This window comes from Ruegeria sp. CDSA236, assembly GCF_059611285.1.
In genome coordinates this window covers 1-57182 of record NZ_JBXWPG010000012.1, presented here as the reverse complement: position 1 = coordinate 57182, position 57182 = coordinate 1, and the positions used below count along the sequence as shown (strand labels likewise).

Annotated in this window: 56 protein-coding genes (1 of these 56 running past the window's edge); 27 read left to right on the top strand and 29 right to left on the bottom strand. The window is 57.8% G+C overall.

The genetic code is table 11. The features are described from left to right. A protein-coding gene (locus AC2FLB_RS17075) for an NAD-dependent succinate-semialdehyde dehydrogenase (protein WP_496709723.1) crosses the window boundary here: on the top strand, positions 1-75 show its 3' end. Its footprint begins 1401 nt before the window's first position; 75 of the gene's 1476 nt are visible here — the last part of the coding sequence; the start codon falls outside the window, past its left edge; it ends in the stop codon at positions 73-75. Positions 76-197: 122 nt separating this feature from the next. On the opposite strand, the gene AC2FLB_RS17070 is transcribed toward AC2FLB_RS17075, so the two are convergent. The 6 genes from AC2FLB_RS17070 to AC2FLB_RS17045 all read right to left on the bottom strand — a co-directional run bounded on the left by AC2FLB_RS17070 (position 198) and on the right by AC2FLB_RS17045 (position 6393). Continuing rightward, a complete protein-coding gene (locus AC2FLB_RS17070) occupies positions 198-665 on the bottom strand; it encodes an Hsp20 family protein (RefSeq protein WP_142638359.1) in 468 nt (155 codons plus the stop codon). A 122-nt stretch (positions 666-787) separates the two neighbouring features. Continuing rightward, on the bottom strand, positions 788-1561 hold the full coding sequence (locus AC2FLB_RS17065) for a trypsin-like serine peptidase (RefSeq protein WP_496709722.1): 774 nt from the start codon (positions 1559-1561) through the stop codon (positions 788-790). 38 nt (positions 1562-1599) lie between these two features. After that, positions 1600-2391, bottom strand: a complete 792-nt coding sequence (locus AC2FLB_RS17060; protein ID WP_282022199.1) for a trypsin-like serine peptidase — start codon at positions 2389-2391, stop codon at positions 1600-1602. A gap of 105 nt (positions 2392-2496) precedes the next feature. Continuing rightward, the gene (glcF, locus tag AC2FLB_RS17055) at positions 2497-3819 is read right to left on the bottom strand and encodes a glycolate oxidase subunit GlcF (protein WP_496709721.1); all 1323 of its coding nucleotides are present in this window, start codon (positions 3817-3819) and stop codon (positions 2497-2499) included. A gap of 4 nt (positions 3820-3823) precedes the next feature. After that, positions 3824-4924: an FAD-binding protein gene (locus AC2FLB_RS17050; RefSeq protein ID WP_496709720.1), complete on the bottom strand. Its 1101-nt coding sequence runs from the start codon at positions 4922-4924 to the stop codon at positions 3824-3826. Between the two features lie 14 nt (positions 4925-4938). Beyond that, positions 4939-6393, bottom strand: a complete 1455-nt coding sequence (locus AC2FLB_RS17045) for an FAD-linked oxidase C-terminal domain-containing protein (RefSeq protein ID WP_496703779.1) — start codon at positions 6391-6393, stop codon at positions 4939-4941. 82 nt (positions 6394-6475) lie between these two features. Between AC2FLB_RS17045 and AC2FLB_RS17040 the strand changes: the two genes are divergently transcribed. Further along, positions 6476-7186, top strand: coding sequence for a DUF599 domain-containing protein (locus tag AC2FLB_RS17040; protein WP_496692691.1), 711 nt, complete (start codon positions 6476-6478; stop codon positions 7184-7186). Between the two features lie 233 nt (positions 7187-7419). On the opposite strand, the gene AC2FLB_RS17035 is transcribed toward AC2FLB_RS17040, so the two are convergent. Continuing rightward, positions 7420-8955 (bottom strand): winged helix-turn-helix domain-containing protein, encoded by a 1536-nt coding sequence (locus AC2FLB_RS17035; RefSeq protein ID WP_496692690.1) that lies wholly within the window; start codon positions 8953-8955, stop codon positions 7420-7422. Between the two features lie 131 nt (positions 8956-9086). Here AC2FLB_RS17035 and AC2FLB_RS17030 point away from each other — a divergent pair, with 131 nt between their 5' ends. The 3 genes from AC2FLB_RS17030 (at position 9087) to AC2FLB_RS17020 (ending at position 12196) form a co-directional block, all read left to right on the top strand. Next, on the top strand, positions 9087-10133 hold the full coding sequence (locus AC2FLB_RS17030) for a PLP-dependent cysteine synthase family protein (protein WP_496692689.1): 1047 nt from the start codon (positions 9087-9089) through the stop codon (positions 10131-10133). Beyond that, complete coding sequence (locus AC2FLB_RS17025; protein ID WP_496709719.1) at positions 10133-11611, top strand: pyridoxal phosphate-dependent decarboxylase family protein; 1479 nt, start codon at positions 10133-10135, stop codon at positions 11609-11611. Before AC2FLB_RS17030 ends, AC2FLB_RS17025 begins: the two co-directional genes overlap by 1 nt. 237 nt (positions 11612-11848) lie before the next feature. Continuing rightward, complete coding sequence (locus AC2FLB_RS17020) at positions 11849-12196, top strand: hypothetical protein (RefSeq protein ID WP_142638371.1); 348 nt, start codon at positions 11849-11851, stop codon at positions 12194-12196. A 2-nt stretch (positions 12197-12198) separates the two neighbouring features. Here the strand turns inward: AC2FLB_RS17020 and AC2FLB_RS17015 are convergent, their stop codons facing one another. From AC2FLB_RS17015 to AC2FLB_RS17000, 4 genes are all read right to left on the bottom strand, one after another. Then, positions 12199-12684 carry a flavodoxin family protein gene (locus AC2FLB_RS17015; RefSeq protein ID WP_496709718.1) on the bottom strand — a complete coding sequence of 162 codons (486 nt, stop codon included), beginning with the start codon at positions 12682-12684 and terminating at the stop codon, positions 12199-12201. Position 12685: 1 nt separating this feature from the next. Next, positions 12686-13156: a 23S rRNA (pseudouridine(1915)-N(3))-methyltransferase RlmH gene (gene rlmH, locus AC2FLB_RS17010; RefSeq protein ID WP_496703039.1), complete on the bottom strand. Its 471-nt coding sequence runs from the start codon at positions 13154-13156 to the stop codon at positions 12686-12688. Between the two features lie 44 nt (positions 13157-13200). Beyond that, positions 13201-13563 (bottom strand): ribosome silencing factor, encoded by a 363-nt coding sequence (gene rsfS, locus AC2FLB_RS17005; RefSeq protein ID WP_496692685.1) that lies wholly within the window; start codon positions 13561-13563, stop codon positions 13201-13203. A gap of 161 nt (positions 13564-13724) precedes the next feature. Further along, on the bottom strand, positions 13725-15077 hold the full coding sequence (locus AC2FLB_RS17000; protein ID WP_496692684.1) for a mechanosensitive ion channel family protein: 1353 nt from the start codon (positions 15075-15077) through the stop codon (positions 13725-13727). 102 nt (positions 15078-15179) lie between these two features. Here AC2FLB_RS17000 and AC2FLB_RS16995 point away from each other — a divergent pair, with 102 nt between their 5' ends. The 6 genes from AC2FLB_RS16995 (at position 15180) to AC2FLB_RS16970 (ending at position 20192) form a co-directional block, all read left to right on the top strand. Continuing rightward, positions 15180-15278, top strand: coding sequence for an isopropylmalate isomerase (locus tag AC2FLB_RS16995; RefSeq protein ID WP_271950909.1), 99 nt, complete (start codon positions 15180-15182; stop codon positions 15276-15278). 52 nt (positions 15279-15330) lie between these two features. Further along, positions 15331-16734: a 3-isopropylmalate dehydratase large subunit gene (gene leuC, locus AC2FLB_RS16990; protein ID WP_496709717.1), complete on the top strand. Its 1404-nt coding sequence runs from the start codon at positions 15331-15333 to the stop codon at positions 16732-16734. Between the two features lie 37 nt (positions 16735-16771). Beyond that, a complete protein-coding gene (locus AC2FLB_RS16985; RefSeq protein ID WP_271950915.1) occupies positions 16772-17326 on the top strand; it encodes an HdeD family acid-resistance protein in 555 nt (184 codons plus the stop codon). A 42-nt stretch (positions 17327-17368) separates the two neighbouring features. Further along, positions 17369-17974, top strand: coding sequence for a 3-isopropylmalate dehydratase small subunit (gene leuD / locus AC2FLB_RS16980; RefSeq protein ID WP_142638386.1), 606 nt, complete (start codon positions 17369-17371; stop codon positions 17972-17974). A 362-nt stretch (positions 17975-18336) separates the two neighbouring features. Further along, the gene (locus AC2FLB_RS16975) at positions 18337-19167 is read left to right on the top strand and encodes a hypothetical protein (RefSeq protein WP_496692682.1); all 831 of its coding nucleotides are present in this window, start codon (positions 18337-18339) and stop codon (positions 19165-19167) included. After that, positions 19164-20192, top strand: coding sequence for an endonuclease/exonuclease/phosphatase family protein (locus tag AC2FLB_RS16970; protein WP_496709716.1), 1029 nt, complete (start codon positions 19164-19166; stop codon positions 20190-20192). Before AC2FLB_RS16975 ends, AC2FLB_RS16970 begins: the two co-directional genes overlap by 4 nt. 6 nt (positions 20193-20198) lie before the next feature. Here AC2FLB_RS16970 and AC2FLB_RS16965 read toward each other — a convergent pair whose 3' ends face one another. Next, positions 20199-21098, bottom strand: coding sequence for a sugar nucleotide-binding protein (locus tag AC2FLB_RS16965; RefSeq protein WP_496709715.1), 900 nt, complete (start codon positions 21096-21098; stop codon positions 20199-20201). 86 nt (positions 21099-21184) lie between these two features. Between AC2FLB_RS16965 and AC2FLB_RS16960 the strand changes: the two genes are divergently transcribed. Beyond that, the gene (locus AC2FLB_RS16960; RefSeq protein WP_142638394.1) at positions 21185-22078 is read left to right on the top strand and encodes a LysR family transcriptional regulator; all 894 of its coding nucleotides are present in this window, start codon (positions 21185-21187) and stop codon (positions 22076-22078) included. 141 nt (positions 22079-22219) lie between these two features. Next, positions 22220-23323: a 3-isopropylmalate dehydrogenase gene (gene leuB, locus AC2FLB_RS16955; RefSeq protein WP_142638396.1), complete on the top strand. Its 1104-nt coding sequence runs from the start codon at positions 22220-22222 to the stop codon at positions 23321-23323. A 163-nt stretch (positions 23324-23486) separates the two neighbouring features. Here the strand turns inward: leuB and AC2FLB_RS16950 are convergent, their stop codons facing one another. Together AC2FLB_RS16950 and AC2FLB_RS16945 are read right to left on the bottom strand one after the other, a co-directional pair. Beyond that, complete coding sequence (locus tag AC2FLB_RS16950) at positions 23487-24467, bottom strand: hypothetical protein (protein ID WP_496709714.1); 981 nt, start codon at positions 24465-24467, stop codon at positions 23487-23489. 325 nt (positions 24468-24792) lie between these two features. After that, positions 24793-26976: a transglycosylase domain-containing protein gene (locus AC2FLB_RS16945; protein ID WP_496709713.1), complete on the bottom strand. Its 2184-nt coding sequence runs from the start codon at positions 26974-26976 to the stop codon at positions 24793-24795. A gap of 258 nt (positions 26977-27234) precedes the next feature. Between AC2FLB_RS16945 and AC2FLB_RS16940 the strand changes: the two genes are divergently transcribed. After that, entirely contained in the window at positions 27235-27573 is a 339-nt protein-coding gene (locus AC2FLB_RS16940) for a P-II family nitrogen regulator (protein WP_142638403.1), read from the top strand. A gap of 33 nt (positions 27574-27606) precedes the next feature. Next, complete coding sequence (locus tag AC2FLB_RS16935; RefSeq protein ID WP_281973849.1) at positions 27607-28929, top strand: ammonium transporter; 1323 nt, start codon at positions 27607-27609, stop codon at positions 28927-28929. Positions 28930-28993: 64 nt separating this feature from the next. Here AC2FLB_RS16935 and AC2FLB_RS16930 read toward each other — a convergent pair whose 3' ends face one another. The 4 genes from AC2FLB_RS16930 to AC2FLB_RS16915 all read right to left on the bottom strand — a co-directional run bounded on the left by AC2FLB_RS16930 (position 28994) and on the right by AC2FLB_RS16915 (position 31942). Then, complete coding sequence (locus AC2FLB_RS16930; protein WP_496709712.1) at positions 28994-30178, bottom strand: amino acid aminotransferase; 1185 nt, start codon at positions 30176-30178, stop codon at positions 28994-28996. Beyond that, complete coding sequence (sseA, locus tag AC2FLB_RS16925; RefSeq protein WP_496709711.1) at positions 30178-31032, bottom strand: 3-mercaptopyruvate sulfurtransferase; 855 nt, start codon at positions 31030-31032, stop codon at positions 30178-30180. The genes AC2FLB_RS16930 and sseA overlap by 1 nt, the downstream gene beginning before the upstream one ends. Before the next feature lie 80 nt (positions 31033-31112). Continuing rightward, entirely contained in the window at positions 31113-31382 is a 270-nt protein-coding gene (locus tag AC2FLB_RS16920) for a CBU_0592 family membrane protein (protein WP_496692676.1), read from the bottom strand. Positions 31383-31384: 2 nt separating this feature from the next. After that, positions 31385-31942, bottom strand: coding sequence for a helix-turn-helix domain-containing protein (locus AC2FLB_RS16915; protein WP_142638464.1), 558 nt, complete (start codon positions 31940-31942; stop codon positions 31385-31387). 107 nt (positions 31943-32049) lie between these two features. On the opposite strand from AC2FLB_RS16915, the gene ilvD reads away from it, so the two are divergent. Further along, entirely contained in the window at positions 32050-33882 is a 1833-nt protein-coding gene (ilvD, locus tag AC2FLB_RS16910; RefSeq protein WP_496692675.1) for a dihydroxy-acid dehydratase, read from the top strand. Positions 33883-34054: 172 nt separating this feature from the next. On the opposite strand, the gene AC2FLB_RS16905 is transcribed toward ilvD, so the two are convergent. Beyond that, a complete protein-coding gene (locus tag AC2FLB_RS16905; protein WP_496709710.1) occupies positions 34055-34873 on the bottom strand; it encodes a sulfotransferase family protein in 819 nt (272 codons plus the stop codon). 142 nt (positions 34874-35015) lie between these two features. On the opposite strand from AC2FLB_RS16905, the gene AC2FLB_RS16900 reads away from it, so the two are divergent. Then, on the top strand, positions 35016-36593 hold the full coding sequence (locus AC2FLB_RS16900) for a DUF5928 domain-containing protein (protein WP_496709709.1): 1578 nt from the start codon (positions 35016-35018) through the stop codon (positions 36591-36593). A gap of 38 nt (positions 36594-36631) precedes the next feature. Here AC2FLB_RS16900 and amaB read toward each other — a convergent pair whose 3' ends face one another. From amaB to AC2FLB_RS16865, 7 genes are all read right to left on the bottom strand, one after another. Further along, positions 36632-38128: an L-piperidine-6-carboxylate dehydrogenase gene (amaB, locus tag AC2FLB_RS16895; RefSeq protein ID WP_496709708.1), complete on the bottom strand. Its 1497-nt coding sequence runs from the start codon at positions 38126-38128 to the stop codon at positions 36632-36634. Between the two features lie 18 nt (positions 38129-38146). Next, positions 38147-39253, bottom strand: a complete 1107-nt coding sequence (locus AC2FLB_RS16890) for a saccharopine dehydrogenase family protein (RefSeq protein WP_496703022.1) — start codon at positions 39251-39253, stop codon at positions 38147-38149. A gap of 139 nt (positions 39254-39392) precedes the next feature. Beyond that, complete coding sequence (locus tag AC2FLB_RS16885) at positions 39393-41102, bottom strand: ABC transporter ATP-binding protein (RefSeq protein WP_271950949.1); 1710 nt, start codon at positions 41100-41102, stop codon at positions 39393-39395. Between the two features lie 4 nt (positions 41103-41106). Next, positions 41107-42057, bottom strand: a complete 951-nt coding sequence (locus tag AC2FLB_RS16880; protein WP_271950952.1) for an ABC transporter permease — start codon at positions 42055-42057, stop codon at positions 41107-41109. After that, positions 42054-43031, bottom strand: a complete 978-nt coding sequence (locus AC2FLB_RS16875) for an ABC transporter permease (protein WP_142638424.1) — start codon at positions 43029-43031, stop codon at positions 42054-42056. Before AC2FLB_RS16875 ends, AC2FLB_RS16880 begins: the two co-directional genes overlap by 4 nt. 96 nt (positions 43032-43127) lie before the next feature. Next, on the bottom strand, positions 43128-44693 hold the full coding sequence (locus AC2FLB_RS16870; protein ID WP_496709707.1) for an ABC transporter substrate-binding protein: 1566 nt from the start codon (positions 44691-44693) through the stop codon (positions 43128-43130). 104 nt (positions 44694-44797) lie between these two features. Beyond that, complete coding sequence (locus tag AC2FLB_RS16865) at positions 44798-46378, bottom strand: ABC transporter substrate-binding protein (protein ID WP_496689884.1); 1581 nt, start codon at positions 46376-46378, stop codon at positions 44798-44800. A 567-nt stretch (positions 46379-46945) separates the two neighbouring features. On the opposite strand from AC2FLB_RS16865, the gene AC2FLB_RS16860 reads away from it, so the two are divergent. The 4 genes from AC2FLB_RS16860 to AC2FLB_RS16845 are packed head-to-tail and all read left to right on the top strand — an operon-like array spanning position 46946 to position 50172. After that, positions 46946-48433: an FAD-binding oxidoreductase gene (locus AC2FLB_RS16860; RefSeq protein ID WP_496709706.1), complete on the top strand. Its 1488-nt coding sequence runs from the start codon at positions 46946-46948 to the stop codon at positions 48431-48433. After that, positions 48430-48840, top strand: coding sequence for a hypothetical protein (locus tag AC2FLB_RS16855; protein WP_142638430.1), 411 nt, complete (start codon positions 48430-48432; stop codon positions 48838-48840). The genes AC2FLB_RS16860 and AC2FLB_RS16855 overlap by 4 nt, the downstream gene beginning before the upstream one ends. After that, complete coding sequence (locus AC2FLB_RS16850) at positions 48837-49889, top strand: hypothetical protein (RefSeq protein WP_496709705.1); 1053 nt, start codon at positions 48837-48839, stop codon at positions 49887-49889. Before AC2FLB_RS16855 ends, AC2FLB_RS16850 begins: the two co-directional genes overlap by 4 nt. Then, positions 49879-50172, top strand: coding sequence for a hypothetical protein (locus AC2FLB_RS16845; protein ID WP_496709704.1), 294 nt, complete (start codon positions 49879-49881; stop codon positions 50170-50172). The genes AC2FLB_RS16850 and AC2FLB_RS16845 overlap by 11 nt, the downstream gene beginning before the upstream one ends. Before the next feature lie 51 nt (positions 50173-50223). On the opposite strand, the gene AC2FLB_RS16840 is transcribed toward AC2FLB_RS16845, so the two are convergent. Genes AC2FLB_RS16840 through AC2FLB_RS16830 form a run of 3 tightly spaced genes read right to left on the bottom strand, consistent with a single transcriptional unit; the run spans position 50224 to position 53332 of the window. Then, the gene (locus AC2FLB_RS16840) at positions 50224-51180 is read right to left on the bottom strand and encodes a sensor histidine kinase (RefSeq protein ID WP_496709703.1); all 957 of its coding nucleotides are present in this window, start codon (positions 51178-51180) and stop codon (positions 50224-50226) included. Continuing rightward, positions 51177-51854 (bottom strand): response regulator transcription factor, encoded by a 678-nt coding sequence (locus tag AC2FLB_RS16835; RefSeq protein WP_271950973.1) that lies wholly within the window; start codon positions 51852-51854, stop codon positions 51177-51179. The genes AC2FLB_RS16840 and AC2FLB_RS16835 overlap by 4 nt, the downstream gene beginning before the upstream one ends. After that, positions 51851-53332, bottom strand: coding sequence for a DUF4153 domain-containing protein (locus AC2FLB_RS16830; RefSeq protein WP_496709702.1), 1482 nt, complete (start codon positions 53330-53332; stop codon positions 51851-51853). The genes AC2FLB_RS16835 and AC2FLB_RS16830 overlap by 4 nt, the downstream gene beginning before the upstream one ends. Positions 53333-53490: 158 nt before the next feature. Here AC2FLB_RS16830 and AC2FLB_RS16825 point away from each other — a divergent pair, with 158 nt between their 5' ends. The 6 genes from AC2FLB_RS16825 (at position 53491) to AC2FLB_RS16800 (ending at position 57002) form a co-directional block, all read left to right on the top strand. Continuing rightward, on the top strand, positions 53491-53862 hold the full coding sequence (locus AC2FLB_RS16825; RefSeq protein ID WP_496707414.1) for a YciI family protein: 372 nt from the start codon (positions 53491-53493) through the stop codon (positions 53860-53862). 4 nt (positions 53863-53866) lie between these two features. After that, entirely contained in the window at positions 53867-55102 is a 1236-nt protein-coding gene (locus AC2FLB_RS16820; RefSeq protein WP_496709701.1) for an RNA polymerase sigma factor, read from the top strand. 67 nt (positions 55103-55169) lie between these two features. After that, entirely contained in the window at positions 55170-55556 is a 387-nt protein-coding gene (locus tag AC2FLB_RS16815) for a VOC family protein (RefSeq protein ID WP_496679467.1), read from the top strand. A gap of 24 nt (positions 55557-55580) precedes the next feature. Next, entirely contained in the window at positions 55581-55979 is a 399-nt protein-coding gene (locus tag AC2FLB_RS16810; protein ID WP_496679462.1) for an MAPEG family protein, read from the top strand. Then, positions 55979-56323: a TfoX/Sxy family protein gene (locus tag AC2FLB_RS16805; protein WP_496679459.1), complete on the top strand. Its 345-nt coding sequence runs from the start codon at positions 55979-55981 to the stop codon at positions 56321-56323. The genes AC2FLB_RS16810 and AC2FLB_RS16805 overlap by 1 nt, the downstream gene beginning before the upstream one ends. A 16-nt stretch (positions 56324-56339) precedes the next feature. Continuing rightward, complete coding sequence (locus AC2FLB_RS16800; RefSeq protein WP_496709700.1) at positions 56340-57002, top strand: DUF2461 domain-containing protein; 663 nt, start codon at positions 56340-56342, stop codon at positions 57000-57002. Positions 57003-57182 lie beyond the last annotated feature (180 nt).

The window sequence follows — 57182 nt, the reverse complement described above, 5'->3', positions numbered from 1 at the left end:
GGCCTTGGCCGCGAAGGCAGCCATCACGGCATGGAAGACTATCTGGAGATGAAATACATCTGCCTGTCAGTCTGATCCGCCCAAACCTTCGCTGAACAGCTGGCCGTAAAGGCAACGCCCCGCGTCTGGAGGAACGCGGGGCGCATGGTGCGGCAATCCAGAGAGGAACGATTACCGCGGCGTGGTGACTGACTGCCTCAGTTTACGGCTTTGGCGTCAACCACATCCTTTTCGATGGCCTTGCTGGACGAAATCTCGATCCGGCGGGCTTTCAGGGCTTCGGGCACTTCGCGCTTGAGATCGATATTCAGCATGCCGTTCTCATGGCTGGCACCGGTGACACGAACGTGGTCGGCAAGGGCAAAACGGCGCTCGAACGCGCGGGTGGCGATGCCGCGGTGCAGATAGCTGCGATCTTTGTCTTCCGCAGTTTTCTTACCGGCGACGACCAACGAATTCTCTTTCACTTCGACCGAAAGATCGGCCTCGGAAAAACCGGCAACAGCAACCGAGATACGATAGGTGTCGACATCGGTTTTTTCGATGTTGTAGGGCGGATAGCTGGGTTGAGCCACATCATTGGTCAGAACGCGATCCATCATGTCAGCGATCTGGTCAAAACCTACAGTGGCGCGGTGCAGCGGTGCAAAGTCAAATGTACGCATATGTCGTATCCTCATGTTTGAGCGATGAACGTAATGCCCTCCGATCGGACGGGCGTTCGATTGTCTCAGGCCCCGTTTGCGGCGACCCGATACATTTGACATGGGAAACGTTCTGGCCGAGTTCAACCCCCTCCGGAGCTGATGAATTTCGCACCGGTATCCGACTTGCCTGATCCCACCTGCAATCGCTTAATTGCCGCCTTTGGTTTAGGGGCATCCCGGCGCAGGGTCGCCTTCAGATCGGCCACAATTTCCTGCAATTCCATGCCGAATCCCACTTTCTGCCGACCATCCGTACCAACTGCAGAGACTACTGAAAGTATTTGCCAGCGCGGACCGTTTCGCGCCAACAGGGCCGAACCCGAGGACCCAAATGTAATGTCGCAGTTGAATGTGATCAGGCCCTGATAGCGCTGCAGGATTTTACAGGACCGTTCCCGCGTAATCGCATTCGATCGGCCCCGACCATACGATGCAAGACTGACCTCATCCCCCGCCACGCGCCCGTTATGCAACGCAAAGGGATCGGCCACGGAATAGGGGATCGGTTGATCCAGCCGCATCAACGCGACATCAACGCGCACGGCTTCGGGCGACAGTTGAGCGAAACGTGTGTAATCCGGATGTGCCGCGATCTGCACCACCTTGCGATCTGCCAACGCAGTTCCGTCGCTTAGCCCTGCCCGAAAGGTTACCTGCCCCGGCCCATAGGGTTGACCGGTTCTTTTGTCCAAGGCGCAATGGGCCGCGGTCAGCACCAGATCCTGTGCGATCAACGTACCCGTACAAAACCCCTCGGTGCCGATATCCAGGCGGCCGACGGCCTCCCAGCCATATAGGTCATCGCGGTCGGTGAGTTTGCGTTTTGCACTTTGCGCCTGGGACATCGTTGTCATGATAGCCAGGCATAAAAACAGGCTTGCCCAAAATCGCATCATGGCCGGACGAACCTGGCGCCAATATGACGGCTTGCCGAATCGCCGGTTTCCGAGCCGCTGAATCCGCGCCCGGCAGACAGTTCACTCCGCAGCAAAGGCAACGAAACCTCGACCGCGGTACCTATGGCCACAGGCTCGCCATTGAATTCCGCCTTGGCCGCCACGACCGAGACGATCCGTGGTCTTTCGCCCTCGAACGCAAATACCGGGGCGCCGGAGGATCCAAACTCGACATCACAGGACAGGACAAGAACCTCGGAAACGCCGGTCACGACCGAGCAGACCTCCTGCAATGATGGCGCCTCGGCGCGGTCCTTCGCATAGGACACAACCCCAACTTCCTGTCCGCGAACGGGCCGATCGCCGGTATCAAATGGAATGACCGAGGTACTGCGGATTGGCTGCCATAGCTCGATCAGCGCAATATCGCTACCGATCCGGTTGGTCGGGGTTTCGTCGTCGTAAAAGTAATCGGGGTGAATCACCGCCCTGCGCGCCGCACGATAGGCTGATGCCCGACCCAGACGCCAGGCGGCAAGAAATTCGACCTTAGACAGGTCAATACGTTGGCCTGTGGCCTTATCATAAAGACAATGCGCTGCCGTCAGCACCTGGTTCTGCGCAATCAGCGTCGCGGTGCAGAATGCTTCGCCGTCAATATTCAAGCGCCCGACAGCCATCCAGGCCCGCCCGGCATCGGTGGTGTCCAGACTTTTCAGCCCGCTATCCTGCGCCATTGCGGCCATCGGCATCAGTGCCAGCGCAAAAGCCTTGATCCAGTTTCTCAAGCGGTTCTCCGGCGTTTCTTTCGGCACATACTCCTAGCTGAGGGGTACGGCGAAAATAGGGCCGGTACGTTTCGCGCCTAGCTGATGCAACCCTGCATCAGGCAGCTACCGCAGGATCGGCACCGCTGTTCCCGCCTTTTGACCGTGCTGCATCGCGCGCGGCAAAGGCCCACCGGTAGCCCAATCCAACAGCTCGACCGTGTGCAGAATGGGTATCTGCGTGGCCGAACCGATCTGCATCATGCAACCAATATTGCCTGCAGCGATAACATCGGGGTTCTTGGCCTCAAGCGTCCGAACCTTGCGTTGCTTTAACTGACCCGAGATTTCAGGCTGCATCAGGTTATAGGTCCCGGCGCTGCCACAGCACAGATGGCTGTCTGAAGGCTCTAACACGGTGAAACCCGCATTCTTCAACAGGTCTTTGGGATGGTTTTTGATCTTTTGCCCATGCTGCAAAGAACAAGCGGCATGATAGGCGACGGTCATGCCCTTGTGCTGGCCTCCGGGCAGGTCCAGCTGCACCAGCAATTCGCTGATATCCATGGCAATCTCCGAAACCCGCGCAGCATCTGCCGCCAAAGCCTCGTTTCGGAACATGTGCCCGTAATCCTTGACGGTCGTACCACAACCCGAGGTGTTGATGACGATGGCATCCAGCCCCTGGCCATCGATCTCTCTGGTCCAGGCCTGTATATTGGCCGCTGCCGCTTTGTGGCTGTCAGCCACCTTGCCCATGTGATGGGTTAGCGCACCACAGCATCCCGCGCCTTTGGCCACAACGACTTCGCAGCCCAGCCGGGTCAGCAAGCGAATCGTGGCGTCGTTGATATCCGTGTTCAGCGCCTTTTGGGCGCAGCCTGTCATCAGCGCGACGCGCTTTTTCGGCGCTCCTTTAGGGGCAAAGCGTTGCGGGTCATCGTTGCGGCTGACCGGAGGGATATGTTTTGGTGCCATCTCCAGCATCGCCCGCAGCCGCGCATCCGGCATCAGAAACCGGAAGGGACGGCCCAGCTTGGCCCCGATCAGGGCCCAGCGAAAACGCATCGGATAGGGCAGAATTTGCGCCAGAACCCAACGCAGAAGGCGATCGGTCAGCGGGCGTTTGTAGTTCTGCTCGATATACTCGCGCGCGTGATCGACCAGATGCATATAGTGAACGCCTGACGGACAGGTGGTCATGCAGGCCAGACAGGACAGGCAGCGGTCGATATGTTTGACGGTTTTCTCATCCGGGACACGCTCATTCTCAAGCATGTCCTTGATCAGGTAGATCCGTCCGCGCGGGCTGTCGAGCTCATCCCCCAGCACCTGATAAGTCGGGCAGGTGGCAGTACAAAAGCCGCAATGAACACAGCTGCGCAGGATCTGGTTCGATCGCTGGATCGCCGGATCCTGCAACTGTTTTTCGGTGAAATCTGTCTGCATTACCCTACCCCATGAGCCCCGGGTTAAACAGCCCTCGGGGGTCGAATTTCGCCCGAATGCCTTTTATTAGAGCCTGTGTAGCTACACTCTCAGGCTGGAACCGGCCCAGCCGCTCGACCATTTCCGCATCGCCGCGCACAAGGGTTGCATGACCAGAAAAAGTGCCAAGACGCGCCCGCAAATCGGTTCCCGCAGGAAGACGCAGCCAGATCAGACCCCCGCCCCAGTCGTAGAGCACCTGTTCAGCCTCGGCCCGCGCCGCGATCATCGGGGCGTCACCGGGTGTGACAGACAGACGCCACACGTCGCCAGTCTTGCCCCGGAACGCGTGAACATCGCGGATCGCCGTCCACAGCGTTGCCGGTTCATCGGCATTTGCGATCTGGCCGAACTCAGACAGTTCGGATGTCAGCCTCTCGGTTCTGTAAGCGACGGAATCGGCAAAACCTTCGACTCTAATCAAGGCTTTTTCGCTTTCTGGGTCATAAGCTGCGCCAGTGACCTCGAACGGAGATCTAAGCGCGGCGGACAGCGTTTTTATCGCTACATCTGCATCAGATACAGTCACTGACAGGGTTGCTGTGTGATCCGGTTTGGGCAGGACTTTCAGCGATACTTCGGTCAGCACGCCCAAGGTTCCCCAGGACCCACAGATCAGCTTGACCAGATCATAGCCAGTGACATTCTTCATCACCCGCCCGCCATTTTTGATCACCTGCCCGGTGCCATCGACATATCGCACCCCCAGCAAGAAATCGCGACATGCGCCTGCCTGAATGCGGCGCGGCCCCGAGATGTTGGCGGCAACCACACCGCCGATGGTCGGCTCGCCTTGGGTGCCCAACAGGCTGCGATGGTCCATCGGCTCAAAGGCCAGTTGCTGGCCCTCGGCGTCCAATGCGGCCTCAACCTCGGCCAACGGTGTCCCGGCCTGCGCAACCAGCGTCAGGGCACCGGGTTCATACAGTGTGATGCCTGTCAGCCTGCTGGTCTCAATCACTTCGTCAGGCCCCGCGATACCACGGGTGCCGCCGCCGGCGATACGCACGGCGCCTGTCAACCCGGCCACCATCTGGGCCAGTTCAGTTTCTGACGTGGGTTTCATCATATTTCTCTTTGTTAGAGCCTATTTGCAGCCATTTGCGGGTCGCGACGGGATTCGGAGGCATCCAGCGGGAACACTTTGGCGGGGTTCAGCAACCATCCTGGATCGAACACATCCTTAACCGCCATCTGCGCCTCAAGATCGGCAGGGGCATATTGATGATGCATCAGATCGCGCTTTTCAATTCCCACCCCATGCTCACCGGTCAGGCAACCGCCCTCATCCACACAAAGTTTCAGGATTTCCGCCCCGAACGCCTCACATTTTTCGAGGTCGCCGGGTTTGTTGGCATCAAACAGGATCAAAGGGTGCATGTTCCCGTCGCCGGCATGGAATACATTTCCAACCGGCAGGCCGAACTCATCGCTCAGCTCACCAATCCGGCGCAATACGGCGGGCAGCGCCGATACCGGGATGGTCCCATCCAGGCACATATAGTCGTTCATCTGCCCCATGGCGCCAAAGGCCGATTTGCGGCCCAACCAGATCCGGGCGCTTTCATCCGCCGACTGGCTCTCGCGCAGCTCGACCGGATCGTGGCGTTTTGCAATCTCGACAATCTTGGCCAGCTGGCTGTCGATCTCGGCCTCCGAGCCTTCGACCTCGACAATCAACAATGCTTCGCATTCCGGATACCCGGCATGTGCAAAGTTTTCGCAGGCCTGAATGCACAGGCGATCCATGAACTCAATCGCAACAGGCAAGATACCGGACTTGATGATGTCCGAAACGCATTGGCCTGCGATTTCATTGTCATCAAACCCCATCAGGACGGGCCGTGCGCCTTCTGGCTTGCGCAGGATGCGCAGGGTCGCTTCGGTGACGACGCCCAGTTGCCCTTCGGACCCGCAGATCACCCCCAGCAGGTCAAGACCCGGCGCGTCCAGATGAGCGCCACCGATTTCGACTACGCAGCCATCCATCATCACCAGGGTCACACCCAGCAGGTTGTTCGTGGTCACCCCGTATTTCAGGCAATGCGCCCCGCCGGAATTCATCGCGATATTGCCCGCAATCGCGCAAGCCAGTTGCGACGACGGATCGGGGGCATAAAAGAAATCCTCTTCCTCGACCGCGCCGGTGACACTCAGGTTGGTGCGCCCAGTCTGGACCTTGATGAATCGGTTGTCATAATCAACCTCTAGCACGTCGTTCATCCGGGCCACGCCCAGTATGACGCAATCAGCTGTTGGCAGCGCGCCCCCGGCCAGCGACGTACCCGCACCACGCGGTACCACCGGCACGCCTTCGTCATGGCAAATGCGCAAGATATCCGAGACCTGCTGCGTGGTCGAAGGCAAAACCGCCAGCATCGGCGGGCATCTATAGGCGGTCAAAGCATCACATTCATAGGCGCGTGTCTCGGCCGGGTCATGAATGATCGCGTCGTCCGGCAGAACCCCCGACAGGCGCGCCACCACCGCATCTTTGCGACGCAGGACATCAGGGCTTGGCTTTGGCATTTCCATGGCAGGCTCCTTAGTTTGGTAAAATAATATTACCAATTTGTCAGTATGGCAAGTTCCGACTTCCGGAAGTACTGTCACGGCCATGACCTGGATTGACCGCGCCGCTCTGTTTGCCCCTTTGGATTTTGCCGCCATAACGCTGATGATGGGGGCCTGGCTGTGCCTTGGGTGGATGATCGAAAACCCGTCGCCAAAGAAGCGGTCAGTGGCCTTGATGATGGATGAGTATCGCCGCGACTGGATGCGCGAGATGGTCACACGCCAGCCAAGGATGTTTGACGCGCAGGTCGTGGCCACGATGCGGCAAGGCAGTACCTTCTTTGCCTCGACCACGATGATTGCCATCGGTGGTGGCCTGGCCCTGCTGGGCAATACCGAGCGTCTGGCCGGTGTCGCCAGTGATCTGGCCATCGGCAGCTTTCCAGCCCTGGTGTGGGAGATCAAGATACTCGCCGTCGTCCTGCTGCTGGCCAATGCCTTTCTGAAATATGTCTGGGCGCATCGTCTGTTCGGCTATTGCGCGGTACTGATGGCCGCGGTCCCGAATGAGCCCGAAGATCCCATCGCCTATCCCCGCGCCACGCAATCGGCCGAAATCTGCGTCACCGCCGCCCGCAGCTTTAACCGCGGGCTGCGCTCTACCTATTTCGCACTGGCCTTGCTTGCATGGTTTCTGGGGCCACTCGCGTTGATCGTCGGCACAGTTATCACTGCAGGCCTGCTTTACCGACGCGAATTCGCCTCGCAATCCCGCGCGATCCTACTGGCACAGGCAGACAATACGCCGTCGTGATCTAATGCCATGGCTGTGGCGTTACTGCGCCGCCTTTAGTTCTTCCTTGTTACGAGCTGGTTTTCGTGTGGGTCGAAACGAACTTTTTGATCAACGCACAATGAATTGCCGATTTGAGCCCAAAATGCCGATTGCTGCGCCTCAATCCAATGATTACTTATCGTTGGTAACGGCGCTCATTACTTTTTGGTCGCCCACCAAAACCAATCACGGCGCTGATTTCTGACGTAATCCTAGAATCCTAACGCTGTGAGCGCTGCACGTGTTGTGTTTCTTGCCTCACCCTTAGGAAGGGGGAAGGCCGCGAAAAAATGATCTAGTGACGCGTCCGGGCGACGCTTGCGGGCGCAATCAGCAAATCTACGGCCGTCTTCTATGTTTCCATTCGCCTGATGGGCCATAGCCGCTAACATATCGATGAGGAAATGCGCGCCGGGTGTGCGTGCAGACAGATCCCCCCAATGCGCGGCCTCTTCCCATTGGCAACTGTTGATCCGTGCCCATGCTTTCATGCCGTGCATTCCATAGAGCAACGGGTCTAGCGGGCTGAGACGCGTCGCCAGATCTGCACGTTGGTCAATGTTATCACTGACGCCGTTCAACGCTTGCACTAGACCGAGCGAGTAGTGACCCTGGGCATAATTTGGATTTAGCGAAACAGCCTGTTGCAAGTAATGCACCGCGGTGTCCAAATCTTGCTGAATCCAATAGCTACGCCCAAGCACAAAATTGGAAAACGGGTCATCGGGGGCCTGTTCCATTGCCCGTTCAGCAGCAGATAAGGCATCCTGAGCGGCAACACCGCGATCAGCGCCGAAACCGGTAAACGCCCTCTGGAAAGAAACGAAAGAAAGCCCGGCATGGGCACGTGCAAAATTGGGCGCACGGGCAAGAGCTTCTTTGAAATATCTGGCAGACAAAGCGTTGTCTTCTTGGGTGAACCGATAAATGTGGTTTAGTCCAAGGTGGAAAAAGCTCCAGGCGTCGAGGGATTCAATATCCTGCCGTCGGGCCTCGGCGGCCTGGTGGCGCGGAACATGGAGTTCGACCGCTGCTACTACAGAATTGGTGACATCGGCCTTGATAGAAAAAATGTCATCAATCAGGCCAGTGTAGCGATCAGCCCAGATCACTTGTCCGGAATCCGCAGCAGCAAGCACCGGAGACACGGTCAGATTTGGTCCGTTAATCTCGACGCTACCCGACAGCACATATCTTACATCTAACTGCTCGCGCACACTTTGCGTGTTTGCAACGCTACCGAGTTGGAAACTTGAGGCGCGCGCAATGACCGTCACCCACTTTGTCAGCGACAACGACACAATCAATTCATGTGCAAGGGCCGGAGCGATCACCCTAGCCTGATCTGTTTCTCCAAAGGCCTGAAACGGCAACACGGCAATGGATGGAGCGACCCCTTCATTGATGATCAGCGTCTCTGCGAGGTTTGCGCCGACCTTTTTGGTCACCGGCAATTCGAACCGAAAGCCCTGTCCCCGGATCGTGCGGATGATGCTTTGCGTTTTCCCGTCATCCCCCAAAGCGGCACGGGCAGATCGGATACGGCTTGCAATAGCGGCGTCTGAAATTGGTGCGCCATTCCAGATTTTGGTGACAATTTCGTCCAATGTCGTCACGCGCGAGCCGTTTTGGACCAATAAGCTCAGCAACAGGAAAACTTGCCGTTCAAGATGAACGCCTTGACCGTCCGAATACCGCAATTCAGCGGCAGCGTGGTCCAGCTCGAAATTGCCAAAACAGAATTTCATGAAAGAAATCTATCAGAAGTCGCGGAATTCTACACCATTTCTACAAGCCGTCTGCAAGCTTGTGCGCGAACTTTGGGGCAAAGTCAGTACATTAATGCAGAACATCATCCATTCAAAGAGGGGCTAGGAAAGTGATTTACGCAAATATCAACGAAACAATCGGACAAACGCCGGTAGTCCGGATCAACAATCTGGCACCCGATCACGTAGAGCTTTTTGTCAAAGCCGAGTTTTTCAACCCCGCAGCATCTGTCAAAGACAGGTTAGCGCTTAGCATTATCGAAGAAGCCGAGAAAAGCGGGGCGCTAAAACCAGGCCAAACGGTTGTTGAGGCAACCAGCGGCAACACCGGGATTGGTCTGGCGATGGTGTGTGCTGCAAAGGGCTATCCATTGGTGATCGTAATGGCGGACAGTTTTTCCGTCGAACGGCGGCGCCTCATGCGAGTGTTGGGGGCGAAAGTGGTGCTGACACCGCGGGCCGAAAAGGCGATGGGAATGTACAACAAGGCGGTAGAGCTGGCCGAGGCCAACGGTTGGTTTCTGGCCCGTCAATTTGAAACGGACGCGAATGCAAAAGTTCATGAAATGACAACAGGTCCTGAAATTATCGCAGATTTCAAGGATAAGCGGCTGACGCATTTTGTAACGGGATTTGGCACAGGAGGGACATTGACCGGAGTCGCGCGCGTGCTGCGTCGCGAGTCACCCGATACCCGGATTATCCTGACCGAACCTGAAAATGCCGGACTCGTAGGAAGTGGGATTGCGCAGGATCGCAATTCTGATGGAAGCCCTGCCGCCGGTCATTCAGCTTGGCAACCGCACCCGTTTCAAGGTTGGTCACCTGACTTTATCCCGGCTGTGTTGCAAGAAGCTTTGGACAACGGATCATTTGACGAACTGATGCCTGTCGCCGGTCCTGGCGCGATCAATATGGCACTGCAGCTTGCCCAGAAAGAGGGCATTCTGACGGGGGTATCTGGTGGCGGCACGGTTCTGGCAGCACTGCAAGTTGCTAAGACCGCCCCTGAAGGATCCGTTATTTTGGCGATGTTGCCAGATACGGCTGAACGCTATCTTTCGACGCCTTTGTTTGACGACATCGAGGCCGAGATGACCGACGAGGAACGCGCGATTTCCCTGTCCACACCAAGTGCGCAAATGGCGGGCGAGTAATGGACAGAATGCTGCATCAGGAAGAAACACTCGACCCGGAAGACTGGGAGGCCATGCGTGCCACGGCGTACCGCATGGTGGATGAAGCTGTGTTTCGGCTTTCCAATGTGCGCGAATCTCCTGTTTGGCAAAACATGCCAGACAGCGTGCGCGCGACATACAAAGAAGCGCTACCGAGATCGGGAATGCCACTTGATACAGTCTTTGAAGAGATGAAAACCAACTTGCTGCCCTATCCAATGGGTAACATCCATCCCAGATTTTGGATGTGGTATATGGGTGCCAGCAATTTCACCGGCGCTCTCGGCGACTTTTTAGCTGCCATTCTGGGGTCAAACCTCGGCGGCGGAAATCACGCCGCAGCCCTTATGGACCAGCAAGTGGTGGACTGGCTCAAGACCATGGTCGGGTTCCCGGCTGGTGCTAGTGGAACCTTGACCAGTGGTGGCTCCGTAGCCAACCTGATAGGCCTCACGGTTGCGCGCAACACAGCGCTCGGCCAGCAAACCATCAGGGAACATGGGGTCGGCGGTGCTAGGCTAGCGTTTTATGCGTCCGATCAGGTTCATGGCTGCCATCTGACTGCAATGGAAGTGCTGGGCCTTGGATCAAATTCCCTGCGGTGCCTGCCATCCCGATCAGACTATACGATGGACGTTACAGCCTTGCGTGCACAGATTGCCGAAGACCGCGCGCATGGCATCCAGCCAGTCGCCATTATCGCAACAGCTGGAACTATCAACACCGGCGCAATTGACGATTTGTCCGCACTCGCAGATGTGTCCCGGCGCGAAGGTCTCTGGCTTCACGTGGACGGTTGCATCGGAGCACTAGCCGCTATCGCTCCTAAAAACGGAGTTAAGCTAAACGGTCTGGACAAAGCTGACTCTGTTGCGCTGGACCCACATAAATGGCTGCATGCACCGTTTGAGGTTGGCTGTTGTGTGGTCAAAGACAAATCGCAACATGTTGATACTTTCGCACTTAGCCAGTCATACCTGGAGAAGGAACCACGTGGCGTCGCCGCTGCCGATTGGCTACATGATTTTGGCATTCAGACATCGCGCGGGTTCCGGGCGCTTAAGGTTTGGATGAGCCTGAAGGAGCATGGTGTCGAAAAATTTGGTCGGCTGATCGACCAGAACATCAACCAAGCAGAGTATCTGGCGGATCGCATCCGAATGGCACAGGATATCGAACTTTTAGCCGATCCTGTGTTGGACATCGTGTGCTTTCGCATTTGCCTGCCCAACATGACGGAATCCAATCTCGAAGCCCTCAACCGAGAAGTCATGCTGCGACTGCAGGAAGATGGGGTTGCGGCGCTCTCTGACACGAGAGTTGGGTCGACCTATGCGCTGCGCTGCGCCATTTCCAATCACCGAACGCAACTGAGTGATCTTGACATACTTGTGGAGCAAATAGAGGAATTGATCCCGACATACAGATCGACCTTGCCCGATAACGAACCATACTGAAGCTATTGGTTGTGCGAGCAAACTACGTTTGATGTGATGCTCTGATACTATAGTGATTGCAACTGGTTGCATAGAAGTTGCCCACGTGCTGTTGGCGATCTGGCAGCACTAGGATGTCGGTTTGCTGCCGTGGACAATTCCCCAGCCCTCCGTTTGGAGTCGGATCTACCCGCGTAAAACGCTATGCAGCCAAAAAGAAAACCTTTGTGGGGCCCGCCAAGAGTTTAGGATCGAAACATGCGATATGTGATTCTCTGCACCTTTCTGGCCAGCCCCACCCTAGCCGATCCGCCAACGATCGAGCAGGTCAACGCCTCGTCCAGCGGTGGCAGTTGGCGTTTCGACGTGACGATCCGGCATCCGGACACCGGATGGGATCACTATGCCGATGGCTGGCGTGTGCTGGATATGGATGGGAATGAGCTGGGGATGCGTGTGTTGCATCACCCGCATGAGACGGAACAGCCCTTTACCCGCTCGCTGGGCGGGGTGGCAATTCCGGATGGTACATCGCAGGTCCAGATACAGGCCCGTTGCAGCGTGGATGGCTGGGCGGACGAAACCATTGTTGTGCCGCTGAACTGACCTCAGAACACGCCCAACGCCAGCCCTGCGGCCATCGCCTGCCCCAAGTCGCGGCATGCCTGCAGCGCCTCTTCGGGGATGCGTTTTTCGGCTAGGATCGCCTCGGGCGTTTGTGCATGGGTGCATATGATCAACGGCAACTGAACTTCTTTCAGCCGCCATCCGGTTGCAATTCGGGCCGTCTGTCGTGCCGCATTCTGCCCGTCTGACCCGGCACAGATCATCTGGGCATAGGGGCGACCTTCGATGCGACCAAGAACCGGATAATAACAGCGGTCGTAAAACTCTTTCATCACGCCCGAAATCGCCGCCAGGTTTTCGGGTGCGCAGAAGATATAACCATCTGCGGTCAGCAGATCTTGGGGTCCGGCCCGCTCTGCGGGCTTCAAAACGGTGTCGGCCTCATCGCGCGCGCCTTCGGCTGCAGCTTCGGCCATTTGGTGGCTGCCGCCGGTGCGTGAATGGTAAACGATCAATAGCTGCGCCATGTCAGACCCGGTGATAGGGACCGCCCGACAGGATGGTTGCGGCCCGATAAAGTTGCTCGGCCAGCATCACACGGACCAGCATGTGGGGCCAGACCATGGACCCGAAAGAGATGGAGAAATCCGCCTCGGCGCGCAGATCAGGATCTATTCCGTCGGCACCGCCAATGATCAGCGCCAGATCCTGCCGCCCCGCATCGCGCCAACTGCCCAGCTTTTGGGCAAAATCGGGCGAGGACATCACCCGCCCCCGTTCATCCAGCGTGCAGATTACGGTGCCTTTGGGCAGCGCCTTGCGCAGCAATGTGGCCTCGGCCCCCATCCCTGCGTTTTTCTTGTCTTCGACCTCGATCACCCGCGCAGGCCCAAGGCCCAGCGCGCGGCCGGTCCGATCAAATCGGGTCAGGTAATCATCAAGCAGGGATTTCTCGGGTCCGGCGCGCAATCGCCCGACCGCAACTATGCTGATCCGCATATCTCTCTCGCCTCCGGCCCGTTAATGCAGGCCGGGATAGCGCCTCAGTTCGCCGAGGCGCTGCTGCCCGCAGGCTGCCACATCTTTTCCAGCTGATAGAATTCACGCACTTCGGGGCGGAAGATATGAACGACCACGTCGCCCGTATCGATCAGCACCCAGTCGCCGGCATCCTTGCCTTCGACCTTCGAGGTGAATCCGAATTCCTGCTTGATGCGATCCGTCAGCTTTTCCGCCATGGCCGAGACCTGACGGGTCGATCGACCCGAGGCAATAACCATGTGATCCGCGACGGACGACTTGCCCTGCAGGTTGATCTGCACGACGTCTTCGGCCTTGTCATCGGAAAGTGAGGAAAGGATACGTTCAAGCAGCTTGTCGCTGATTGACTGAGAGTGGGCCATCATATTGGCCCCATCTTCGGCGGGCAAACCCGCCTGAGTGTGTAGAGACAGGACATAGTCCTCCTTTGCTGCGCGCCATGATATCCCGGCGCCGGGGTACTAATAAGGTAGCAAGGAGATTGCAACATTTCAATGAACACAGACCAAAGGGTCGCAACGATTGCTTAGTCGGTGGCAAGCTGTTGCGCATCCGTGTCGTCATTCAGCACGCGCACCTCTCGCTGCGGGAATGGGATCGAGATGCCTTCGGACTTGAATGCGTCCCACAGCGCCAGATAGACATTGCCCCGTATATTGGTCAGCCCTTTGGTCGGATCGCTGATCCAGAATCGCAGCACGTAATCCACGCTGCTGTCGCCGAACCCCGTAATGTGGCAGACCGCGTCATGTCCGCTGCCACTGAGCACACGCTCGACAGATTTAACCGCATGGATGGCCGTTGCCCGCACATTATGGGGGTCATCCGTGTAACTTGTGCCAAATGTCAGATCCAGCCGTACGAACCGGTCCGAATGCGACCAGTTCACCACCTGATTGGTGATCAAATCCTCGTTCGGGATCAGGTATTCGCGCCCATCCCGCGTGACCACCGAGACATAGCGCGCGCCCAGCGCGTTGATCCAGCCAAACGTGTCGCCCAGCGAAATCACATCGCCCGGTTTAATCGACCGATCCATCAGGATGATGATGCCCGAGATCAGATTCGACACCACTTTCTGCAAACCAAAGCCGATGCCGACACCAATGGCCCCCGACAACAGCGCAATACCAGTCAAATCAAAGCCCAGCGTCCGAATGGCGGCCATGAAGACGGCGCCATAGATGACGACCTGTAATCCCTTGGCCAACAAGACCTGCATTGACGGCGAGATATCGTCATTGCGTTTGAGGCCACGTTCAGCAGCACCGGTGCCAAGACGGGCCAGCGTCAACAACACGCCAATCAGCAAAAGCGCCTTGAGGATACCCAACGCCGAGAGGTGCAGATCCCCGATCGAGATCGCCACCCCATCCAGAAACCCAGCGACGTCATCGGTCAAGTTCAGCGCAATCAGCGTCGCATAGGCCCACATTGCCCATTTGAAAATTCGCCGCAACGTCCGGTTTCGGACCAGACGGGCCACTAGCGCAATCGCCAGCCAGGCGGTCGCCAATGTTGCCACCACCCCGATGATATAGCTGCGCGATGGCCACGTGATCTGCTGCATCACCAGATACAGCATCCAGGACAGCGTGACGAAATAGACAAGCGTCAGACGTTGCATCAGCTGGATCAGCGTACGCAACCGCCATTTGGGCCAACCAGAGCGGGCACGGGCCCAGGCCTCCCATCGGCCCTGCGTAACCAGCTTCAACACATAGGCCAGCGCCCAGAGACCCAGGATGATGACCAGCTGATGTTGGCGCCAGCCCGGTGTAATGACCAGATCGACCAGTCTATCGAATTGCAGGGAAAAGGCCTCGATCATGGTCTGATACAGATCAGACAGCGAACTGGGTATCAGGTCTGGGTTCATGCACGTCTCCTGCTTGTCAGCTTGGACAGCGTTGACGCATGATGCAAGCCCGCCGCAGGATTGCGCCTTGATTGACGGACTGACGCGATATATCTGATGCGCATGAGACTCAATCTGACCCCAGCACCTACGTTGCAAGACCGCACGCGACTGCGTGAACGGTTCTTTGGGGCCGCCCGCACGGTTCTGGCCCGCCTATAAGCGGCGTCCAGCCACTCGCCAGCTAAATCTCAATACATACGGGAGAGGACCGATGTCCCCCAAAACACTCTATGACAAGATCTGGGATGCCCATGTCGCGCACGAAGCCGATGATGGCACCTGCCTGCTGTATATCGACCGCCATCTGGTCCACGAAGTGACCAGCCCGCAGGCCTTTGAAGGGCTGCGCATGGCCGGCCGCCCGGTACGCGCACCGGAAAAGACCATCGCGGTACCGGATCACAACGTGCCCACCACGCCGGATCGCGTGAACGGCATCGAAAACCCCGAATCGCGCATTCAGGTCGAGGCACTGGACAAGAACGCCAAGGATTTCGGCATTCACTATTACCCGGTGAATGACGTTCGCCAGGGCATCGTACATATCGTTGGCCCGGAACAGGGCTGGACCCTGCCCGGCATGACCGTTGTTTGCGGCGACAGCCACACCGCTACCCATGGCGCGTTTGGTGCTCTGGCCCATGGCATCGGCACCTCTGAGGTCGAGCATGTTCTGGCCACGCAGACCCTGATCCAGAAGAAATCCAAGAACATGAAGGTGGAAATCACCGGCACACTGCAGCCGGGCGTGACCGCCAAGGATATCACTCTGGCCGTGATTGGCGAGACCGGCACTGCTGGTGGCACCGGCTATGTCATCGAATATTGCGGCGAAGCGATCCGCAATCTGTCGATGGAAGGCCGCATGACCGTCTGCAACATGGCCATCGAAGGCGGTGCCCGCGCCGGCCTGATCGCCCCGGATGAGACCACGTTCGAATATGTCAAAGGCCGCCCACACGCGCCGAAAGGGGCCCAGTGGGAAGCGGCGATGGACTGGTGGAAAACGCTGTTCACCGACGAAGACGCGCATTTCGACAAGATCATCACTCTGCGCGGCGAAGACATCGCGCCGGTCGTCACCTGGGGCACCAGCCCCGAGGATGTGCTGCCGATCACTGCATCCGTGCCTCACCCCGAGGATTTCGAAGGTGGCAAAGTCGATGCGGCCCGCCGGTCGATCGAATATATGGGTCTGGAAGCCGGTCAGAAGCTCAGCGACGTCGAAATCGACACCGTCTTTATCGGGTCCTGCACCAACGGCCGCATCGAGGACCTGCGCGCCGCTGCCGAGATTCTAAAGGGCAAAAAGATCAAGGACGGGATGCGCGCCATGGTCGTGCCCGGTTCCGGTCTGGTCCGTGCGCAGGCCGAGGAAGAAGGTCTGGCCGAGATCTTCAAAGAGGCCGGGTTCGAATGGCGTCTGGCGGGATGTTCCATGTGCCTTGCGATGAACCCCGACCAGTTGCAACCGGGCGAGCGCTGCGCCGCGACCTCTAACCGCAACTTCGAAGGCCGTCAGGGCCGCGGCGGACGCACCCACCTGCTAAGCCCCGCAATGGCTGCCGCAGCGGCAATCACAGGACGGCTGACAGACGTCCGCGAGTTGATGTAAGCTGCCCTCATAACTGGATATTTGAGGGATTTAAGACATGAGTGACTGGATCAAATGGCTCCTGATGGGGCTTCTGTCCATAGTGTTCGGCCTTTTTGTGCTGGGCGCGCCTGCAGTGGCGTCGATTGCCGTAACGGTGGTGACCGGCGTACTGCTGCTGATTTCAGGGGCATTGCAGGTGGTCGGCGGGTTCACCGTCGAGGGCACCGGCAACAAGATCCTGTCGCTTATTATGGGTGCGGTGATGCTGTTTCTGGGCTGGTCCTTCCTGGATCACCCGCTGCAGGGCACCGTGACGCTGGCGACGGTTTGTCTGATCCTGTTCATGGCAGGCGGTATTGCGCGGGTCATTTTGTCGTTCCAGATGAAAGGTACGCAGTATTTCTGGGCGACACTGATCTCGGGCGTGATGTCGATTGTTCTGGCGATGCTCATCTGGCGGTTCGCAGCAACCGATCCTGTCGTGCTGTTGCAACTGCTCGGCATCCTGTTGGGGATCGAAATGGTGTTCAACGGTCTGGGGCTGGTCTTCATGGCGCTCTTCATCAAAGACGCACCCAAAGGCGAAACAACTGAAGCGAAACAAGCTTAAACGCGGGGCATGGGCGCGGCCCTCTCCCGCAGGAGTGTAGACATGGAAAAGTTTGACAAAGTCCACGGGGTGGCCGCCCCGATGCCATTGATCAATATCGACACCGATATGATCATTCCGAAAGTGCACCTGAAAACGATCAAACGATCCGGCCTTGGCGTCGTACTGTTTGACGAGATGCGCTATCATGATCACGGCGGTGAGAATGAAGAGTTCATTCTGAACAAACCCGCCTATCGGCAAACCGAGATTCTGGTGGCCGGCGACAATTTCGGCTGCGGCTCATCGCGCGAACACGCGCCCTGGGCGATCAAGGATTTCGGCATCAAGGTTGTGATCTCGACCAGCTTTGCCGACATCTTCTTCAACAACTGCTTCAAGAACGGCATCCTGCCCATCGTGGTCGAGGAAGAACATCATGCGGTTCTGATGGAAGACGCGCATAGAGGCGAAAACGCCCGCATGACCGTGCATCTGGAAGATCAGCAGATCACCACATCCGATGGTGTCGTGATCGAATTCGAGGTGGATTCTCATCGTAAGCACTGCCTGCTGAACGGTCTGGACGATATTGGCCTGACGATGGAAAAAGACCATCACATCGAGAAGTTCGAGGATCATGCGGGCCAGGCACGCCCCTGGGTGTGATTCTGGGAACGAATCTGTTGATACTCAACTTTATGGGGACGCCACGGCGTCCCCATTCGCCTTCTTGGGGTTCTGAACGGCGAAACCACTACATATAGGTCTCGACTTGAAACACACGTCGGATTTGCGTCAAAAATGATGCAATCCCGCACCAGTTGCGCCATCATTTTGCCCAAAATTGAGTGTTTTCTGCCACCTGGCTTGAGCGAAATGTCGCTTATCGCCAATGTCGGCGGGTACAGGCACCCACCATGGCAAAACATTGGTGAGAGATGACATCTGCTGCAACGGTAACGTGGCAGGCACAAGTTGGAATGAAGTCGGCAAAGAATCGGCTAATCCAGTTTGAAAGGGTTCGGATAGTGATTGCGCGCACAACAGGGGCGGCAATTCGGGGAATATTGGTTGCACTTTTAGTGCTGACACCCGCGTTGTACTTGCCCGTATCATCAACGAATGGGACCGAGATTGTCGTCTTTCTCGCCATTCTCGCGTTTTTCCTGACCTTCGCCGAATATAATTCGGCCTTCCCAAGCTTTATTGAATTTCGCGACGCACCACCAGTGAACCGCCTGCGCTTTGTTGGGCTGGTTTCGATGGTCGCTTTCCTGACGCTGATCTGCAAAAACGCCTATTCGCCGACGGAATTGACCTCAGGTTTTTATGTGATCGGGTTGGGCGTCGCCAATGTGGTCGATTTCCCCTATTCACCCGTGCGTCTGATCGTGTTGATGCTGCCTGTTAACGCAAGCGCGCCGCTGATCGAACTTGTTCGTATCGCTGCCAGTGTGGCCTATGTCGCAGCTATGGTCACAATCGCCAGTTTCTACTACGCGGTGAAAATACGTGGTTGGCCCACCGGAAACGGAGCCTTCAACGTCTGGACCAATCTGCCGCTGTTCGATCCGACCAAGGGTGGCGATGTCGTGACCCGTCTGCAGCGTGATGGACGGTTGAACATCTCGATCGGCGTCCTGCTGCCGTTTGTAATCCCGGCTCTGATCAAGATCCTGACCGATTATGTGAGCCCGATCTCGCTGAACAGCCCCCAGACGCTGATCTGGACGTTGAGCGCTTGGGCCTTTCTGCCTGCTAGCATGATCATGCGAGGAATGGCGACACTGCGCATTGCAAACCTGATTGTCGAAAAACGCCGCGCCTATTCTACGACTGAAACAACACAGACCGCATGATTCGTGTTTTTCTGCTGCTTTTGCTGCCATTCGCAGCACAGGCAGAGACGATACGCATAGCCACCTTCAACACCGAACTCAGCCGTAAAGGACCGGGCATTCTGCTGCGCGATATCCGGCGCGGGGATGCGCAGGTTCGTGCTGTGATGCGGGTGTTGTTGGAAACCCAACCCGATATCGTTGCCTTGCAGGGCATCGACTGGGATCTCAATGGCGAAACGCTGACCGCATTCGGTGAGGCGCTGCGCGACGAGGGGCTGGACTATCCCTATCGCTTTACCGCCAAGCCTAATTCAGGAATAGAAACCAGTCTGGATCTGGACGGGGACGGGCAGGCCAATGGACCAAGAGATTCCCAAGGCTATGGCGAGTTCACCGGTCAGGGCGGGCTGGCCATTCTGTCCCGGTTTCCCATAAGCCATGACGACATGCAGGATTTCTCGGGAGTACTGTGGCGCGACCTGCCGGGGGCTGATCTGCCGACGGTCGATGGCACACCATTTCCCTCTGAAGCCGCCCAGCGCATTCAGCGACTGTCCTCGGTGGCACATTGGATCGTACCAATCGAGTCCCCGATCGGCCACCTGAACCTGATGACATTTCACGCGACCCCGCCCGTTTTCGACGGACCCGAGGACCGGAACGGGTTGCGCAATCGTGACGAAATTCGCTTGTGGAACGCTGTGCTGGACGGTGCTCTGGGCCCTGCCCCACTCGGGCCTTTCGTGATTGCTGGGGATGCAAATCTGGACCCCACGCGCGGGGAAGGCCGGAAAGAGGCTATCCAGGGCTTGCTGGCAGACCCGCGGTTGCAGGATGCAAGGCCTGCCACCCCCTCGGGGGCATTGGCCACGGTTGAGTGGAAAGCCGTCGGAGAGATGCGGGTTGATTACGTTCTGCCCTCGGCAGATCTACGCGTTGTGGATGCAGGCATCTTTTGGCCCGACACGGGCGCAGACTTGCGCGCAATCGCCGAACAGGCCAGCCGGCACCGGCTTGTCTGGGTGGACCTGGGACATCGCTAACGCTGGTCAGGCCCGGGCAGTTCTGACCAAGGTCGCGTTTTGCTTGGCTGTTTTCGGGATCGCAGAAGCCATCGCCGCGTCCAAGTCGGTCGTCTGAAATCCAGGGATAAGGTCGTCAAAGAATGCGCCGTCCAAACTATGCGGCAGATCCCATAGATAGCGCATCTCAACCAGATGTGGCGCCAACTTCCAGAAAGGCCGCAGTGCCTGAATCGGCCACCATTTCATGGGGCTGACAGCTATTTCGGCACCGGTCACCCGCGACAAGGATTGCGCAATATCCCGGCCGGTCAGGGTAAACCCGGCATAAGGAACCTCGCAGAAACGGGGAAGGTCCTGGCGGATATCAGCCAACGCAACGGCCGCTCGGGTCAGGTCGGGCAGATAGGCCCAGGCGTGTGGGATATCCGGGCGACCGGGATAAACCATCTTGCCGCGTGCCAAAGGCTTGATCATGACCTGATCGAACCAGTTCCCCGAGGCGCAAGTGTCAATGAAATCACCTGCCCTGAGAAGAATCGTTCTTACCGAGGATTTTCGATAGGCTTCTTCCATCTCAACCCGGATCCTGCCCAGGGGATTATGCGCCGCATGCGGTGTTGCACCCGACCATGGCCCCGGCGTTTGCGCGCCAAAAACATAGACATTGCCGGGAAGGATCACAGTTGCACCGTGATCCGCTGCCGCATTGATCACGTCACGATGCAGTTCGGGGACTTGTCGCGCCCAGTCCGGATAGGCCGGATTCCAGGCATTGACGACAACATCCACCCCTTCGACAGATCGCTTCAGGTCCTGCGTCTTGCGATCAAAGCAGTGTACGGTCCAGCCCGCCTCGCGAAAAGCTATTGCGGCATTGCGTCCAAACCGACCCGTCGCACCCAGAATAAGGACTGTTCCCGTCATATAAGCCTCCTCTTGTCCATCTAATATGAGCCATTCAGTTCAATTCAGGAATTGCCGCCAAACGCAGAACGTGTATTCATTTTTGAATGGACAAATCTATCACCCACTCTGACTGGTCTCTGATCCAAAGCTTTCTGGCCGTAGCGGAAACCGGATCTTTGTCTGCCGCTGCCCGGCAGTTGAACCGCAGCCAGCCCACCCTGGGTCGCCAGATCCACGCACTTGAGGATGAGCTTGGCGTCTCGCTGTTTGACAGGCATGCGCGGGGCTTGAAGCTAAGCGAAGTCGGGGCGCAGCTTTTCCCGATGGCGCAACAGATGCACGTAGCCATGAACGCGTTCAGCCTGACGGCCGCAGGCCAGTCTCAGGAATTGGAGGGGTCGGTGCGCATCACCGCGTCGGTCTTTGCCTCTCATCACCTGCTGCCGCCGATTCTGGCCCAAATACGGGCAGCAGAACCCGCGATACAACTGGAACTGGTCGCCACCGATGCCACCGAGAACCTGCTCTACCGCGAGGCCGATATCGCAGTGCGGATGTTTCGGCCGGAACAGATGGACATCATCACGAAACATCTGGGGGAAATCAGACTGTGCTTTTGCGCAAGCCGGTCCTATCTGGATCGTGCCGGCCGCCCCAATTCTCCCGACGATCTGTTGAGTCATGACCTTGTCGGGTTTGATGCGAACGAGCAGATCATTATCGGCATGCGCGAAATGGGCTGGCCCGTGAACCGGGACAGCTTTGCCACACGCTGCGACTTTCAGACTGCCTATTGGGAACTGGTCCGCGCGGGCTGCGGTATCGGTTTTAGCGCCGTGAGAGTTGCCGAGGCCGACCCAGAGGTAGAGGTTTTGGACATAAACGTCGAAATCCCTGCGCTGCCGGTTTGGCTTGCCGCACCGCAGGCGATGCGGCAAACGACACGAATCCGACGAGTCTGGGATATGTTGGCCGAAGGGATAAAGGCCGATCTCTGACTGATTCACACTATCCGTGGCGTAGCAAGGGCACGGAAACCCGATTTCCCGTCCAGAACCTGCGTTTAGGCCGGTTCGTCTCATTGACCCGATGCGGCGCAGGCGCTAGGGCCTTTGCTGTCAAACGCAAGGAGATCCTTCATGTCCAACCCCTCGCTCCTCATCCTGCCCGGAGACGGAATTGGCCCCGAAGTCATGGCCGAAGTGCGCCGTATCATCGACTGGTTCGGTGCCAAGCGCGGCCTGGAATTCGACGTGAGCGAGGATCTGGTCGGCGGTGCCGCCTATGACGCCCATGGCAAACCGCTGTCGGACGAAACCATGGCCAAGGCGCAGGAGGCGGACGCAGTTCTGCTGGGTGCTGTTGGTGGACCCAAATACGACGATTTGGATTTCAGCCTCAAGCCCGAGCGCGGCTTGCTGCGGCTGCGCAAAGAAATGGACCTGTATTCGAACCTGCGCCCGGCACAATGCTTTGACGCGCTGGCGGATTTCTCGTCGCTGAAGAAAGACATCGTTGCCGGTCTGGATATCATGATCGTGCGCGAGCTGACCTCGGGCGTCTATTTCGGTGAGCCCCGCGGCATCTTCGAAGAAGGCAATGAACGCGTCGGCATCAACACCCAGCGCTATACCGAATCCGAGATCGAACGCGCCGCACGATCGGCTTTTGAGCTGGCGATGCGCCGGAACAAGAAACTGTGCTCGATGGAAAAGGCCAATGTCATGGAATCCGGCATTCTATGGCGCGAAGTCGTAAACCGGGTCGCTCAGGACTATCCCGAGGTCGAGCTGAGCCACATGTATGCCGACAATGGCGCGATGCAGCTGGTGCGTGCGCCCAAGCAGTTTGATGTGATCGTCACTGACAACCTGTTTGGTGACATCCTGTCGGACTGTGCCGCGATGCTGACCGGTTCACTGGGCATGCTGCCGTCCGCCTCCCTGGGCTCACCAATGGCCAATGGCCGCCCCAAGGCGATGTACGAGCCGGTCCACGGTTCCGCACCCGATATCGCCGGTCAGGGCAAGGCCAACCCCATCGCCTGTATCCTGAGCTTTGCCATGGCACTGCGCTACAGCTTCGATCAGGGGGCCGAGGCTGACCGACTGGAAGCCGCGATCGAAAAAGTCCTGGCCGATGGTGTCCGCACCGGCGACCTGCTGGCCGACGAAGGGGTCACGCCGGTATCCACCACGGAAATGGGCGACGCGATTCTGGCGGCGCTGGACGACAGCCTCTGATCAGAGGTCACAACCGAAAATAGAGGCGGCGCCAGATGCGCCGCCCATCTATAGCCGATGGCGTGGATCACTGGCACTTAGTCTGCTCGGGCTCTTGCCACGGACGACGTTAGTCTGCATTGAGCCCAAATTGACCAATGTTTTGCAATGCGGCGAACGGTAGTTATGGGCGCGCCTGGCGCTTCTTTCGGTCAGCCTTACGTTGTTCAATATGAATTGAAGATCTTCCATCAGCAATGAATGCGCTAAGACGCCGGTCAGTCCGTTCGTTGGCCGCTCCGGCTAGTCCCAGAACGGTGTGAACAGTTGCCGCTCCCGGCACCAGATCAAGTGCGACGTCCTGTGCCATGTCTACAATGGTCTCTTTGAGGCCGTCGGCTCCAACCGCCGCAGAAAGAGCCCCCGATGCAAATTCTGAAACTCGCTCATCTAACTCTTCAAGAATCTCCTCGACGGGTTGGTTATGTAGTTTGCTGGTTTCCTGGTTTGCCCAATTTCTAAAATCTGAAAGGAATTTACTTTCTCGCATAGGATCGATCACGGGATGATAAGGTCCTGACGCCCCTGTGATATCGTACATGCTTACTACATTCAGGGCATTTTCAGCGAGTTCAAATTTCTCGAATTGAGTTCTTGCTTGCAAGTATTCAAGCCCTTCCGGGAAAAGGAACTGATGTGTCAGATTATTCATCGCTAGGTCAAATTCTAGCTCATCGCATTGATCAATTAATTCAAGGTCTCTTAGCAGGTTTTCAGGTGTTGGATTTCCTGAGAAGCTGTGATTATCGACACCGCTATCTACGCCGTAGTATCCTTCAATGAACCCACCGTACCCTTCTGTATCCAAGTCGTTTATATTTGGAAATTCGATGCCCGTGCCCCAGTCAATTCGCGGCATATTTTCCACTAGCTTCGTTAGCTCAGGTTTTTCTTCGCTAAGAATCCGGCAGTAGGGTAGTTGGCGCATACTTGAGGGGCAAAGCCACTCTTCCGCGAACCAAATCTCGTCGTAGAGAAGCATTAAACCCATACTTCCCACGACCACCGGATTTGCTTGCTTTGGTCTCCCCTGTTCATCTTTTACGGCGGGAGACTGATAGTCATATCCAATCGGTGTGGAATATCCAACAAGTGCTCGACGCATAGCTTTTCCGAGTTCTAAGTTAACTTGAGCAGCGAGATTAGTTCATATCCAAGTAATTGATAACCCCACTCTTTCGTATTGGGATTATCGAAAGGTTGCGCTGGATAAAGCGGTCCCACGACGCATTTCTAGCCGCTCCTGTTCGAAAGCAGGCATTAGCGCAGCTGCAACGAATTGGCGCTTTGTCCGCATATCGGAAGTTGCAATGTTGGCAGCGGCAGAGCAGTTCAGAGATGGAATTCACGTTGATACGGATGCGAATCGGGCATTCTGCACCATGTGCTGTCATTGGCTGACCCTGCGCGCCGACTTTTCCTTGCCTACATCAGTTGCCAAAGAGGTTGTTCAGCAGGTTGTTGATCGCATTTTCGAACCCATTGCCCTGATTGCGGCGCTGACGCCTGGGCTGCTCTTGCCGGACGGGCGGATCGGGGGCCAGCATTGGCAGCGGTGTGGGCGTCATCCCCTCGGTCACGCGCACCATCGTCTCTTTCCAAATCTCCGCAGGTAGCCCGCCGCCGGTCACGCCGGACAGGGGGGTGTTGTCGTCATAACCCATCCAGACTCCGGTCACATAATCGGCCGTGAACCCGATGAACCAGGCATCCCGCGCTGCCTGCGTGGTGCCGGTCTTACCTGCCACCTGCCAGCCGGGCAGTTTCGCGCGCCCGCCCGTGCCTTCGGACACGACACGTTCCATCATCCAGGTCAGTTGCTTGGCTGCCTTATCGTTGATCACCCGCTCACCGATGCCGGTGCTCGTCGCCATCAGAGGAGCGTCGTCTCCCAGCAGCTTCAGCTCGGTCAACCCATAGGGCTCAACCGCTGAGCCACCATTCAGGATACCGGCATAGGCCCCGGTCATCTCAATCAGAGTGCTTTCCGATGCGCCCAGCGCCAGCGCGGGTCCCTCGGCCAGATTGCTTTCAATGCCAAACTCACTGGCGACGGTACGGACATTTTCCAGACCGGCAACCTCGGCCACTTTCACGGCCGGGATGTTCAACGAGTTCTTGAGGGCATCAGCAAGCGTGACGCGACCATAATGCTTGTTGGTGTAGTTCTTGGGGCACCATTGCCCCGAACCGGCGATATTTATGCAATAGGGCTCGTCCATCACAGTATCCAGAGGCGAATAGCCCAGTTCCAACGCGGTGGCATAGACGAAGGGTTTGAAGGATGACCCTGTTTGCCTCAGCGCCTGTGTGGCCCGGTTGAAGGCGCCCGATACGCGGGTCTTACGCCCGCCGACCATCGCCCGCACGGCACCATCTGCCGACATCACCACGATGGCAGCTTGCGCCTTGGATCCTTCGCGCACCTTTTCCTTGAAGATATATTGCAATGCCTCTTCTGCGGATTTCTGCAGGCGCTGGTCCAGCGTGGTTCGGATCACCACATCATCGGTGGTGTCGGACCCAAAAAAGCTGGGCAGTTCCGTGATGACCCAATCGGCAAAATACCCACCGGCGCGTGCAGCCGCAGCCTCGGACAGTTGCGCCGGGCTGCTGCGGGCACCGCTGGCCTGAGCAGTGGTCAGATAGCCCTGCGCCTCCATCAGCCCAATCACCAACTGCGCCCTATCCTGCGAGCGTTGCAGGTTATTTGTCGGCGCATAGCGCGTCGGCGCCACCAGCAGACCGGCCAGCATCGCCGCCTGCGAGGGGCTGACCTCGGCTGCAGAGATTCCGAAATAGCGCTGGCTTGCGGCCTCAAATCCGCGTGCGCCAGATCCCAGGAAGGCGCGGTTCAGATAGATGGTCAGGATTTCATCCTTGGAGTATTTGACCTCCATCGCCATCGCATAGACAGCCTCTTTGCCCTTGCGCCACAGGGATCCCTGACGACAATCGGATTCATAGGCGGCCTCGGATTCCCATTCGCTGGGCACGTAAGGCACACCCAGACACAACAGCTTGGCCGTCTGCTGGGTGATCGTTGACCCGCCATGGCCAGACAAAGGCCCGCGCCCTTCGCGCAGGTTGATACGCACAGCGCTAGCGACACCCCGAGGACTGACGCCGAAATGGCGGTAGAATCGCTTGTCCTCGGTGGCGACCACTGCATTTTTCAGATACGGAGAAACCGTGTCCGCGGTGATTACCCCGCCGAACTGATCCCCACGCCAGGCAAAGACTTTGCCATCCCGATCCAACAACGTGACCGACCCGCGCGCGCGCCCGTCTAGCAAAGCATCGACATCAGGCAAAGAGGTATAGACAACCCCGACAGCCAGCGCCAGCAACAGAGCGGCCACAGCGCCCACGCGCCAGCTTACCCCCCAGATCAGGCGCCAGACCCAGCGAAACAACCGGCGAAAAAAGCCACCACCACCGCCGGATTTCCGGCGTGTCTTTCTCCGTGTGCTTTTGCGGGTTGTCGTTTTGCGCGCCGCAGCCTTTTTGCCTGCGGGTTTCGCAGTGCGTTTGGTCGCCGTGGGTTTTCGCCCCTTCGACGCGTATCTTTTGTCCGCCACAAGCGGTGCCTTGCGGCGCCTGGACTCAGTCATGCTCAAACTCTGCCCGGTTATCGTTTTGAGGCACCATACCCTGCTATACCGATGAAGTAGAGGTCTGAATTTCCGGAATACACGCTCTCAAACGAGCCTATAATTTAGTCGATATGCAGAATCTGTGCAAAAATTGTGCACTCATTCACCAATTCCTCCCGAATTTGACCACTGAACCGTTCCTTACACAGCTTCGGCACGCTCTTTTTCTGCAGGTGCAAACACGCCGGACAGACCGGGGAAGCAGAGGGGAACAGCGTGAAACTGATTATTGCAACAATCAAACCGTTCAAGCTCGAGGAGGTGCGCGAGGCACTGACCGACGCGGGCATACGCGGCATGATGGTAACCGAGATCAAGGGCTTCGGCTCGCAATCGGGGCACACGGAAATCTATCGCGGCGCCGAATACGCGGTGAACTTTGTACCCAAGATCAAGCTTGAGATCGTGGTGCCCGCCACGATGGCCGACCAGATCGTAGAAACCATCACCAAATCCGCCAAGACCGGCAAGATCGGCGACGGCAAGATTTTCGTCCTCGACGTTGAGCAGGCCCTGCGCGTGCGGACCGGGGAAACGAACGAAGAGGCGCTGTAAGCGCGCCCACTCAACACTATTCGAGGACTGACAATGAACCTGATGAAATCTCTCATCCCTGCCGCCGCGATCGTCGCGCTGCCGCAGATCGGCCTAGCGCAGGAGGCCGCCACCGGCGAAGCCGCGCTGCACACACAATACATCTTCACCACGCTGCTGTTTCTGATGGCAGGGTTCCTGGTTTTCTTCATGGCCGCCGGCTTTGCCATGCTCGAAGGCGGGCTGGTGCGGTCGAAAAACGTGGCCATGCAGATGATCAAGAACGTGGCGCTGTTTTCCTTTGCCGCGATCATGTACTGGCTGATCGGCTTCAACCTGATGTACCCCGGCGACGGCTGGACCATCGCGGGGTGGGTTGGACCGTTCTTCAAAACCACAGTCCTGGATCCGGTGGGCGTGGGTGCTGACGCCGCGGCATTGGATTATGCTTCGGTTGGTTCGGACTTCTTCTTCCAGCTGGTGTTTGTGGCCGCAACTGCGTCGATCGTATCGGGTGCTGTAGCTGAACGTATCAAGCTGTGGCCCTTCCTGGTTTTCGTGATTGTTCTGACCGGCGTCATGTACCCGATCTCTGGCTCGTGGCAGTGGGGCGGTGGCTGGTTGTCCGAGGCTGGTTTCTCGGATTTTGCTGGCTCGACCATCGTGCATTCAGTTGGCGGCTGGGCGGCTCTAGCAGGTGCCCTGATCCTGGGTCCGCGGATTGGCAAGTACAAAGACGGCAAGGTTCATCCGATGCCCGGTTCGAACCTAGCGCTGGCCACTTTGGGGACATTCATCCTGTGGCTGGGATGGTTCGGCTTCAACGGCGGCTCGCAGCTGGCGATGGGAACCGTGGGTGACGTATCCGACGTGTCGCGCATCTTTGCTAACACCAACATGGCCGCAGCGGCAGGCGCAGTGGCGGCCCTGATCCTGACACAGCTGCTGTACAAAAAGCCTGATCTGACCATGGTGCTGAACGGCGCGCTGGCCGGCCTGGTGTCGATCACTGCGGAACCGCTGGCCCCGACGCTGTTCGGCGCGCTGTGGATCGGTGCCGTAGGCGGTATCATCGTGGTCTTTGCGGTCCCGATGCTGGACAAGTTCAAGATCGATGACGTGGTCGGTGCCATCCCGGTTCACCTGTTCGCCGGGATCTGGGGCACCATCGCCGTGATCTTTTACGGCGAAGCCAGCCTGGGTACGCAGCTGCTGGGTATCCTCGCCTACGGTCTGTTCACCTTTGTCGGCGCTTTGATCCTGTGGTCGATCCTGAAGGCCACCGTCGGCATTCGAGTCAGCGAAGAGGATGAGATCAACGGCCTGGACATGGCGGAACTGGGCATGGAAGCGTACCCGGAGTTCTCCAAGGGCTAATATCCAACCCAATCCAACAAAAAACCCGGGCGGTGTCGCCCGGGTTTCTTTTTTTTCCGCAGATTTAAACTCCGACGTCGATAATCGCTTTGGCCAGAATCGGAACCGTGTTGGCATTCAGCCCGGCAATGTTCAGACGGCTGTCGCCGACCATGTAGATGCCGTGATCAGCGCGCAGTTGTTCCACCAGTTCCGGTGCCGCGCCCAAGCGCGAGAACATGCCGCGATGCTGGGCGACAAAGCCGAACCGGTCGGAGCCGCTGTGGCGTTGCAGCTCATCGGCCAGTTGCTGGCGCAGCCCCAGCATGGACAAGCGGATCTCTTCCAGCTCGGCCTCCCAGTCGGCCCGCAGGACGGGGTCGGTCAGGATCGTGGTGACCACGCGCGCGCCGTGGTCGGGCGGGAATGAATAGTTCTGGCGGTTCAGAAAGGCCAGCGTGCTCTGGTTCAACGCGGTCTGTCCCGCATCTGCGCTGATTGCCATCAATAGGCCCGTGCGTTCACGGTAGACGCCGAAATTCTTGGAACACGACGCCGCGATCAGGCATTCCTTGACCGAAGAAGCAACAAGGCGGGTCGCCTGCGCATCCTCTTCCAGACCGTCGCCAAAACCCTGATAGGCAATGTCGATCATCGCCACGAGGCCAAGCTCGTTGATGATGTTCACCACTTCCTGCCACTGCACCAGGTTCAGGTTGGCCCCGGTCGGGTTGTGGCAACAGCCGTGCAACAACACCACGTCGCCCGACTTGGCGGTTTTCAGATCGGCAATCATGCCGTCGAAATCGACGCCACGAGTCTCGCCATCGAAATAGCGGTATGGAACCGCTTCCATCCCCAGATAATTCAGGATCGACAGATGGTTCGGCCAGGTCGGGTTCGAGACGAACACGCGGGCCGAAGGGTTGGCCATGCGGATCATCTCAAACGCTTGACGGCATGCGCCAGTGCCGCCGGGCGTAGCCACAGCGGCAATGTTGCCACGCGGCACCGATGTGCGCAGGATCAGGTCAATCATCGCATCCGCATAGGCCGGATCACCAGCCAGACCGGTATAGGCCTTGCTTTCCTGCTCTTCCAGAATGCGCTTTTCGGCGGCCTTGACCGCGCGCATCACTGGCGTGATGCCTTCGGCATTCTTGTAGACGCCAACACCCAGGTCGATCTTCTGATCGCGCGGGTCTTCGCGGTACATCTGCATCAGCGCTAGAATCTTGTCGGCAGGTTGCGGTTTGAGATGTTCAAACATCAGGTCTCTCCGGTTGCGACGGGCAGGGTCGGGAAGGCACCCCATTCAGCCCAGGAGCCGTCATAAAGCGAGTGGTCTTTCTTGCCCATGCGCTCGAGCGCAAGGCTGAGAATCGCGGCAGTCACACCCGACCCGCATGAGGTAATCGCCGGTTTCGACAGGTCGACGCCAGCGGCCTCGAAAATGGCGCGGCATTCCTCGGGCGATTTCATCGTGTAATTCTTGTTCAGCAAGGTGCCGAAGGGGACGTTTCGTGATCCGGGAATACGACCAGACCGCAGCCCTTCGCGCGGCTCGGGATCGGTACCCGCGAAGCGGCCAGCTGCGCGTGCGTCAATGATCTCGTGATCCCCCAGCTTGGCGGCGGCAGATACTTGCGTGACATCACGCACCAGATGGTTCTGAACCCGCACGGTCATGTGGCGGTCGCGGATAACAGGCGGCAGGTCTTCAACCTCTCGCCCCTCGGCAAGCCATTTCGGCAAGCCACCGTCCAGCACGGCAATGTTGTCCTGCCCCATCAGGCGGAACATCCACCAGACCCGCGCGGCCGAGGACAGCCCCGAGCCGTCATAGACCACCACCTGATGGCCATCCCCCACGCCCATCGCCCGCAGGCGCGACATGAATTTCTCGACCGGAGGCACCATATGCGGCAGGTCCGACCGATGATCGGCAATATCATCAATGTCAAAGAATCTCGCGCCGGGGATATGGGTCGCGTCATATTCCGCTTTGGCGTCGCGTCCGTGTTGCGGCAGATACCATGATCCGTCCAGAACCCGCAGGTCCGGATCCTTGAGATGGGCCGCAAGCCATTCGGTTGAAACGAGGGTTTTGGGATCGTCCTGCATCAATGCCTCCCCTATGCGCGCTTGGTTTGTCCCTATACGCGCGCGCATGTCTGTTCAAGTCTGGATGGGGGCCTGTATCGCTAACGTGCCCGCCTGAGGCGGAAAAACTGGGCGATCCCGATCAGACTGATCAAAATCCAGAAGGATTCGATCAGCATCGAGGCCAGATTGAAGTTCTCAAGCAGTGAATAGACGATCAGAACCGACCCCAACAGGTTCACCACCGGAAAGGCCAGATCGTCGGAATTCATCATCCGCATCTGGGTAGCGAAATAGGCGGCAACCACGATCAGCGCCCCGATCGATCCGACGCTGTCGGCGATGGTCAAAGTGTCAAGAAACGCAGTCATGATCAGCCCTTGCCGTTTTCAGGAAACTCGCTGTGTTGCCCATAATGGTGCATGTTCAAAAACGCAGCCCCCTGCGCGCCCGCACGATAGCCATGCGGTAGATCGGCGGCAAAACGCAGCCCCTGTCCAGCATTTAGCGGCACCCAGGCCTCACCACGCAGAATTTCAAGCGTACCGGAAAGGACAAAGACCTCTTCGGTCACGCCCGCCGCATGCGCGGGCGACTCGTGGCATTGGTTTGGGGTCAGACTGACGTGAAAGGTTTCGGCCCCTAGCGCGGAATCAAACGGAAAGACGATCTTGACCTCGATGCTGCCCGGAAAAGTCACGGTCTGAAAAACAGAGGGGTCCCCATTCGCGGTTTCAATCAGCGCGCTCAGCGGCAGTTGGAACCCCTTGGCGATCTTCCACAAAGTGGCGATGGTTGGGCTGGATTCGCCACGCTCGATCTGCCCCAGCATGGCTTTGCTGACGCCTGTCATCTCGGCGACTTTGGACAGGCTCAGCCCAGATGCGGCCCGCATGTCCCGTAATTTCAGCGTGATCTCGTCCGGTGCCATGATGATGTCTTTCGAATCCTCTTGTGCGTTATAGCGCACATGTGGTACGTGCGCTATAACGCACAAACCCCAAGACATGCAACCCGAGGCAATAGGGAAACAGCATCATGCCTTTGTACCGATCCAGAACCTCAACCCATGGCCGCAACATGGCCGGTGCCCGCGGCCTGTGGCGCGCGACTGGCATGGGCGACGACGATTTCGGCAAGCCGATCATCGCCATCGTCAACTCGTTCACCCAGTTCGTGCCGGGCCACGTGCACCTAAAGGATCTGGGCCAGATGGTCGCCCGCGAGGTCGAAGCCGCAGGCGGTGTTGCCAAGGAATTCAACACAATCGCGGTGGATGACGGTATCGCCATGGGACATGACGGGATGCTGTATTCGCTGCCCTCGCGTGAGGTAATCGCGGATTCTGTTGAATATATGGTCAACGCGCACTGTGCTGATGCGATGGTCTGCATCTCGAACTGTGACAAGATCACGCCCGGCATGCTGATGGCCGCGATGCGCCTGAACATCCCCGCCATTTTCGTCTCGGGTGGGCCAATGGAGGCGGGCAAGATCGACATCGCCGATCTGGACGCCAAAAAGATCGACCTCGTGGACGCTATGGTGGCCGCCGCTGACGACAAGTTCACCGATGAGCAGGTTCAGCATATCGAGGAAAACGCCTGCCCGACTTGCGGGTCGTGCTCGGGCATGTTCACCGCCAACTCGATGAACTGTCTGGCCGAGGCGCTGGGTCTGGCGCTGCCGGGCAACGGCTCGACTCTGGCCACACATGCGGACCGCAAAGAGCTGTTCCTTGAAGCCGGTCGCCGGATCGTCGAGATCACCAAACGGCACTATGATCTGGACGAGAAAGGCTTCCTCCCGCGCGAAATCGCCACGTTCGATGCGTTCGAAAACGCAATGAGCCTGGATATCGCCATGGGCGGATCGACCAACACGGTGCTGCATCTGCTGGCCATCGCGCATGAGGGCGAGGTGGATTTCACCATGACCGACATGGACCGTCTCAGCCGTCAGGTGCCCTGCCTGTGTAAGGTCGCACCCAATACCGAGAATGTGCATATGGAAGACGTCCACCGCGCCGGCGGCATCTTCTCAATTCTCGGGGAACTCAGCCGCGCCGGGCTGCTGCACGAGGATTGCAGCACGGTCCATTCCGGCACGATGGGTGAGGCGATTGCCAATTGGGACATCAAGGTGGCCAACAACCCCAAGGCGCAAGACTTGTTCAAGGCCGCGCCGGGCGGTGTGCGCACCACGCAGGCCTTCAGCCAGTCGAACCGGTACAAAGAGCTGGACACCGACCGCGAAGGCGGCGTGATCCGGTCGAAAGAACATGCGTTCAGCCAGGATGGCGGTCTGGCGGTTCTGTTCGGCAATATTGCCCGCGACGGCTGTATCGTGAAAACAGCCGGTGTCGATCCGGCCAGCCTGACCTTCACCGGGTCGGCCTATGTCTGCGAAAGCCAGGATCAGGCGGTGAACGACATTCTGACCAGCAAGGTCAAAGAGGGCGACGTGGTGGTCATCCGCTATGAAGGCCCGCGCGGCGGTCCGGGGATGCAGGAAATGCTGTACCCGACGTCTTACCTGAAATCCAAAGGTCTGGGAAAAGCCTGTGCTTTGCTGACGGATGGACGGTTCTCGGGTGGAACCTCCGGCCTGTCGATCGGCCATGTCTCACCCGAGGCGGCCGAAGGTGGCGAGATCGGACTGGTGCGCCAGGGTGACCGGATTGAGATCGACATCCCCAACCGCTCGATCCATCTGGCAGTCTCAGATGAAGTGCTTGCCGAACGACGCCAGGAACAGGATGCAAAAGGCTGGATACCGGCAGCGCCCCGCAAGCGCAAAGTCTCAACCGCGCTCAAAGCCTATGCCAAACTGACAACCAGCGCGGCAAAAGGGGCCGTGCGGGAGGTCTAAGACATAAGGGCCGGACACCAAATCAAGTGATCCGGTCCAATCAATTCCCAAAGCGCTCCCGCGCCTTCTGGCGCTATCGGCTTTGGTCTTGGGCCTGGCGCGGCGCCAGGCCCAACCAGAGGAGATGTTTCGCAAGATACATTGCCGATGGGCGGGGAAGGTGATTTCCAGCTCAATCCCCAAGCTTGGCGTGGACTTCATCCAGATCAATCTCGGCGATCGGCATCTTGTTGGCCGGATCTTCAAAATCGTATTTGAACAGATCGAAATCTTGTTTGTAGATCTCGTAGACAAGATGCATCGACAGGTCGTCGAAATAGTCCTCGACAGGATGCTTTCGTTTGGGTCCGTGGCCTTCGGATTCGTTGAACCGCGGGATTTCGGACAGGGCCACCTTGTGTGGCGTGTCCAGGCTGCTCAGAACACCTTGCATCCCATCGTTGAACTTCTCGGTCCAGAAGATGCGATCATATCGTCCGCCATTTGCAATAAAGGTCGACACATGGCCAGACATGGCGGACCAGTGGATATCCGGGTCCATGGGCCTGCGCCACCTGATCGTGTCACGAGCAAATAACAGGAATCTGCGGAAACTGGCGACCTGGTCGAAATCACCCTGACCGTCCTCTCCGCCAACCTCGATGCCGTAATTGTAGATCAGCGTCGGCACCAGATTGCCGCGATACCGTTTGCCGTTGCGCTGAATTCCACAGATCTTGTCAAAGAACGAACTGAGAATTCGCGTGTACGGGTTCCGCACGCAGGTGAAAGAAAAGGAGTTATGATTTCGGACATTTGTCGAAATCGGCTCCTGGCTGGGACCGAACGCCCATTTATGCATCCCGTCCTTGGCATCGTGGATATCGCCGTCAAAAAACCGGCCATGATCCGAAAAATACATGATTTGCCCGATGGTTGAGCATGCACATTTCGGGACAACACGGTAAACCATGCTCTCGCTCTCGGTCATCCATGTACCGGGAAAACCCATTTTCTGCGCCTCCTCAACAGGTCGTAACTCACTATTCGCGCCTGCTTTTGTATCTACAGAACCAAAAATAATCTGTTTATTCAATCGCTCATCCTCAGTATCACAGAGGGAACCGGGCAGAAACGGATAACAAAGAACTGAAATGGCAAAAATTGCCTACATTTTGTTGTGCCACAAGGACCCTGACGCAATCATTGCGCAGGCCGAGCAGCTAACCGCCGCTGGCGATTGCATGGCCATACATTTTGACGCCCGCGCAAGTCGCGAGGCCTATGCACGCATTCAGGGCGCTCTTCAGGCCAATTCGAATGTCACTTTTGCAACCAAACGCATCAAATGCGGTTGGGGCGAGTGGTCTTTGGTACAGGCCACATTGAACGCAGTGCAAGCCGCCCTCGAGGCCTTTCCCCGCGCGACGCATTTCTACATGCTGTCAGGGGATTGCATGGCGATCAAAACAGCGGAATACGCGCATCAGTTCCTGAACGAAAATGATAGGGATTTTGTCGAAAGCCACGACTTTTTTGCCAGTAACTGGATCAAGACCGGCATGAAAGAAGACCGGCTGATCTATCGCCATTTCTTCAATGAACGCACCCAGAGCAGACGATTCTATACATCCTATGACGTACAGAAAAAACTTGGTCTGACCCGCGAGGTTCCGGCTGACATCCAGGTCATGATCGGCAGTCAGTGGTGGTGTCTGCGCCGTCATACTGTTGAAATGATCTTTGAATTCCTGGCCCAGCGCCCGGATGTAATCCGCTTTTTCTCGACCACCTGGATACCGGATGAGACCTTCTTTCAAACGCTTGTCCGCCACCTTGTTCCCCGTGAAGAGATCGACAACCGAACGCTCACATTCCTGATGTTCTCGGACTACGGAATGCCCGTGACATTCTATAACGACCATTACGACATGCTGTTAGGGCAGGATTTTCTGTTCGCCCGCAAAATCAGCCCCGAGGCACATGAGCTGAAGGACCGGTTGGGCCAGCTCTATTCTGCGGATGGGGTGGATTTTCACATCTCGGATGAAGGTCGCAATCTCCATAGTTTCTTAACCGCAAGAGGGCGCGTCGGACGCCGCCACAAGCAAAGGTTCTGGGAGGCCGGAAATACGCTGGGACCGGACCGCGATGTTTTCCTGATCGTATGCAAGAAATGGCATGTGGCCAAGCGTCTGGTCGATCAGATTAAATCCGAAACCGATATCCCTTGTGTCGAGTATCTGTTCAACGAACAGGATACGGCTCTGCCCGATCTGGGTGGCATCGAAACGACCTTGCTCAAACGGTCCCGCCACCGGCGTGCTCTTGTGCGGATGCTGTTTGAAAGTTTCGAAACCAACCGGCTGGTTCTGTGCATCGATCCCTCAGATATCGAAATCATTCAGGACTTCTGTGCAGATCAGGTCAAAACCCATGTGCTTGAAGTCGAGTGTGAATATTCCGACGATTACCTGATCGGCCACGCCCGCCGTGTGGGGTTGGCCGGTCAGGACAGCCCGACCGAAACCGTGGCACGGCTTGTCCCAACTTTGCACAACGCGATGGAATACGAATCCGAGTTGATCCGGGGCACCGCGCTGGATCGACATGCACGCCTGCGGGAAACCAGCGACCGGACAGAAAACGAAGACGCCATTGTCCGGTTTCTGAATGTTTCACAGGAACAGGCGCAGGCCATCATGCGATTGGATTATCTGTTTGCAGATTGATGAGCCGGCGGCACCATCAGGTACCGCCGACAGCACGATCAGATGTCGAACTTGACGCCTTGCGCCAGCGGAAGCTCGGCTGAGTAGTTTACGGTGTTGGTTTGGCGGCGCATATAGGCCTTCCACGCATCCGAGCCGCTTTCACGCCCGCCACCGGTTTCCTTCTCACCACCAAATGCGCCACCGATCTCGGCCCCCGATGGCCCGATATTGACATTGGCAATGCCACAATCCGATCCCGCTGCGGTCAGGAATTGCTCGGCCTCGCGCATGTTCAGAGTGAATACGCAAGACGACAGACCTTGCGGTACGTCATTTTGCAATTCGATGGCTTCGTCGAACGCGTCGTACCCCATGACATAGAGGATCGGCGCAAAGGTTTCGGTCTTTACGGTTGCTGTCTGGCCAGGCATCTCGACAATCGCGGGCTGCATATAGACACCGGCGGGGACGTTTTCGGTCACGCGGTCGCCACCAAAGACTGCGCCGCCTTCGGCCTTTGCAGCGTCCAGCGCAGCGGTCATGGCCGCGCCCGAGGCTTCGTCCACCAGCGGACCGATCAAAGTGCCTTCGATCAGCGGATTGCCGATGGGCAGACCGGCATAGGCTTTTTTCAACCGGCTTACCAGTTCTTCGCGGATCGAGTTGTGAACGATCAGACGGCGCAGCGTGGTGCAGCGTTGACCGGCTGTGCCGACCGCAGAAAAGACGATCGCGCGTACAGCCATTTCCAGATCGGCCGAAGGGCCCACGATCATGGCGTTATTGCCACCAAGCTCGAGAATGCATTTCCCGAACCGCTGCGCCACGACGGGGGCTACGGCACGGCCCATCCGTGTAGACCCGGTCGCCGAAATGACCGGCACGTCCTCGCTGGCCACCAGCGCCTCGCCCAGCGCGGCACCTCCGATCAGGGTCTGCAGCAGGTGGTCGGGCGCATCACCAAATCGGGCCAGTGCACGTTCAAAGATCTTCTGGCAGGCCATCGCGGTCAAAGGCGTCTTTTCAGACGGCTTCCAGATCACCGGATCACCGCAGACCAGCGCCAGCGCGGCATTCCACGACCAGACCGCCACCGGAAAGTTGAAGGCCGAGATCACGCCCACCGGTCCTGCCGGGTGCCACGTTTCCATCATCCGGTGGCCCGGGCGCTCAGATGCGATGGTCAAACCATAAAGCTGGCGCGACAGGCCGACGGCGAAATCGCAGATGTCGATCATCTCCTGCACTTCACCCAGACCTTCCGAGGTGATCTTACCAGCTTCCCAGCTGACCAGCGCACCCAGATCGTCCTTGGCGGCGCGCAATTCCTCGCCCAGCAAGCGGATCAGTTCGCCCCGGCGTGGGGCCGGAACCGTGCGCCACGCCTTGAATGCCGTCTTGGCATTGGCAAACACCGTGCCCATCCCTGACGCAGGCGTTTCATGTACCTCGGCCAGAATGCCGCCATCAATGGGCGAGCTTACAGCCAGCGTGCCGCCCATCAGCTCAGCGGCTGTCAGGTCCAGATTTGCAAGGGTTGTTTGGGCTGTCATAGCGATGTCTTTCATATCTCAGGCCGCCTTGTTCTGTTTGGTTATGTCCCCGGTGCGGTAAAGCTGACCGAATTCGGTGTTCAGGAAATCAGACAGGTTCACCTGCTCTTGCCGCACGAACCCTTTGCCGGGCAAAGCACCCGTTCGCATCAGATCAACCACACCCAGAACACCGGCAGCAGTGGTGATCTGAATGGCGCTCCAAACCTGACCATTGAGGGTACGGGCATAAGATTTGTTGATCAGGGATTTCTCGCGCAGAGCCCCATCGATCTTGCCTTTTGCGGTGCAAAAAACCAGAACCACATCCTGATCGGTTCGCGGCAGCGCGGTCTCGAAGATTTCCTTCATCAGGTCGCGACGACGTTCCAATCGAAGATCATTCAGCAGCAAACGCAGAATATCACGGTGTCCCGGGTAGCGGATCGATCGGTACGACACGTCCCGCGCCTTTCCGTCCAGGGTTTCTGGCAACGTGCCCAACCCGCCCGAGGTATTGAAGCATTCATATTCCACCCCGTCATGACCCAAACGCTCGTAATCCTCGAGCGGAGCGGTCTTGACCCGTTCGCCATTCACGATGGCATCGCACGGGTTGCAATATTCGTTGATCAGCCCATCGGTGGACCAGGTCAGATTGTACTTCAATGCGTTGGTGGGATAGAGCGGCAGCGCCCCGACCCGCATATGCAGGCTGTCCAGCGTATCGAACTCGGCAGCCAAGGCCGCGCCGGCGATGCCGACAAAACCCGGTGCCAACCCGCATTGCGGCATAAACGCCGTCTCGCTGTCGGCGGCCAACTCGCGCACCGCGTTGGTGGCGGCAACATCTTCGGTCAGGTCAAAATAATGCGCGCCGGCCGATTTGGCGGCTTTGGCAATCCGTGGGGTCAGGAAAAACGGAGCCGCCGAGATAACCGCATCGAAACCGTTCAGACCCTCAGCCAGCTGCGTTTCATCGCTGACATCAATCTGGCGGGTCGAAACTCCCTGCCGATTCAGCACGGACAACGCCGCCAGATCGCGGTCGGCAACCGTGACCGAATAGTTGGATGAAGATTGCAGCAAAGTCGCGATCATCTGACCGATCTTGCCTGCTCCGATGACACAGATATTCCAGCTCAAAACGCGCCTCCTCTTTCGTTTCAGAAAGTATGAAGGCACAGTTGTTCAATCTGCAGAGGCAATCTTGACGAAAACGTCAAAACTATCGCCATATTGACGGACCTTCCGTCATACCGCCAATACTGGAATCGTCACTGCCTCAGGATTCGGCGTCCAACCCCTCGGTCGACAGGTCATCCAGCCTGGGCATCAGGCGCAACAATTCGCGGGCATAATCTGTCTGGGGGTTGGCGAACAAGTTATTGGTTTCCTGCAACTCGACAATTTGGCCCTGTTTCATCACCGCCACTCGGTCGCACATCTGACGTACCACCGGCAGGTCATGACTGATGAACAGCAGGGTCAGGCCCAGATGTTCCTGCAGGTCCTTCAAGATGTTCAGAATCTGCGCCTGAATGGACACGTCCAGCGCGCTGGTTGGCTCGTCACAAATCAGGAATCGCGGTTGCGTGGCCAGCGCACGTGCAATCGAGATGCGTTGCCGCTGTCCGCCCGAGAATTCATGCGGGTATTTCTGCCCGGCCTCATGGCCGAGTCCCACCTGATCCAACAACTCATCGACGCGGCGTTTGATATCTGCACCTTCCATCAACCTGTGATGGCGGATCGGCTCGGCCACGATCTCATCCACCCGCATACGGGGATTGAGCGAGGAATACGGGTCCTGAAAGATCATCTGGATGTTCTTGCGATAGGCATCCAGCGCGGTCCGATTGGTCAGATCGCTGACCACCTGCCCGTCGAATGTAATCGTGCCGCCATCCACAGGGTACAACCCTGCAATCATCCGTGCGACAGTCGACTTGCCCGAGCCGGATTCACCCACAACGCCAAACACCTCGCCTGCGCGGATGTCGAAACTTACTTCGTCAACGGCGGTGAAATAGGTGCGGTCCCAGGGCAACAGGCCTTTGCGCTGCAGGAACTTCTTGGTCAGGTTGCGGATCTCGAACACCGGTTTGCTGGTGTCATTATCCACCTTGGGCCAGTGGCGGGCCATGTCTTCGATGGCAAAGCGTGTCTCGCGTCCACCATAGCTGATCTGGGGAAAGCGATGCAGTTTCAGGGTCGGGCGCGGCACGGCAGCGATCAGCGATTTGGTGTATTCATGGGTGGGCTGCCCCATCACCTGCGCGGTCGGGCCGGTTTCGACAACCTTGCCCGCATACATCACGGTCACCTTGTCCGTCGTGTCCGCGATCACACCCATGTCGTGGGTGATCAGGATGACGCCCACCTGACGTTCCCGCGCCAGTTCTTTGATCAGGTCCAGAATCTGCGCCTGAACCGAGACGTCCAGCGCCGTGGTCGGCTCATCCGCGATGATCACATCCGGTTCGGTACACAAGGCAAGCGCGATGACCACACGCTGCCGCATCCCGCCCGAGAACTGGTGCGGATACTGGTCCAACCGCGTGTCCGGATCAGGAATGCCAACCCGGTCAATCAGATCGCGCGCGCGTTGGTTCGCCTCGGCATCCGTGCCGCCCAAATGGGCCTGAATGGTCTCGGTCAGTTGTTCGCGCACGGTGAATAATGGGTTCAGCGAGGTCAGCGGGTCCTGAAAGATCATCGAGATCTTTTTGCCGCGCAACCCCCGCATCGCCTCGGCATCCAGACCACTGATCTGGTCACCGCTCAGCTGGATCGTGCCGCTGGCAATACGGCCGGGGCGATCCAACAATCCCATGATGGCCGCGCCAATGGTGGATTTACCGGCCCCGGATTCACCAACCAAGCCGTGGATTTCTCCGGGTTCAACCGACAGGTCCACATGGTCCACGGCTGTGAACAATTTGCGGCGGGTGGGGAATTCGACCGTAAGGTCATTGATCGTCAGAAGGCTCATGAAATCACCGCAGCTTGGGGTTCAGCGCATCGCGCAGCCAGTCGCCCAGCAGGTTCACAGACAGGGCCAGCGCCAACAGGGTGCAGGCCGGGAAGAACAATATCCACCACTCACCCGAGAACAGGAAGCCCTGCCCGATGCGGATCAGCGTGCCCAATGACGGCTGGGTTGGTGGTGCCCCTACGCCGAGGAAGCTCAGCGTGGCTTCGGCAATGATCGCCAGCGCCAGTGAGATCGTGGCGATGACCAGAACCGGGCTGAGTACATTGGGCAGGATGTGGCGGAACATGATCGGGAAAGAACCGCGCCCGATCAGGCGGGCGGCCTGCACATATTCCTTGTTCTTTTCCACCAACGCAGCACCGCGGACGACCCGGGCAAACTGCACCCAGTCGGACAGGGCAATGGCGATGATCAGTACATAGATCGCCATCTCGTCACGATATTCGGGTGGGGTCACGCCTTTGGCGATGCCAAAGATCAGCATAGCGACCAGAATGGCCGGAAAGGTCAGCTGCACATCTGCGACCCGCATGATCAGCGTCTCGACCCAGCCGCCGAAATAGGCCGCGACCAGCCCCAGAACAACTCCGATGATTAGCGCCAGCAGCACCGCCGCAGCGCCGACAAACAGGGATATGCGCATCCCATAGAGGATGGTCGAGAACACATCCCGCCCCTGATCGTCGGTGCCCAGCAGGAACGTGTCCTGCGTAAAGGCATTCGGTGTGCCCGGCGGTGTAAATCCGTTCATCAGGTTCAGCGTTGCCGGATCAAACGGGTTATGCGGCGCAATCAGCGGGGCCAGTATTGCCGCCAGCACCAGCAGAACCACAACAAATGAGGCAACCATCGCCACGGGTGAATGACGGAAGGACCATGCGAAATCGCTGTCCCAGAACTGGGCCAGTCGTGATTTGGGCACTTGTCTCGAGGTTTCAGAAGTATCGGTCATGTGGCCCTCGCGTCGACACGCAGGCGCGGGTCAATGGCATAGTACAAAAGATCGACGATCAGATTGATCGACACGAACATGACCGAGATCAGCATCAGATACGCGGCCATGACAGGGATATCGACAAACTGGATCGCATTTATGAACAGCAGGCCCACACCGGGCCACTGAAACACCGTCTCGGTGATGATGGCAAAGGCGATGATCGAGCCCAGCTGCAACCCGGTGATGGTGATCACCGGCACCAGCGTATTTTTCAGCGCGTGGCGAAAATTGATCACCCGGTCCGACAGCCCACGCGCACGTGCAAATCGGACATAGTCGGCACGCAGGACCTCAAGCATTTCCGACCGCACCAGCCGCATGATCAGCGTCATCTGATACAGGCCCAGCGTGATCGCCGGGAGGATCAGCGCCTTGAGCCCCGAGGTCGTCAGGAACCCCGTGGACCAGCCGCCAATCATAACGGTCTCGCCCCTCCCAAAGCTGGGTAAAAGATCCAACTCGACCGAGAATATATAGATCAGCAATATCCCGATCAGGAAAGTTGGCAGGGAAACCCCGATCAACGACACGGTCATGATGATATTCGCCGCCACCCCCTGTCGTCGGATCGCTGTGAAAACACCCAGCGCGATGCCAAGGGTGATGGCCAGAAAGCCCGACACAAAGGCCAGCTCCAATGTCGCGGGGGCGCGTTCGGCTATGATGGTCGAAACCGGTCGGCCTTGCCGGTAGGACACGCCAAAATTGCCCTGCACCGCGCCTTGCAGGAACTTGAAATATTGCACCGGAAACGGCTGATCCAGACCAAGATCGGACCGCAGCCGGTCGATATCGGCCTGCGTACGTTCCTGCCCCAGCATGTTGTCGATCGGATCACCGACAAAGCGGAACATCGAAAAGGCAACCAGACCCACGATCAGCAGCACGATCACGGATTGGAACATCCTTTGGACAATATAAGCGAACATTCGTTTTCCTCGTTGATCGGACTGTCTATGCAGGCCCGGGCGGGGTGGTCAAGATACCGCTAACGCAAGCTAGCGTTTTCTGGCCCCGCCCCGGTTTCAGTTCACCGTTACCCAGCGCAGCAGAAAGAAGTTGTCCGGGCGCTGTGTCAGTTCGACATTGCTGCGTGTGCCCCAGACCAGGGGCTGCACATACATCGGCACATAGACCTGTTCGTCCTGAATGATCTGCGTGACCTCATCCAGCATCGCCTGCCGTTTGCCCGCATCCAACTCGGACTGGATCATCGGCAGCAGCTCATCCACCCGCGCGTTCGAAAATCCGCCGAAATTCCAGCTGCCCAGCTTTTTCTCTTCGTTTGGAGTGGCCACAAGGAAGCGCACGGGGTGTTCGGCATCAAATGTACCGGGGCTCCAGCCCAGCAGGTACATATCGTATTTGCCTTCCCTGAGTTCCGGCCAGTAGTTACGGACCGGCATGGCATCCAGTTCCGCAGTGATCCCGATCTGGGCCAGCATGCTGACAACCGCCTGGCAAACGGCCTCATCATTCAGATAGCGGTCATTGGGGCATTTCAGCCCGAACGAAAACCCATCTGCATATCCGGCCTCGGTCAGCAGGGCCCTGGCGGCATCGACATCAAAGGCGGGACGGTCTGCATTCGCCTCGGAATAACCACTCATCGCCGGGCTGACCAGTTGCGAGGCCGCTTCTGCATTCCCCCGCATGATAGTCGCAAGAATGGCATCCACATTGACCGCCTGTGCCACTGCCTTGCGGACGCGCGGGTCACGGAACGGATTCGGTTTGCCCGCATCGTCGGTGTATTTAAGCGCCTCAGCCTGATGATCGAACCCCAACATGATGACCCGTGCCTCGATCCCCTGAATGACGTCGACATCCCCGTTTTCCTTCAGGCGCGCCACGTCCTGAATCGGCACCGGGTTGATCATGTCCACATCGCCTGACAACAAGGCTGCAACTGCTGTCGCCGGGTTTTGGATCGGCGTGAACTCAGCACTTGTGATGTTGTGGTCGGCCTGATCCCACCAGCCGTCAAAGGGCTCAAGAACCGTGCGCAGGCCGGGCTCTCGTGCCGCAAGTTTGAAGGCGCCTGTGCCGTTGGCGTTCAGGGTGGCGTAATTCCCGACCTCTTTGTCGGGCACCGCTGCGTCATTGGCTTCGGCCCAGCCCTGATCCATGATCATCCAGTTGGCGATTGAGGATGGGAATAACGGGTTCGGCGCAGTCGTCATGAAATCGACCGTATAGTCGTCGACCACGATCACCTCGCTGATGGGCGCGAACCAGCTGCGGGTATCCGCCGCCTCGCCCGAGGCGCGCTGATAGCTGAACAGAACATCCTGCGCATCAAAGCTGCTGCCGTCATGGAAGGTCACGCCCTCGCGCAGGTTAAAGCGCCAGCCTTCGCCGTCGCCAATCGTCTCCCAGCTGACGGCCAGCGCGGGTTGAACGCTCATGTCCTTGTCGCGACGCACGAGGCCCTCATACACATTGTTCAGAAACCCCAGAACCGGGGCCGAGTTGACCGCGTGCGGGTCCATCGTCTGCGGGTCAGTGGTCGAGGCCCATTTGAATTCGGCGGCCTGAACGCTGGTGGTGGCCAGCAAGGCCAAAGCAATGGCGCTGTTCCTGAGGGTCATGGCGAAATCTCCCTTTGTTGCCCCGCAATGCGGTGTTGCGCTTAACAATAGCGCAAAAGGCAGGGCGCGAAACCGCGCCCTGCCAAATCACTGATCTGAATGGCTTAGTTCAGAGTGAAGTATTTGACCTTGGGCTGATCTTCGGCATCCACTTCGATGCCCACACCGTCGGCCATACCCCAGTTCAGAACCTGGTGATGAATGGGGATGTAAAGCGCTTCGTCCTGCACCACCCGCCAGATGTCGGCGATGTCGGCATTCCGAGCGTCAAGATCGGTATTCGAGGCAAGCGACTTGATCTTCCCGTCCAGCGCATCGTCCTGATAACCGGTGCCGTTCCACGTGCCGATGTCATCTTCGCGTCCATGAACAAGGAAGTTGAAGATGTATTCCGAGTCATATGTCGGCACACCCCAACCCAGCATGTAGAAATCTGTCTTGCCATCGGTGATCAGCGGGAAATGCTGCGCCTTGGGCTTGGCGTCCAGATTCACGGTCACGCCGATCTGGCCCAGCATCCCAACAGCCGCCTGACAGATAGCTTCATCGTTGATGTACCGATCATTCGGGCAGTCCAGCCGAAGCGAGAAGCCATCACCATAACCTGCCTCTGCCATCAGTTCCTTGGCCTTGGCCAGATCGGTGGAGGATTCGCCGTCCATGTCAGAGGTCCAGCCATTCACGAAGGGCGGTGCGATCATGCCTGCAGGCTGCGACTGGCCTCGCATCACGACCTGCTTGATCGCATCACGGTTAATCGCCATCGACATCGCTTGACGCACCCGCACATCGGCCAGAGGGTTCTTGCCGTCCACGTTATCCGCCTCGATGTCGTCGGCACCCTGGTTCATACCAAAGAAGATCACCCGGTTCTGCGGGGCTTGCTTGACCATCAGACCGTCGACACCATTGACGCGTTCAATGTCCTGCACCGGCATATCCTGGAGGAAGTTCACCTCACCCGACAGCATCGCCGCAACGCGAGTCGCAGCGTTCTGGATCGGGGTATAGATGATCTCGGTCACTTCCATCGGGAACTGGTCGATGCCCCAATAGTTGTCGTTGCGCACCATCACCGTCTTGATGTCAGGCTCGCGGCTTTGAAGAACATAGGGACCCGTTCCGTTGGCATTGGTGGTGGCATAGGTGATTTCGCCACCTTCGAAATCCTGAACATTAACGGTGTCATTCGCCTCGGCCCAGCCCTTGTCCAGAATGAACAAGTTGGTCAGGTTCGACGGCAGGATCGGGTTCGGACCATCTGTGACAATCTCGACGGTGAAATCGTCAACTGCACGCACTTCGACGATCGAGCCGATCAGCTCTTTCATGTCGGAATTAGGTTGCTTGGCACGGGTAAAGCTGAACACCACATCTTCGGCGTTGAAGTCCGCACCGTCATGGAATTTCACGCCTTCGCGCAGCTTGAAGACCCAAACATTCGGGTCATCGGCCTTGGGGCCCCACTCGGTCGCCAGCGCGGGCTCGAATGCACCGGTCACGTCGCGGATGATCAGAGGCTCGTAAATCTGGTGTCGCACGGTGTGCGTCGGACCTTCATTCTGCGAATGCGGATCCAGCGTCAGCGCATCACCGGCCCGCGCCCAGCGCAGCGTTTCCGCCGAAGCGCCCGCGGCCATCAGCGCCGTCGCACTTGCAGCGATCATCAGGTTTCTTAGAATCATTTGTAACTCCCCTTTTTGTTAATATCGCCCTTTGGACGACAGACCATTTTTACGGCCTTGGTGGTCCTGATCATCCAGATCATCGTTACAGTTGCAACACCTGATTGAGCATAAAAACGGCAGTTTGGCGGATGCCCCGACGCAAATCAGCCGTGCGCGCATGAACTTACGTGGCGGAAAGCTTACGCCAAGCTGTGACCGCTGACCGTCTTACAAGTACGGATTTCCGCAGTTTGCAAAACATGCCTTCCGGTTGATCATTCCGGGAATGAAGCCAAGTTTCGAGCCACTTGCGGTCAAAAAACTGGTCCTTGGACCTTGCCCGAATCTGCTGACCACGGCGTATCGCCATGCTGCAGGTACCCGTCGGCCTGATCTGGGGCAACTAGGACACCTTTGCGCCGGTACAGCAGGCCATGGACTTGCACATTCTTCGACCCGATGCCCAAATGGACACCTTGGCAGGGGTCAGGCACATACCCCGGATTGAGGCCCGCAGGCATTTCAAACTGCGCTTAAAAACATTCTTGATCAGATGTCCCAGTTAACTTCGGGAGAAATCGAAAGATGAAAACATTTACCAGAAGGGCGGCCTTGTTTGCCGGCGGAGGGTTTGCAGGATGGGCCGCGTCACGGTGGCTGGGACCGGACCTACCTGTCTATGAAGGCACAAAAAGGACATTTGCGGAAACCGGCGACAAAGTGATGAATGACGCCAGCGGACTGTCACCGACACCGATCCACAAACATCTGGTGCTCAGCGATGACCCCAGAGACACGCTGATCGCCACCATACGGCAAGAGCTTTCGGAGGCCAGATCAGAAGGACGCCCGGTCAACATTGGGGCCGCGCGGCATTCCATGGGTGGGCAAGCCATTCCCCGCAACGGCACAGCGATTACATTTGACAATGGATCGGTTCAGATCGACGGTTCAGCCGGGACCTATCTGGCCCATGCCGGAGCCCGCTGGTCACAGGTCATCTCAGCGCTTGATCCCGCAGGCTGGTCCCCCAAAGTCATGCAGTCAAATAATGATTTCGGTGTCGCCGCCACTTATTCGGTCAATGCACATGGCTGGCCAGTTCCCTTTGGGCCGATGGGGGCGACGGTCCGGTCGTTGCGCATGATCTTGCCCTCGGGTGAGTTGTTGACCTGTTCGCCCACCGAGAACGCCGAGCTGTTCAATCTGGCGATGGGCGGGTACGGGTTGATCGGCGTGATCGTGGACCTTGAGGTCGAGATGGTTCCAAATTCACTCCTGACGCTGGGTTTCGACATTCTGGAAGCAGGAGCGTTTGCCTCGGCCTTTCGTGCGGCGATTGACGACCCGGCGGTCACAATGGCCTATGGCCGCCTGAATGTTGAACGCGATGCGTTTTTCGAGAAAGCGCTATTGGTGACATATCGCGAAGGCTCAGACCAGTCGGACCTGCCACCAGCGTCCGGGTCGGGGTGGATGTCGCATGCGGCCAGCCGTCTGTACCGGGCTCAACTGGGCAGCGAGCCCTTCAAATCCTTCCGTTGGTGGAATGAAACACGGCTGGGCCCAGCGCTGGGTTCGGGTGAGGCGACGCGGAACACTTTGATCAACGAACCGGTTGTGACTCTGGACGACCGCAACCCGGACCGGACCGACATCCTGCACGAGTATTTCGTGGGGTTCGATGCGTTCGACGATTTCTTATCAGTGTGTCGCGCGGTAATTCCGGCCTCGTATCAAGAGTTTCTGAACGTAACGCTGCGCTATGTCGCACAGGACGATCAGGCGGTTCTGTCTTATGCAAGCCAGCCCCGGATCGCCGCTGTCATGTCGTTCAGCCAGGAGCTGACCGAACGCGGCGAAGCCGACATGGCGCGGATGACCCGGGCGCTGATCGACGGGATCGTGGCGATTGGCGGAACCTATTACCTGCCGTACAGGCCACATGCGACACTGGATCAACTGACTGCAGCCTACTCCAATGCGGAAGGGTTTGCGCAGGCAAAACGAGAGCTTGATCCGCAACTGGTTCTGCGGAACAACCTTTGGGACAGCTATCTGGGGCGTCTATGAGCAACCTTCAAAAACTCTGTCTGGTTTACTTTGTCGCGCTGATGATTGCGGCATCGCTGAACTATATTCCCGGCCTGACGGATCAGGATGGTCTGGCCTTTGGCATTTTCGCACTGGATATCTATGACGATGCGCTGCACGTGGCCTCGGCCCTTTGGGCGCTGATCGCCGGGCTGTTGTCACACCGCGCGGCTCGTAGCTTTCTGATCCTGTTCGGGCTGGCTTATCTGGGGGACGGCGTGTTCGGGTTTTTCACCGGTTATGGCTATCTTGATCTGGGTATCTTTACAAACCCATCGGCCGGGCCGGAATTGTCCCTGCCCCGCCTGTTTGCCAACCTGCCGCATCTGGCGCTTGGCGGCGTTGCCGCCTGGGCCGGGCTGCGGGACCGGAGACACACCGCATGAGGTTCCTGCTGCGGTGGACCAAACGGCTGATTCTGGTGTTGATCCTTGCCGGGATCGCGCTGGCTGCTCCGATCCTCTATGTGGAAACAAGCTGCCGTGGTACGGGTCAGCCCCCGGCTTATACCGCCCTGATCGACCCGGCACATCACCGGGCCGAAACCCGGACGCTGATGACTTATCCTGAGTGGCACATTGTCCACGCCTACGAGGATTACGCCGAGGTTCTGCGCACTCAGGATCCCCATGATTACGGGTTCTGGAGCAGTATCACCGGATTTTGGGGGTCACTTTGCGACCTGAACCGGAACGCCTCGGCCTTGGGAGAGGTGGATAGGGCGACCAAACAGATGGTTTATGTGATCGGTGCCAGCTTTTCCGCCGAACTGGCGCTGAAGGCCGCCTATGAGGAAACCCTCGGTCGGCTGGCCTCTGCCTTGCGGGGCCCACAGCGGGCACCTCTGGATGATTTGTCGGCACAACAGGCCGCCGCATATGCCGAGTTCCTACAACAGGTTCCGTGGTATAAATGGCCCTTCGCCGACGACGCCCAGAGCCTGGTCGAACAAAACAGCGGCAGCCTGCGCGACAAGGAAAGAGCGATTGCGCTGGGTCTGGAATACGGTGCCAAACAGGCCTATGCTGGCGTGATCGAACAGGCGGTCGCGCAGGTCGGCGCGGATGAACTGACGCTGCGGATGATCGTCACCGGAGTCAGCGCGGACAGCCTGTCGGCCTATCCCGGTGTGAATGTTATCGCGGAAGGTCCGAACGGGACTGAGGTCGAAACACCGCGCTACCGGACCTTGACCAACCTTTTGGCCGATATGGCCGGCGCTGGGGTCGAGATTGTCGAGATCGCCGGCAATGACGACATTCTGTTCACCGCCCTGTCGGGTCAACCAACTGCGCCGGATGCAATCTTCAGCGCCCAACGACAAGGGTTCGGGGACTATCGTCATCTGATACTGGTCAAGGTTCCGGACCTCTCTCAGCGTCTGCGCCAGATCCAGGGGGACGGCCTGACGCTTGAGCATATCCATGACTATTAGATCACTCCTGACAGCTATCCCCCTTATGGTGCTTGGATGGCTGTCGGTTCTGGTGGTCGTCGCATTGATAACGGACGAGGCCCCTGCCTATGTCGTGGTCTTTCCCTCAGAGGGGTTGATGCGAAATCTAGCGGATGATGTGGCGGTCATCGACTCTTCGCAAGTCAGTGTCACGGTCACATCGGATAGCAGCGGGTTCGCCCAATCGCTTTACCGGCAAGGGGCACGGCTGGTCCTGCCTGCGGGCCTGCCCGGTTGCCTTCCACTGCCTGCCCGACAGTGATCAATTCTGTCAAACATTCGGGGCCAATACACGAATGACCTCTGGCCCCGATTAGAACCTGAAGAACCGCAATTCAAAGCACGCGCCACATGGGGCGGGCAGGTTTTCGATTTCACCGCGATGCGCAGACAGGATGTTACGGACTATAGCCAGACCCATACCGGTCCCGCCGCTTTCCCGGCGGGTTGTAAAGAACGGATCGAACACGCGGTCGGCGTTACCGGGCGATATCCCCGCACCATTGTCGGACACGATCAGGATAACCGTGTTTCCAGCCTCTGAGGCGCGCAGATCAACCGCGCTGGCCCCATGATCTTTGGCATTTTGCAGAATATGGCCCAGAACGATCCGCAACCCCTCGGCCGAGATCGGGAATGCGACCTCATCCGCCCCGGACAGGTTTAGTTCTAGCTGCGCCGCCGGCAGCGCATCGCGCAGGGTTGTCGTGCCGACATATCGGGCCTCACGCGCACGGGCGGCATCCCGAAGTGCTACAAGCTGGGTCTCGATCTGCTCCCGCGCCCCGTCGATCTGCGCGATTAGGGCTTTGGAGTCATCGCTGCCATCCGGGGTGTCCTGTAGCATCTCAACCGCCGCGCGGATTGCGGTTACCGGTGATTTCAACTCATGCGTGACATGATCGGTATAAGACCGGATGGTCGCCTCACGGTCACGCAGCGCCTCGGCCATGGTGACGACCTGAATTGCGGTCTGGTGAAGCTCTTTGGTGCCGAAATGCCGGATTGGCACGGCGCGGGCCCCGACCTCTTGCGCCCCGGCATAGGCCTGCAAAGCTTTGATTGGACGCAGCAGCAACCGTACCAGCAACCAGCCCAGCCCCGATGTTGCAAGAAAGATCACTCCGCCCAGAACCAGGGCAGAGTTCCGAAAGCCGAATTCAGGACCCAAATAACGCAGGGCCACCAGCCCCGCGAATGACAGACCCAATGTCCCGACCAGCGCACCGCCCAGCACAAATGCCAATGAAGGCCGCCAGCGCCGGGTCACCCCAGCCTCCTCATCCGGATACCCTGACCATGTACGGTTTCCACGGAGTCCGACAAACCAACCTGCGCAAATTTGTTCCGCAGGTTCCGCAGGTGGCTGTCCAAGGTCCTGTCCGAGACCTGGCTGCGCGCGCCCCAAATCTCGGCAATCAGGGCCGTGCGGGGAACAAGACGACCCGGTGTTTCCATCAACATCACCATGATCTGAAACTCAGTACCGGTCAGGGCAATTTCCGTGTCGTGGCAAGCACAGAGTCTTGCGGTCCGGTCCAAGGTCAAGGGGCCGTGCCGCAGATTTCCCGGCGCCGCCACAATGCGATTGGTGCGCCTTAGGATCACCTTGACCCGCGTCACCAGTTCGCGCGGGCTAAAAGGCTTGGTCACGTAGTCATCGGCCCCAAGCTCCAGCCCCAGAATCCGGTCGACCTCATCATCGCGGGCGGTCAGGAACAGGATCGGGACGTCCGAACGGGTTCGAATTTTCTGACATACGGCAAAGCCATCCAGTTCGGGCAGGCCAACATCCAGAACGATCAGGTCCGGTTCGTCGCGAAACGTGCTGATTACGGCTTCCTGACCGTTGGCGGCGGTCGAAACGCTGTAGCCAGCGCGTTCCAGCCCCAGACGCACAACTTCACGCAACCGCGGATCATCATCGACAACTAAGATATTCATATACCCGGACCGTTACTGCTCAGATCGGCACCATAGCGGGACAGGCGCCACTTTCGAAAGCCCCATTCCTGCCAGCTGTTGATCGGGTCGGCTTCAATATAGCACAGCGAATTCGGATACCCGTAGCTGATATGCATCCCGGTCATGGGCCCCAACGAACACAGATAGGCATAGTCCGGTTCGGACAGTTTCAGGTTTCGGGTCGCGATCACATGGGCAAAATTCACAAAACTGGTGCAATAGAGGACCAGAACGCTCAGAATGCCGGTTCGCGCGATCAACCAACTATTGGATTTCCTGAACGCTACTTGCCACCCAACCAGCGCCAGACCCGCGGCTACAAGACCCATCCAGATCTGCGCATAGATACGCAGGTAGGTCAGGCCATAGGTGCCGACATATAAATCCAGACGCATCAATGCCGCACCGCACAGAGCCACATTTTGTGCCAGCCACAACACCATCAGCGGTTTCAGCACCCGATTTTCATCCAGAAACGGCCGCGCTGCCAGGGCGAATGCACCGGCCAGCAGCGCCGTTACCAGCAACGGATATGCGCCGCGATGGGCATAGGATGCATAGCTCATCCCCTCGGGCAATGAGGCCCCGCCCAGCAGAATCGACAGGTCCAGCACAGTCTGAACACCAATCAGTGCATTGAACACCCAAAGCGCCCGCAGGACCGAACCACCGTTGAGGCCGGGGATCGTCTGAGGGCCTGCGAATGGTCGCGGGTTCAGTCCGCGAAGCGGGTGATTGTCAACAAACGGCCAGATGATCAGCGCAATCCCTCCCCAGAACATGGCGCGCTGCAGCAGTTGACCGAAAGCGATATCTGGGGTGACAAGGGATTGGAATACCGGGTTCGCCTCGGCCAGCAGGGTAACAAAAACCATCGTCCCGCCAATCGGCAGACCCCAGTTGCGCAGGAACTGCCGAACCCGCGTCCAGCCGCCTCCGGCATCGCTGACAATCGTGATTTTCAGGCCGGGTATCGCGCGGACCGGGCCAAGCCAGTTCTTTGGAAGATCAGTCAGAAATCCCAGCGCCAGCAAAAGCAGTTCCAGAACCTGGCCTTTCGGGTGCCTGACCCAGACAATCGCAAGGACGAGCCCGGACAAAAGAAACGCGACCGATAATGGTTGAACGAAATCCACGACCGGCAAAACACTCAGCACCAAAACCGTTGCGGGCATAAGCACCCCTTTGCCAGATCGATCCGCGGGCAGGCCGCAAAAAAAGACCGCCACAGCAAAGACCGCCAGAGACACACCCGCCTGATGTCCCCAGAACAGGTAATCCGCCAGCGCGACCAGCAAGATAAACCCGATCACGCGCCATGCGCGACCATCGGTGGCAAACGCCGGGGTTGAACCCGGCGGGCCCTTGGTGCCTGAAATCACCGTCTCTTCCGACAGCCACCAAGCGTCCAGCGCCAGAGAATTCGGAACTCCAGAAATTATAAGTTGCTGCGCCATTTCTTCCCTCTTGTTTTTTAAGGGACTGGTTTGACCCAAAGGTCGGGAAGCTCGGGTGCAGAAGATCTGCAGAAACTGTGCAGATCGGTGAAATGAGTGTCGGATTTGCAAAGGCTCGCGCGTCCTAGCAGGATGAAACCAACATCGCGGAGGTAAAAATGATCTATGCAATCTCGATCTATGGTCAGGCGGGTGTGTTCGAAGCGTTGCCACAGGACCGTCAGGACGATGTCATGGCTGGACATACGGTGCTACAGAATGCCCTCAGGCAGCGCGGGGATTTCCTGTCCGTCAAACTGATGCCCCCGACTACGGCTGTCACAGTCGAACCCGCGGCTGCCGAGGCTCTGCAACCTATGATCGTCGACGGCCCGTTCGCTGAGACGAAAGAAAGTTTTCTGGGCTTATATCTGGCCGAGTTCAACGATCTGGATGAGGCGCTTGAACATGCGCGAATGATCTCGTCACCTGTTGCCCGGCTTGAGGTCCGCCCCGCCGCCTGGGCAGGCGGGTCGATGACCTTGGATTGACCGCGTGTCGGATTGGCTAGAGGCCACGTTCTTGCAGCAACGCCCGCAGGCCATCGCGGCCCTGACGCGGTATTTCCGGGACATCGACCTTGCCGAAGATGCATTTGCCGAAGCCTGTCTAAAGGCCCTGACCGTATGGCGCAAACAAGGCGCGCCGCGCGATCCGCTGGCTTGGCTTTTGACCACCGCCCGTAATGCCGGGCTGGATAGTTTGCGCAAATCCCAGCGCCGCAGCGCAATCCTGACCCGCCACAGGGAAGAATTTCATTCCATGGCTGATGACCCACCAGATCCGGACGAGCTGCGCGACGATGTTCTGCGCCTGCTGTTCATCTGTTGTCACCCGGACCTAAGCCGGCAAGACCAGATTGCGCTGGCCCTAAAAATTGTTGCCGGGTTGCGTGTGGAAGAAATCGCCCGTGGTTTCCTTGTCAGTACAAAGGCAATGGAACAGCGAATTACCCGCGCCAAGAAAAGGATCGCAGGAAGTTCTGTCGCTTTTGAAACACCCACGCCACAGGAGCGGGCTGCGCGTTTGGGCGAAGTGTCTTTGATGATCTACCTGATGTTCAACGAAGGCTGGTCAACCTCGGGTGGCCCGGTGCAAATCCGGCTCAAACTATGCGATGAGGCGATACGTCTGGCCCGGCTGCTGGTTGCCTTGTTCCCGACGATGGCCGAGCAGATTTCACTGCTAGCCCTGTTGCTTCTGCAACATGCCCGTCGTGAAGCACGGCTAGACGATCAAGGTGATCTTGTAGCCCTGGAAGATCAGGACAGGGCCCTTTGGGACAAGGCCAACATCGCCGAAGCGACAGCCCTGATGCAAAAGGCCGAACGGCTGAACCAAGTGGGTGTTTACGGTATTCAGGCCGCAATTGCCGCCGTTCATGCGCATGCCCAATCGACAGAAGATACGGACTGGTCTCTGATCGAGGCGCATTATGCCGCGCTCTATCGCCTCCAGCCCTCGCCGGTTATCCGCCTGAACCAGATCGCCGCCGGGTCCAGGGTTCATGGCCCACGCCGCACGCTTGTTGCGTTGGATACTGTGGCGAATGATCTGGCGTCTTATCGCTGGTTCCATGCCTTGCGCGCGGCAATGTTGCGAGAGATCGGCGATCTTCCCGCCGCGATCCAGTCCCTTAACCGCGTATTGAACCTTGGCCCGACGGGACCGGAACGTGTGGCGGTACTGAAAGAAATCGCCGCCTGTGAAGAAGATTTGAACCAGTTGTAGGAAAGGCCGATCCTCACGCGTCCTTTGTTCAGTCCCGCATGCAGCGGGCAATCAAAGGGAGATAAAGATGAGCATTCTGGACATGACCACCGTTGGAAACTCGGGCTGGATCGGGCATTCCGGGCCAGACCAGACCAAGGCCAAGCAATTCTACAAAAATGTGCTGGGCTGGAACATTAACGAGATGCCGATGCAGGACGGGTCAAGCTATGCCGCCGCGGTGGTTGGTGAAACGCCAATCGGAGGGTTCTCGCCCATGCCCGAGACGGATGGAAACTGGACGATCTATTTTACGGTTGCTGATGTCGATAACAGCCTAGCAGCCGCAGTTGCACAGGGAGCCTCAGTCTTGCAACACGCCATAGATATGCCCGGGGTCGGCCGGATGGCCACTCTGAACGACCCACAAGGCGCACGGTTTGCGTTGATTACTTATGAAAGCATGGCGTCTTAATCTTGGGCAGACAGGAGAATTCCCATGGAACACACACCGCAAATCGCTCTGCTTGTGACAGCAATCTTTGTGCTTATGAGTATTCCGATGGGAATTCTTGTAGGCATCAGACGATCCCAGACCGGAGTTTTACTGCTGCACGGGGATGACGACGAGCTGCTGCGGCGGATTCGGGCACATGGGAACTTTACTGAATATGTTCCACTGGCCCTGCTGGCTTTGGCGGGGGCGGAGATTGCCGGTGCCTCAGACTGGCTGGTCGGGGGATGCGGTCTTGTGCTGTTGGTGGCTCGCGCCGTGCATTATGTCAGCCTGCGTTCCACCCCCGACGGCAAAGGTCGGGTGATCGGTGCCGCACTGACAACATTGGTGATGCTCGTCTTGTCCCTGTCAATTCTTTGGCAATTGGTGGGATCAGTCTGATGCCAAATGATGAACACCTGAATCAACGTATGCGCCTCGCCCTCGAGGCGCATATTGGAATTTCCGAAATGCGGATGATGGGTGGCACCTGCTTTTTTCTGAACGGCAATATGTTGTGCGGCGCGCGCCGCGACAAAGACGGGTTTGGACGGTTCATGTTCCGTGTCGGCAAGGCCAAAGAGACCGAGGCGCTTTCTAATCCGTTTGCAAACCCGATTGTCCACGGAAAGCGAAAACTCGGCGGGTTTGTCGTTGTAGACGAGGCCAACTGCGATCCGGCTGCGCTGGGTGACTGGCTGAGCCTGTGCCTGGCGCACGCCGCCAGCCTGCCGCCGAAAAGTTGAATATCAGGAGAAGATGATGGATCAGTTCCGCTGCTTTTCGCCCGAGGCCCTTGAGTTTCTTTCTGATCTGCGAGCCAATAACCGACGCGAGTGGTTTCACGCCAACAAACAGATCTATGAGGCCGCGATCAAACAGCCCGCAGAACAATTTGCGGCCCAGATGTCACTGGCGCTGGCTGAAATGACGCACATGCCCCATTCGGCCAAGATCTACCGTATTCATCGAGACGTGCGGTTCTCAAACGACAAGTCACCCTATAATCCTCATCTGCGCATGTCTTTCATACCCGGGGATTGCGGAGATCAGCCCCCGCTTTGGCATTTCGGGCTGTCCCCGGATTGCCTGTCCCTTGGGTGCGGCGTCTTCCAATATGTAAAAGCAGCCCTAGAGAGGTATCGGACCGGCGTAGCAGGACCAGCGGGAAATGATCTCATGGCAATCATCAATGATCTTACGGCCAGGAATGTCAGGATCAGCGAGCCCGAGTTGAAGCGCGGACCGTCAGGCTATGCGAGTGATCACCCCCATCTGGACCTTCTGCGCCGCAAGGGGCTTACCGTTTGGACGGCTCTTAGCGCCCAACCCACCGTAACCCAGGCAGGTCTTAGGGAAGAATGTCTAAATCAATTTCAGCTCTTCCACCCGGTGTTTCGGGCCTTGCAGTCCTTTGGCACCTAGCAGACCTAACACAGGATCATGGTATCCCTTCGCCTTCTTCAACGGCAAGGGTCTCACGTTGAGCGGGTCAGGCAGCGAGGGTGCGTCACCAACATTGCTGCCCGTTTCCTACGGGTTGGCATTATCTATTACGGGTCTGTCACAGTGTTTTTCTCGTACTTCTTGCTTCCACGGTGCTTC

Bases quoted from the DNA above. Each gene is read 5' to 3' on its own strand.
- AC2FLB_RS17070 (WP_142638359.1), bottom strand. From the start codon at position 665: ATGCGTACATTTGACTTTGCACCGCTGCACCGCGCCACTGTAGGTTTT.
- AC2FLB_RS17065 (WP_496709722.1), bottom strand. From the start codon at position 1,561: ATGACAACGATGTCCCAGGCGCAAAGTGCAAAACGCAAACTCACCGAC.
- glcF (WP_496709721.1), bottom strand. From the start codon at position 3,819: ATGCAGACAGATTTCACCGAAAAACAGTTGCAGGATCCGGCGATCCAG.
- AC2FLB_RS17050 (WP_496709720.1), bottom strand. From the start codon at position 4,924: ATGAAACCCACGTCAGAAACTGAACTGGCCCAGATGGTGGCCGGGTTG.
- AC2FLB_RS17045 (WP_496703779.1), bottom strand. From the start codon at position 6,393: ATGGAAATGCCAAAGCCAAGCCCTGATGTCCTGCGTCGCAAAGATGCG.
- AC2FLB_RS17040 (WP_496692691.1), top strand. From the start codon at position 6,476: ATGACCTGGATTGACCGCGCCGCTCTGTTTGCCCCTTTGGATTTTGCC.
- AC2FLB_RS17035 (WP_496692690.1), bottom strand. From the start codon at position 8,955: ATGAAATTCTGTTTTGGCAATTTCGAGCTGGACCACGCTGCCGCTGAA.
- AC2FLB_RS17025 (WP_496709719.1), top strand. From the start codon at position 10,133: ATGGACAGAATGCTGCATCAGGAAGAAACACTCGACCCGGAAGACTGG.
- AC2FLB_RS17020 (WP_142638371.1), top strand. From the start codon at position 11,849: ATGCGATATGTGATTCTCTGCACCTTTCTGGCCAGCCCCACCCTAGCC.
- AC2FLB_RS17015 (WP_496709718.1), bottom strand. From the start codon at position 12,684: ATGGCGCAGCTATTGATCGTTTACCATTCACGCACCGGCGGCAGCCAC.
- rlmH (WP_496703039.1), bottom strand. From the start codon at position 13,156: ATGCGGATCAGCATAGTTGCGGTCGGGCGATTGCGCGCCGGACCCGAG.
- rsfS (WP_496692685.1), bottom strand. From the start codon at position 13,563: ATGATGGCCCACTCTCAGTCAATCAGCGACAAGCTGCTTGAACGTATC.
- AC2FLB_RS17000 (WP_496692684.1), bottom strand. From the start codon at position 15,077: ATGAACCCAGACCTGATACCCAGTTCGCTGTCTGATCTGTATCAGACC.
- AC2FLB_RS16995 (WP_271950909.1), top strand. From the start codon at position 15,180: ATGAGACTCAATCTGACCCCAGCACCTACGTTGCAAGACCGCACGCGA.
- leuC (WP_496709717.1), top strand. From the start codon at position 15,331: ATGTCCCCCAAAACACTCTATGACAAGATCTGGGATGCCCATGTCGCG.
- AC2FLB_RS16985 (WP_271950915.1), top strand. From the start codon at position 16,772: ATGAGTGACTGGATCAAATGGCTCCTGATGGGGCTTCTGTCCATAGTG.
- leuD (WP_142638386.1), top strand. From the start codon at position 17,369: ATGGAAAAGTTTGACAAAGTCCACGGGGTGGCCGCCCCGATGCCATTG.
- AC2FLB_RS16970 (WP_496709716.1), top strand. From the start codon at position 19,164: ATGATTCGTGTTTTTCTGCTGCTTTTGCTGCCATTCGCAGCACAGGCA.
- AC2FLB_RS16965 (WP_496709715.1), bottom strand. From the start codon at position 21,098: ATGACGGGAACAGTCCTTATTCTGGGTGCGACGGGTCGGTTTGGACGC.
- AC2FLB_RS16960 (WP_142638394.1), top strand. From the start codon at position 21,185: ATGGACAAATCTATCACCCACTCTGACTGGTCTCTGATCCAAAGCTTT.
- leuB (WP_142638396.1), top strand. From the start codon at position 22,220: ATGTCCAACCCCTCGCTCCTCATCCTGCCCGGAGACGGAATTGGCCCC.
- AC2FLB_RS16950 (WP_496709714.1), bottom strand. From the start codon at position 24,467: ATGCGTCGAGCACTTGTTGGATATTCCACACCGATTGGATATGACTAT.
- AC2FLB_RS16945 (WP_496709713.1), bottom strand. From the start codon at position 26,976: ATGACTGAGTCCAGGCGCCGCAAGGCACCGCTTGTGGCGGACAAAAGA.
- AC2FLB_RS16935 (WP_281973849.1), top strand. From the start codon at position 27,607: ATGAACCTGATGAAATCTCTCATCCCTGCCGCCGCGATCGTCGCGCTG.
- AC2FLB_RS16930 (WP_496709712.1), bottom strand. From the start codon at position 30,178: ATGTTTGAACATCTCAAACCGCAACCTGCCGACAAGATTCTAGCGCTG.
- sseA (WP_496709711.1), bottom strand. From the start codon at position 31,032: ATGCAGGACGATCCCAAAACCCTCGTTTCAACCGAATGGCTTGCGGCC.
- AC2FLB_RS16920 (WP_496692676.1), bottom strand. From the start codon at position 31,382: ATGACTGCGTTTCTTGACACTTTGACCATCGCCGACAGCGTCGGATCG.
- AC2FLB_RS16915 (WP_142638464.1), bottom strand. From the start codon at position 31,942: ATGGCACCGGACGAGATCACGCTGAAATTACGGGACATGCGGGCCGCA.
- ilvD (WP_496692675.1), top strand. From the start codon at position 32,050: ATGCCTTTGTACCGATCCAGAACCTCAACCCATGGCCGCAACATGGCC.
- AC2FLB_RS16905 (WP_496709710.1), bottom strand. From the start codon at position 34,873: ATGGGTTTTCCCGGTACATGGATGACCGAGAGCGAGAGCATGGTTTAC.
- AC2FLB_RS16900 (WP_496709709.1), top strand. From the start codon at position 35,016: ATGGCAAAAATTGCCTACATTTTGTTGTGCCACAAGGACCCTGACGCA.
- amaB (WP_496709708.1), bottom strand. From the start codon at position 38,128: ATGACAGCCCAAACAACCCTTGCAAATCTGGACCTGACAGCCGCTGAG.
- AC2FLB_RS16885 (WP_271950949.1), bottom strand. From the start codon at position 41,102: ATGAGCCTTCTGACGATCAATGACCTTACGGTCGAATTCCCCACCCGC.
- AC2FLB_RS16880 (WP_271950952.1), bottom strand. From the start codon at position 42,057: ATGACCGATACTTCTGAAACCTCGAGACAAGTGCCCAAATCACGACTG.
- AC2FLB_RS16875 (WP_142638424.1), bottom strand. From the start codon at position 43,031: ATGTTCGCTTATATTGTCCAAAGGATGTTCCAATCCGTGATCGTGCTG.
- AC2FLB_RS16870 (WP_496709707.1), bottom strand. From the start codon at position 44,693: ATGACCCTCAGGAACAGCGCCATTGCTTTGGCCTTGCTGGCCACCACC.
- AC2FLB_RS16865 (WP_496689884.1), bottom strand. From the start codon at position 46,378: ATGATTCTAAGAAACCTGATGATCGCTGCAAGTGCGACGGCGCTGATG.
- AC2FLB_RS16860 (WP_496709706.1), top strand. From the start codon at position 46,946: ATGAAAACATTTACCAGAAGGGCGGCCTTGTTTGCCGGCGGAGGGTTT.
- AC2FLB_RS16855 (WP_142638430.1), top strand. From the start codon at position 48,430: ATGAGCAACCTTCAAAAACTCTGTCTGGTTTACTTTGTCGCGCTGATG.
- AC2FLB_RS16850 (WP_496709705.1), top strand. From the start codon at position 48,837: ATGAGGTTCCTGCTGCGGTGGACCAAACGGCTGATTCTGGTGTTGATC.
- AC2FLB_RS16845 (WP_496709704.1), top strand. From the start codon at position 49,879: ATGACTATTAGATCACTCCTGACAGCTATCCCCCTTATGGTGCTTGGA.
- AC2FLB_RS16835 (WP_271950973.1), bottom strand. From the start codon at position 51,854: ATGAATATCTTAGTTGTCGATGATGATCCGCGGTTGCGTGAAGTTGTG.
- AC2FLB_RS16830 (WP_496709702.1), bottom strand. From the start codon at position 53,332: ATGGCGCAGCAACTTATAATTTCTGGAGTTCCGAATTCTCTGGCGCTG.
- AC2FLB_RS16825 (WP_496707414.1), top strand. From the start codon at position 53,491: ATGATCTATGCAATCTCGATCTATGGTCAGGCGGGTGTGTTCGAAGCG.
- AC2FLB_RS16815 (WP_496679467.1), top strand. From the start codon at position 55,170: ATGAGCATTCTGGACATGACCACCGTTGGAAACTCGGGCTGGATCGGG.
- AC2FLB_RS16810 (WP_496679462.1), top strand. From the start codon at position 55,581: ATGGAACACACACCGCAAATCGCTCTGCTTGTGACAGCAATCTTTGTG.
- AC2FLB_RS16805 (WP_496679459.1), top strand. From the start codon at position 55,979: ATGCCAAATGATGAACACCTGAATCAACGTATGCGCCTCGCCCTCGAG.
- AC2FLB_RS16800 (WP_496709700.1), top strand. From the start codon at position 56,340: ATGGATCAGTTCCGCTGCTTTTCGCCCGAGGCCCTTGAGTTTCTTTCT.